The organism is Chloracidobacterium sp. D (assembly GCF_018304685.1).
GTDB lineage: Bacteria > Acidobacteriota > Blastocatellia > Chloracidobacteriales > Chloracidobacteriaceae > Chloracidobacterium > Chloracidobacterium thermophilum.
Map to the genome: position 1 here is coordinate 1,777,477 of NZ_CP072634.1, position 57,671 is coordinate 1,835,147.

The window sequence follows — 57,671 nt, forward strand, 5'->3', positions numbered from 1 at the left end:
GTCGGCAATCAGGCGCACGTCCAGCAGCGCCGGATCGAGCTTTCCGCTGGCGGGACGGTTCGGCAGCAGGTCGTTGACCTCGTAGATGGTCAACCCGGGCCGAAACATGATGCGGCGCGTGGCAACCGCGCCCCGGCGGATTTTTTCCAGTGCGGCCAGCGGAGCAATCGGCGATTCAAACTCGTAGTCTCCGGCCTGCAAACGGCGTCCGGCCGGGTTGAGCATCAGATAGACCAGTGCCGGGTAGCGGTTCGGGATGATGCCGCGCTCGTAGAGCAGTTCCACGACCTCGCGCGCCCGCATCCCCGGCTCGATGGTGATGAGTTCATCGGCGGCCCGGTGACTGAACGGTACGTGCAGACTCCGGTAGGACAGAAATCCCATCCCGACCACAGCCAGAAGGGCTACTGTGACGACCGCAAACCAGGCCAGTCGGCGGCGTAGATGTGCCATGACGTATCCTGCTGGGGCAGATGATCAGACGCCCGCCACCATGCGAAGAATTACAGGTGAAACGGCGCGTTATGGCGCAGCATGACACGAAACACAGCCGGGAACAACCCGCTGTATCAATCCCAGTCTAAGCCTGAAAAAAACCGGAGACCGTTCCGGCAGGAAGCAAAAAAGGCGGTCACGCCCGCATCAGAGCGTGACCGCCAGAAATCAGGTCAGGCTACCCTGACCAGGTTCAAACCTACCGTCGCCGTCCAGACGGCGTTCCGGGCATGGCCGTGCCAGAAGCCAGCGGCTCCACCGTCAGCCGCCCTTTGTCCCGCAGCACCTCAAAGCCAAACGCCGGACCCTCCAGCGACATCGTCGTTGCCATCACCGGCCCCGACGCCCGCCCCTCGTTCAACGCCACCGGGCAGGTCGTCCCGCCAACCCCGAAGACGTTGACATAGAACCGCAGCCGTCGCACGGCCGGCAGGGCAATGCGGAAGGTCAGCGTCCGTGAATCCCCCGGATTGAGCGTCCCAATCGGCGTGTTGCTGCCAATCGGCGCCTGTCCGTTGACCGTGGACTGGTTCGCGCCAGCCTGCCCGCCACTGCTGCACGTCGTCGCATCCGCCGTCAGCAGCCGGTGCGGGTTGGGCGAGGCCACAATCACCCCGGTCGGCGTACTGTCGGGATACCCCAGACCCGCCACCTGCACGAAGACATCCGAGATGGTCTGGGTACTCGTGTTCGTCAGCACAGCCGTCAGCACGAGGTCGCCGGCGTAGTTGGGCAACCCGCAGGTGTTCCCCGCCAGCATCTGCCCGGTGATGTTGAGTGACACGCGGCAGTTCTGCAACACCGCACAGGAAGCCGTGGTGGTGCAGTCAGGCGTGCCGGTCTGGATGGTGATGGACCAGCCGCCGTTGATGTTGCCGGTATCAAGAGTAGCATCATCAACGACAAACAGGCTCCACGTACCGTTCGGATTCGTGCCGTTGAAAACCGATAACGGCGGATTGAGCGGTTGCGTCACCGAACCCGGACCCGGCGACGGGAAGGTGTCTGGATTAGGCGGATGGTTGGTCGGTCGGTAGGTTCCGCTGGTGATCAGCGTCGAGTCAGGGAGCGAAACCGCCGCCGCATCATCGAACGTCAGGTTGACGCTGGAAACTCCAGCAGCACCACCGGCATCCGACATCAGGATGCACTGTTGACCACCCGGACCAACCAGCAGCACATCCACATCATCCGGGAAGGTGTGGGTGAAGCCGTTGAGTGTCACCGTCACCTTCGTCACCACTCCGGTGAGCCCGCTGACGTTGATGGTGGACGGATAGGGTGCTGCTGGTCCTGACGTTCCCGAGGCTGGAATCGTGATCGGCGCCGGGTTGGAGAAGGTAAACGTGCCGCCCGGCGTCAACGGGCAACCCGTCGCCACCGTGTAGCTCGCTGTATTTGGACCGCCGCTCGGTCCAAACGTGATAGACACGTTGATGGTGACGGTCGTCCCCGGCACAAAGGTCGGCAGGAGCTTGAAGGTCACGTTGCCGGTCGCACTGCCACCCGGCGCCAGCGAACCAAGGCTTGCAGTGCCATTGACAATCGTCACCTCCGGTGTCGTTGAGGTGATGGTAACAGTGACTCCCGTTGCCGGCGAGCCGCCCACGTTCGTCACCGTGATGGCCGATTGCAGGGTCTCGCAGGGTTCAAAGAAGCCATCGCCATCGCTGTTGAGCGTCCCCGGCAACTCGGTTGTGGTCTGACCTGTGAAGGTCACATTCGGAGGCGTCACAATGCCGCAGCACTGGAAGCCATCCTGCACGGTGAGCGTGTCAATCCGCCACCCGGGCGCACCGATAATCGAGTCACTCCCCATGCGGAACCGCAGGATGACCGTCCGCGGGCCGCTTCCCGGCAGGTTCACCGTCGTGGTGATGTAGCCGCCGGAGTTGCCCGTCCAGGCCTGCCGTCCAGCAAGCGGGTTGGGAGATGAGTTAAGCGTGCGGTTGTAGCCGCCAATGACGAAGCTTCCGCCGGCCGCCAGAATGTCCTGGAACGGTCCACCGTTGATGCTGATCTCCAGCACCCCGCCGTCCCAGCCAAATTCGAAGTTGAAGTTGTTGCGGAAGGTCAGCCGCGCCTGATTCGTCGTCAGGTTGATGGGTGGCGTATCCAGCCGCTTGTCGCTGACCACAGCCGGGTTGTCCACGAAAGCGCAGTTGGGCGGCGTGTGAGGCGTGCTGGTCGACGTCTCCCACAGAGGCGCCGGCCCCGAAGCATTCGTTGCCGTCCAGCCCGCCGGAAGCGCCGGCGGCGTGACCGTATCGAAGTTCTGTGTCAGAACGTTGTTCGGCGTCCCAATCTGGGTCGAGAACGTTACCGACCCCAGACTTCCATTGCCGTCGCTGAGGTTGAATGTTAAGGTCAGCCCCGTCCCGCACGGCCCGTTGACCGTGAAGGTGAAGTCCTGCGTCGCGCTGGCCCCAACCGGCAGCGTACCGTAGTTCTGTGGGTTCGTGCCGCCAATTGTGCCCACCCCGCCACCGGGCACCAGCGTGGCAATGAGGTTGCCGTTGGTCGAGGCTGTACCGTCATTGCGCAGCGTGATGCTGTAGGTCACGGTCTCGTTCTGATCGGGTACACCATTGTTGGGCACACAGCTTTCCGCCGTCAGGGCGGCACTCGTCACACTGATGATCGGCAAGTTCGCTGCTGGCTCCCCGTTGTGGACCACCAGTGCAAAGTCCTGGTTGTTCCCAAAAACAGTCGGGTCAGCTTGGGCAACAATGTTTGCCGCCCGCACGCGAACGAGGAACGGCGTACCAGCAGGGAAAGGCGGCAGGAAGACACTCTCGACGTTGTTGCGGAAATCAGCCGTTCCGCCCGTCACCGAGTTAGCGCCGCTGAAGACGTTCCCCCGGTACGTATTGCTGCCAATCGTCACTTCCAGATCGAGGTCGTTGAGATAGGCGTTACCTATCGTCGGGCCCGGCGCGTCTGTCCATGCCAGCGTCACCCGGAATGGGGCTGTTCCATTCACCACAGTGCCGGTGAAAACCCGCTCCTGTCCCGTCGCCGTAAACCGGTCCGCCGGTACCTGGTCGCGGATGATCCGCTGCACGCCGTTGAACGCCGTGCCAAGGTTCATCATCCCCATCCCCTGGGAGTTCGACCACAGCGTATCGTTGGCGCCCGTACCCGTCATATACCGCGCCGTGTTCATCAGGTACGCCTTCACCATTGCCGGGCTGGGCGGGGCGCTGCCGGAAGGCGTCCGATGTGCGCCAATGTAGCCCGGGTTGTTGATGAACTGCTGATAGACGAGCGCCGCCCCACCGGCCACGGCCGGGCAGGAATGGCTCGTCCCGGATGAGGTGGTGTACCACCGCTGCGCAGGTGAAAAGGGGAAAAAGTTGTTCGGACTACCGGCCGTGCCACTACCCGGCAGCGCGCACACCCCACTGGCCCGGAAGTTCGGGTCAGCCGCTCCAAGGTTATTCAGCGGTGCCGTCGGATCCGCGCCAGCAGCCACATAGGTCATCCCAGTGACGTGCGTCCCCGGCGCAACGATATCCGGCTTGCGCCGCCCGTCCGCGCATGGCCCGCGGCTTGAGAAACTGGCCATGTCGTTGGCGCTGTCCGCGCCGGTATCCGGGGTGTTGCAGCCATCGTTCCCGGCCGGGTGGTTCCCACCGTTGGCAATCGAGTGGGAATGTACGTTTTCGGCTGCGCCGACAGTGATGACGTTCTTTGCCGTGCCCGGCACGCCGATGCCGGAGGTGCCAGAGTTGCCGGCTGCAAAAACCACAACGAGCTGCTGGTTACCGTTCGAGGGGTTCGCATCCACATCGCGTGTCCGCGCGTCATAAGTCTGTGCGACCGGGCTGTAGGAGCCAAGAGGAGCACCACCGCCCCAGCTATTGCTGCTAATCCGGGTACCACTGTTGTAACCGGCTGCCAGCATGTTGCCGATGTCGGGAAACGTGAAGTCTGGGTCGAAAATGACCGAGTTGGCCAGCCGCACAAACGGCGCCACGCCCAACCCGTAGCGGAAGCCATCTGGATCACGGTGGACGCGCAGGCCACCGGTGTCAAAGCTGTCCGGCACGAACCCACCCACGATGCTCATGTTGAGCTGCCCGTGACCGTCAAAACCCTGCCCGGCATCCGTACCGAGCGTACCCCAGACGCCTTTGTAGATAAACCGCGACGTGCTACCCAGGTCCCCGCCTTCCCACAGGCTGAAGTGCCGTGCCGGCACGGGACCCGCATTGCTGTTGACCGGCACCGTGCCGGGGTCAGCCCCCGTCGGATTCCGGTCGGCGCCGTCATCCGTCACGTCCACGACGAACCCGGACGAGTTGAACTGTGCCTGCGTAAAGCCCCAGCTTGCCAGTAACGCGAGATAGTTGCCCGGATTCGGAGTGTTGCCCGTGATGTTCCCGGCCACGATCATGTTCTGCCGCTCGTCAAGCTTTTTGAACTCGGTCTTCGGATGAATCGAGACCACATCGGGCCGGTTGGCCACATCCGCCAGGTAATCCGGCGACATCTTGATGAACAGGTTGACGTACGGCCCCCATGCCTGGGTCTCGCCGAGCTGCCGCGCTCCAATCTCCCGCAGCAACTCAAACGTCCCCCGATTTCCCTGCTGGTCGGCGAAAAGCTGCACCTGATATTCGCCGTTCGTGTCAATGTACTGCTTGCTGCCCGGAATCGCCGACGGGTGCACCTTGAACAACCCGTAAAACGGGCTGTCCCACTGCACCACTTGCGTTCGCTGCATCATGGCATTGAGTGCCGCAAAGCTCTTGGCGTTGCCGTACACCAGATAAGCGTTGCTGGGAACGGCCGTGACAATCTGCACCCCGGTCGCTTCCAGCATCCGTACCCAGCCCGGCTGGATAGGCCCGGCAAACTGCACCAGCCGCATCCCGACACCATCCACCAGTTCCTGCTGCCCGCGCAGTGACTGCGCTGCCGGCGAGGTCGTGTTGATTTCTACCGCGTTGAGATAGACATAGTTGAAGTCGTTGCGCTGGGTGACGCCCGGCGCATCGGCCAGTTGTGCCGCTTCCCGTTCGGAGACTTCCACAACCCGGAAGCCCTCGTACTCACTGATGACTTTGGCACTGCGCATGGCTTCCGGCATTGGCGCGTCTGACTCAATGCGCAGCTTGACCCGGTCGCCGGCTACCGAAAGCTCCCGGACATTGGACAGGTTGAACTTTCCGGCGGTCAATTGCGCCCGCCCGGCCGCGCGCGTCAGCGGCGCACGGAACGTGACCGCGATGCCGGCCACGAAAACCGTAGCGGCCACGACGAGCGGCAGAAGGCGTCGCCAACCTGAGCGCCGACGCGGGCGTTCGGCTGGCGGAGAAGATGTGATGTCATTCATCTGTGTTTTCCCTCATGAGGCTCTGCAAACTCACGCCACTGGCGGCGTGAGGGAGTGGATACAAACGGCTCTGGCTCACTCCACAAGGGGCGGTCGCCCGATACACTGAGCGTGCCACGAACCGCACACAAAAAGCTGGCCTTCCAAAATGACCCGCGAGGCTGGATAAATTGCCGCGACAAGCCGTTTTCAAATGTGTGTGGCCTTGTTTACGCTTTGCGTGTGCCGCTTGTCAATGCCAAAACCGGCCGGACAGCTCGACCTGGCACGCGATATGCGAAGCACGAACACGACTGCGACGCCGGAAGACAAGCGGGTAAAAACACAGTAGGGGGGGGCAGCATCATCCAGCATGCGCATTGTCTTTATGGGCACGCCTGATCTGGCCGTCCCAACCCTGCGGCGGCTGCACCAGGACGGGCATGACCTTGTGGCCGTGGTTACACAGCCCGACCGCCCGGCCGGGCGCGGCCACCGCCTGCAACCTCCGCCTGTCAAAGTGGCGGCCCAGGAACTGGGCCTGCCGGTCTGGCAGCCAACCAAAATCAAAACGCCGGACTTCCACGCCAACCTCGCGGCGCTCGACGCCGACGTGGGCGTGGTTGTGGCTTATGGGCGGATTCTGCCGCCGCACCTGCTGGAAACCCCACGGCAGGGTTTTCTGAACGTCCACTTCTCGCTGCTTCCGAAGTATCGCGGTGCAGCCCCGGTCAACTGGGCCATTGCCCACGACGAAGCCCTGACCGGCGTCACTGTGATGTATATGGACGCCGGGCTGGACACCGGCGACATTGCCCTTCAGACCGAGTGCTGGATTGGGCGCGAAGAAACGGCCCCGGAACTGGGCGCGCGCCTGGCGCACCTCGGCGCAGAACTGCTCAGTGACGCACTGCGACAACTGGCAGAAGGCCAGCTTCCCCGGCGTCCCCAGGACGCGACGCAGGCAACCTACGCCCCGCTGCTCAAACGTGAAGACGGCTGGATTGACTGGTCCCTTCCGGCCACAGCCATTGCCGCGCGCATCCGGGCGTTCCAGCCTTTTCCCGGCAGTCACACGTACCTTGCCGGCCGCCGTGTCACCTTCTGGCGCGGGCAGTCTGTGCCACTGCCGGCCGGGGAAGCCGCCTCACCCGGTACGCTGCTGGCCGTCACGGATAACGCGCTGCTCATTGCCTGTGGGCAGGGCACGGGCCTGTCCGCACAGGAACTTCAGCTTGAAGGCCGGGCGCGGGTTTCGGCGCGGGACTTCGCCAATGGGTTGCGATTGCAACCGGGGGCATGTTTCATGTCGCCGATGCCGGCCTCGCTGCGCACCGACTCTGAGTAACGCGCCAACCACCCCAAGCAATGTCTTCACCGCTAAGTTGGGATGCCTTTTGCACGCAGTTGCGCCCGACGTTCATCCCCCCTTTTGGCTGCCCGGAGTCGCTGGCCTTTGCCCTGCCCACGTTGGAGCATCTCCACTGGCTCGACCGCCAGGCCATCAAGCTCGCCGCGCGCCTCGACCGCCCAACCCGCCTCGTCCTTGACGACGACCCGCCGGCGCATCTGCGGGCGCGTTTGGAAGCCCAGTGCCTGACGCGCGCCGATGCGGCTCCCTACTTGGGGCAGGTCGTTCCCTATGCGCCCGGCTTCATTCTGCACTGGGTGCGGTGCGTCCTGCCTACGGCCCGGCTCGCGGCGCTGTGGCGGGATTACCAGACAAGCCTCGACCGGGCACACCGGATTCCCACCGGCAGCAGCTACGCCGAGCGTTTCCCTCACCTGCGGCTGGGGCTGATGCTGGGCGCGGACCTGTTCAACTGCGGCGAGTTTTATGCCGCCCACGAAGACTGGGAATCCCTCTGGATGCGCCTGCCGGAAGACGGCGAAAAGCTGGTCATTCAGGGGCTCATCCAGCTCTGCGGCGTCCACATTCACCGCCTCAAAGGACGGGCCGAGCCAATGCAGGTGCTGTTTGACAAAGCGCGCCTCAACCTGGCCGAAGGCGGACAGGACACCCCCTGGCTGGACGTTGCGCAGCTTTTGCGCGAAACGGAAACCATCCTTCAGACCCCGCTCGCAGCTCCCATCCGCGCGCCGGAAATCCCGCTCGTCAACGAACACGCCGATGTCCCGTGCAAGCATCGCTAAATCTGGCCTATGCGGACGGTCATCCTGCTCATTCTCAGCAATCTGTTCATGACGGTGGCCTGGTACGGACACCTGCGCCACCGGGGCGTCACCCTGTGGAAGGTCATTCTCATCAGTTGGGGTATCGCGTTTTTTGAATACTGCCTGCAGGTGCCGGCCAACCGCTGGGGCTATGGGCAGTTCACGGCGTTCCAGCTCAAGATTCTGCAGGAAATCATCACGCTTCTGGTCTTTGTCGCCTTCGCCATCACCTACCTGCACGAGCCGCTGCGGTGGAACTATGCCGTGGCATTTCTCTTCATCCTCGCGGCCGTGTACTTTGCCTTCCTCCCGGCATCATCCACGCCGGCGCACCCATGACGGAAGCCTTGAAAAAGCGATGAAAGCAAGGCGCGAAACACTGGTTGGCGGTTGGCTCCGGGTTTTCCTGCTGGTGGGCCTCGTGTCCGGCTTCCCTGCATCAGCGGCCGGCGCGCTGGCGGTTCAGACGATTCCACGCGAGAGTGTCCGCTGGCACTACGAACGGGCGCTGGTGCTCGATGCCCAGGGGCATACCGGACGGGCCATCGCGGCACTCTACCGCGCGCTCGATGCCGCCGAAGAACAGCGCCACGCGCTTGAAGTCGCCATCAAGGCAAAACTGACGGAAACCGACCGTGTGGCGTTGGAACAACTGGAGCGTACGGCCCGCGACCGCCGTCTGGCCGGTTCATCCCGGCAGCAGCAGACGCAGGTGGAGCTGGCCCGGGCCTTTGACCAACTGGCCGCCCGCCATCTTTCAACCGACGATCTGGGCCTCTGGCAGACGCTTGCCTTACAGGTCACAGAGTGCCGCTATTTTCTGGCCTCGCTCTACTGGCGTAGCGAGCGCACGGCTGATGCCATCATGACACTGGTTCAGGTGATGGACGTGCCGGGGATGCCGGAGCACATCCTGGCGCGCCTGTTGCTTGCGCGGGCCTACGGACAGCTCGGCGCGTGGGAGTATGCCCAGCCCCATCTGGAACGGCTGGCGGCGCTGACCGATTTCCAGGACGCGGCGGCCCGGCGTGCGCTGGAACGCCTCCGCAAAGCCAAAGCCCAGCCAAAGAGCAGCGATCTGTCGTTGGCCCGTGCCGACCTGCACACCGTGGTCACGGCCATTGAGCAGGCTTTCGTGGCCAGCCCGGCCGCCTACCGCGCGTTGACCCTGGGCCGTCACCTGCACGACCCGCTGGCCTATCTGGAGCTGGCGCATCTGTGCGAGGAGGAAGACACCCCGGAGGAACTGCGCGCCACCCTGCAGGAAGGGATTCGCGTGCGGGGCAACTTCTTCCCGGTTGCCTGGCTGGCGCTTGGAGCCGAAGCCGAACAGCAGGCGGCGGAACTCGAAGCGGCCAACCAGGCCGCCGAGGCGCAGCAGGCTTACCGGCGCGCCGCCGAGGCCTTTGCAAAGGCGTTCGAGCAGCTTCAGCAGCTTGATTTTCAGCCGGTCCGCGATTTTGACCCGGAACGACTCACCACCCTGCGCCGGAAACTGGCGCAACATCGGGAACAGCCGTAGCTCTTTCAAGCACAAACAAGTCCTTTCCGCCGGGCACAAAAGGCACGTCAAATCCTGTCCGGCAGACAAAAAAGCGGTCACGCCCGCATCAGAGCGTGACCGCCGGAAATCAGGTCAGGCTACCCTGACCAGGTTCAAACCTACCGTCGCCGTCCAGACGGCGTTCCGGGCATGGCCGTGCCAGAAGCCAGCGGCTCCACCGTCAGCCGCCCTTTGTCCCGCAGCACCTCAAAACCAAACGCCGGCCCCTCCAGCGACATCGTCGTTGCCATCACCGGCCCCGGCGCCTGCCCCTCGTTCAACGCCACCGGGCAGGTCGTCCCGCCAACCCCAAAGACGTTGACAAAGAACCGCAGCCGCCGTATCGCCGGCAGGGCAATGCGGAAGGTCAGCGTCCGCGACTCACCCGGATTGAGCGTCCCAATCGGCGTGTTGCTGCCAATCGGCACCTGCCCGTCGACCGTGGACTGGTCCGCGCCAGCCTGCCCGCCACTGCTGCACGTGGCCCCATCCGCCGTCAGCAGCCGGTGCGGGTTGGGCGTGGCCACAATCACCCCGGTCGGCGTGCCGTCGGGATACCCCAGACCCGCCACCTGCACGAAGACATCCGAAATCGGCTGGGTACTCGTGTTCGTCAGCACAGCCGTCAGCACGAGGTCGCCGGCGTAGTTGGGGAACCCGCAGGTGTTGCCCAAAAGCGTCTGCCCGGTGATGTTGAGTGACACGCGGCAGTTCTGCAACACCGCACTCGCTCCACAGGCTGTGGTGGTGCAGTCAGGCGTGCCACCCGGCGTCAACGGACAACCCGTTGGCACCGTGTAGGTCGGACCGGATAACCTACTGACTGGCCCATTCGCAAAGATATTCTTCGCGCTCTTCCCGGCAGTGGGTAGCGTATAAGAGATGAACAAGTAGACTTCGATGGTCGTCCCCGGTGTAAAGGTCGGCTCAAGCTTGAAGGTGAACTGGATGTTCGCACTTTGACCCGGTGCCAGCGAATCAATAAGTTTTTCCACGTCACCGACAATCGTCACATTTGGTGTCACTGTGCTAAAGAGGACACTGACTGGTGTCTCCGTGTCACCCACATTCATTACTGTGATGTCTGATTGCAGGGTCTCGCAGGGTTCAAAGAAGCCATCGCCGTCACTGTTGGACGGTCCTGATACCTCAGTCGTGGTCTGGCTTACAAAGACCACCTCCGGGAACATCGCAAAGCCGCAGTGACCATTCCCGGCTGCATTGTTCCCACCGTTGGCAGTTGCGTGGGAAGGTACATTGATGCCGGCTACCAGAACCGTGACCACCACAACCAGCGGCAGAAGGCGACGCCACATCGAGCGCCAATGAGATCGCCTATTTGATGGAGAAGACGTGATGTCATTCATCTGTGTTTTCCCTCATAATGCTGTGCAAGATCACGCTGCTGGCAGCGTGATAAGTAGATACAAACGGCCCTGACACACTCCACAGAAGCGGCCGCCCGATACGCTGAGCGTGGCAGGGACCGCACACAAAAAGCTGCTTTTCCAAAAATGACCTGCGTGGCTGAAAAACCTGCCGCAACAGACCGTTTTCAAGCGTATGCTCCTTTGTTTACGCCCGGCCTAAGCCGCTTGTCAACGCTATCAAAGGGAACGCTTTCACCCGGCACAAAGGGCATTCCAAAGCTGTCCGGCAGACAAAAAAGCGGTCACGCCCGCATCAGAGCATGACCGCCGGAAATCAGGCCGGGTGCGCCCGACCAGATTGAAGCTTGTTGAAACTTAGCGCCGCCGCCCGCCGCTGGGTTGCATCGCAGTGGAGCGGCCGGAAGCCAGCGGCTCCACCGTCAGCCGCCCTTTGTCCCGCAGCACCTCAAAGCCAAACGCCGGACCCTCCAGCGACATCGTCGTTGCCATCACCGGCCCCGACGCCCGCCCCTCGTTCAACGCCACCGGGCAGGCCGTCCCGCCAACCCCAAAGACGTTGACAAAGAACCGCAGCCGCCGCACAGCCGGCAGGGCAATGCGGAAGGTCAGTGTCCGCGACTCACCCGGATTGAGCGTCCCAATCGGCGTGTTGCTGCCAATCGGCACCTGCCCGTCGACCGTGGACTGGTCCGCGCCAGCCTGCCCGCCACTGCTGCACGTGGCCCCATCCGCCGTCAGCAGCCGGTGCGGGTTGGGCGTGGCCACAATCACGCCGGTCGGCGTACTGTCGGGATACCCCAGTCCCACCACCTGCACAAAGACATCCGAGATGGTCTGGGTACTCGTGTTCGTCAGCACAGCCGTCAGCACGAGGTCGCCAGCGTAGTTGGGTGGCCCGCAGGTGTTGCCCAAAAGCGTCTGCCCGGTGATGCCAAGCGACACCCGGCAGTTCTGCAACACCGGCGTCGCCGTCGGCACGGAAATGACGACCCGCTTCGGATCGTGGTCCGACAGCCGCTTGGGCGACGCTGCATTGTTGCGGTCCACTTCGGGGAAGTCCGCGTTGACCCGCGCGGTTTCCGAGAAAGCAATACCCGACAGGTTTTGGGTGACGGCTACCTGGTCCAGCGTCTGGGCGCTGCCGTCAAACAGGAAGGAATAGTTCGACGAGTTCACCGCCGTCCCTGTCAGGCTCACCAGCGGCGGCGTCGGTGGATTCCACGCGGCCGTCGGTGCCAGCACGACCCGGGTATCATTTGCGCCGCTGGTCGGCGGCGTCGGCGCATTGCCCAGAATCGTGTTGTAGATGTCCGCGTAACCGTCGTTGAACTGGAAGCCGTTGAAGTCGCCGATGACCACCATGCGCTCATTCGGATTCAGTATCTGTCGCTGGCGAATGAGGTTAGCGACGAACTCGGCCTGCAACTGCCGCTTGTGGCGTACCCGGTAGCCCTCATTCGGATAGCCGTTGACGGGAGAACCGCCGGTGTCAATGTCTCTCAGTGAACGCTGGTGCAGGTTGATGACCGTAAACGCAAAGCCCCCCAGCGCCCCCTGCAAAATGATCGGCGGGCGGTCGTTGAGAATCGCCGTCGAACTGTCCGGCCGCACATACGTATCGGTCGCGCCCACCTGCGTCACACTGCTCACTGTGACGCGGTTGGTATTGACCAGATAGGCCACGGCAATACCGCCCACGTCATTGGTCGGGAAGATGTACCCCACGTAAAACGGGAGCGCCAGGTTGCTGTTTGTGGGATTGCCGTTGTCGGTGTTGAGCCGCGCCGCCATATCGTTGATGACAACGGTCAGGTTGTCCGTCGGCGCTTCCACTTCCTGCAACCCAATGACATCCGGGTTGCGCAGGATGTTCCGCACCTGAAGGGAAAACTTGCTGAGGCGATTGCTGTACGCCGTCGGCGTCAATACCGGTTCGCTCCGCCCCGGATCGTTCCGGTCGTCAAAGAATCGCTGGACGTTCATCGAGGCAATCGTGAGGTCAGTTGCAGGACGGACGGACAGCGGGATGGCCTCGCCTACCCCAGGATCGCCGTTGTTGGAGAAGACCGGCGGGTTGGCCGCTTCCGGCAAAATCGTGAACGTGCGAAACGCATAGTCCATCGCTCCGACCAGATTCGTCACAATGGCCGGATAAGGTGTACTCGGATCAAAGTCCCCCGACGGCACGTTGAGCGCCGTCGTGCCGGGTTGCGCCGTGCTGTCCACCCGCAGCAACTCCGGGTTGGCATCCCAGCGCGGCACGTTGACCGGCGGCGGCAACGTCCCCGTCACTCCGCCATTGGGAACAGTGTCCGGGAAGCGGATGCCCGGCTCACGAAACGGACGGTCGGCGCAAAAGCCGCTGCCGCACACCTCCGCCACAACGCCAAAAAACCGCCCGTTCGTCGTTGATGTGGCATTCGTTTCATTGATGAAACCGCCGGTGGGCGACACCACCGCCAGATGCTGCACCGCCACCCGCATCCCCTCAAACCGCTCGTAGCGCAACGGCAGGGTCGGCTCCAGTGGCGACGGCGTGCTGGCAATGGCCGGAGTGATGACCGTCGGTGCCGGCAAGGGAACACTGCACGCCAGCCGGGCAATCGTCAGTGACCCCGAAAGCTGCGTCACCGACGGCTGCTGCGGGTCAGCCGAGGGCACAAACTCATTGACCGTACCCCGTACCCGCACCAGGTTCCCAATCTGCACCGGCGGCGTGCTGCCCGTGAACACAAACAGCCCTTCGGACGTGTTCGGATTGCCATCATCGAGCGCAGAGCCGTCCGGCGTCTGGATGAAAAACCCGTTGCTGCGCAGCCCATACACCACACCTTCGGTCGTCTGCACGGTGCTGACCAGCGGCGAGGTGTTGCCTGTCCCCTGAATCTGGTTGATGGGCGTGACCGGTGTTGCCGCCACGACGTTGACCGTGATGGTGCAATCCTCGGTCTGGGGCGGGGTGTCGTTGTTTGACCAGCGGACAACGACGCTGTAGGTCCCGGTCGGCACGGTGTTGGCAATCTGCAGGGTGGCCGTGGCTGTGCCGCCGACGCCGGTTGCCGGAACAAAGTCCACAATGGAGAAGCCAGCCGTGGGTGGCGTGACACTGAAGACGACGGCGCTGTTGACGATGCTGTCGCTATCCGTGGCGCTCAGCCCGCAGGCAACGGCCGTCGTTCCCTGAAACGCCGCCACGGTCCCCGGACACGACGGCACAATCGGCGCGGTTGGCGGCGGCCCGCCGCCGGTCAGCGTGAAGTTGTCAATGCCAAAGCTGTCACGGTTGCCGGAGCCGCTTGAAGCACTCAGCGCTACGATGCGGAAGAAGACACTGGGCTGGTTGCTCACCTCGGCCGACTGCGTTGGCGACAGCGTCACAGAGATGTTGGTGTTGCCCCACGTGCCGGGGTCAGTGTAGGTGGCGAGCGTCACGAAGGACGTTGGGTTTGCGCCGACGCCGTATTGTAGCGTCCAGGTCGTACTGCGCGGCTGGACGCTCAGCATCTGGGCATCAAAGCTGACAGCAGTGATGGTTTCCCCGGTCGTATTCCGTTGGTAGGTAAAGGCCGCACCGGGGTCGCCGAAACCTCCGGTCTGCCGGATGCCCAGTGCCCGGTCCGGGGCGCTGTTTTGGGTTGTGTCGGGCGTTGAGGCGTTGAAACCGGCATTGTTGGCCGAGGCAAAGTTTTTGAAGGCCCCGCTGGTGTTTGCCCAGTCTATGGGCGTGGTTGAAAATGAAGCTGGTGTGCCAAGCGAGGTGGCGGTCGCGCCGGTACGCACCGTCCAGCCCGACGGCAGACCGCTGCCGATGCCGTCAAAGGTTTCGACATAGAGGATCATCGTCGTGGCCGGGACGGCCGGCGCCGCTGTGGAAGGACGGGCGGCGGTGTTGGCGCTCATCGGCCGCGGCCACGGCCCATACACCGCGAGCAGCGCACAGGCCATACCAATCACGAACACTGACGCCACATAGCGCCAGCGCGTCTGATTCATCGTAATGTGCATATTGACTTCAACTCCTGAGTCGGTACTGCACGGCTAACGGGTATCTACGCCGCAGGCAGCCGGGCAGTGGAAGAGAAAGTTCATTGAGGACAACTGGACATTGTGTAGAGTGGCCCAACCTTATGCCTGCTGTGTAAACGACACGTTACCAGTAAAGCTGTTTTTTTCGCTGTGGCGGGATACGCCATTTTGCAGAAGCTTGGGACAAACATCCGGCATGACCACCACCGACCCGAAGCGCCTCATCGAATTGGATGGCATCCGTGGTTTCGGCGCATTGGTCGTCGTCCTGTTTCACTATGTCCACCTCATCACCCGCCAGTCGCCGCCCGGTCCGCTCAAACACATCGCTGACTATCTGGGCTGGACGATTGGCATCATGGACCTGTTTTTCATTTTGTCCGGTTTTTTGATTGCAGGAGTGTTGTACGACGTGCGCACGTCGCCCAATTTTTTCAGGGTGTTTTATCTGCGGCGTATTCTGCGCATCTTTCCGCTGTACTATGCCGTCGTGGGCGCTTTCCTCATCACGCGGCTGGCCGTCTGGGCGGCGGTCACAACCGGCATCAGTGAAGGCGAAGCCATGCACTGGCTCATCCAGCGTCCGGTCGGACAGTTGAACGCCACCGACGGGCGCTGGCTGGCCAGCTACCTGCTCTATCTGCAAAATCTGGCTATGGCCTACGCTGGCGAGTATGGCGCGTACTGGCTTTCGCCTACGTGGTCGCTGGCTGTCGAAGAACAGTTTTACCTGGGGCTGCCGCTGCTTATCCGGTACGTTCCGCCGCAGCATCTGCGTCTGGTCGTCGGCGGGTTCATTGTGGCCGCGCCGCTGTTGCGTTTTGGGCTGGCCCTGACGCCCTACAACAACCCCACGGCGCAGTATGTGCTGACGCCGCTGCGCTTCGATGCGTTGGGATTCGGGGTGCTGACGGCGCTGCTTTACCGCGATCCGGCCGCCTGGTCCTGGCTGGAGCAGCAGCGGCGCTGGTGGTGGGCGTTGATTGCCCTTACGAGCGGCTGGCTGTGGCTGCTCTACAGCCGGCGGCTGAGTTTTTATGCGCCGGCGCAGATTGCGACCTTTTACTTTGCCCAGGCGGTGGCTTACACCATGCTGTTCTGGCTGGTGCTGACGCACCGCGCGGGTCGGCTGGCCGGCTTTTTCCGCTGGTGGGGGTTTGTCCGCGTGGGCGAGTTTTCCTATGGATTGTACCTGCTGCACGTGCCGGTACTGGGGCTGGCCCACGCCGTGGTGTTTGGCACCGCGCCCCACCTCCAAACCCTTCCGCGGATCGCCGTGACCATTGGTGCGGCCGGCCTCGTTCTGGCGCTGGCCAAACTGTCCTGGGAGTGCTTTGAAAAGCCCTTCATTCGGCGTGGGCAGCAGTTTCGCTATGATTCACCAACCTGAGACCGGCACAACCCGACTTCATTCCGCTTTTCATTCATATGAGCGCGTCAAGCCCAACCGCACTCCGGGCGTCTGGCTGTGATACCGTTCACGCGGCCGGGTGTTTGCAACCTGCCGCCGCAAGACCTAATTCTGCACCTTGTGGGGACTCCACACATGATGCGTAACCCGATGTTGGCTGCCTTGGCGTTGCTGCTGCTTGGGCCGTCAGGTCCGGTAGCCCAGGAAACCAGTCCAAGTCGTCCGAAAACCACCCCTGGCAGCGGAGCGCCGCGCACGACCCCATCTGCACCCCAGTCCAAACCGCCGGCCCCCAGGCCAGCCGGACAGACACCAGCGGAGACAGAAGCCGCGCCCAAACCCAAGCCCATGCACGAAACCCTGCGCGGCTACCTGCGCCAGATCAAGGGCGTCCGGCTGGAGCGCGCCGACAAGGACCCCAACACCATCGTCAGCCACTACACCGCAACCACCGGCGAAACCTTTGACATCGTGGTGATTCATTCGCCGCGCAAGAAAATGGTCGGACTGTATTCCTATGCGTTTGGCAACGTTGCCGAGGCCAAGAACGCCGATGCCCTGCGTGCGCTGCTACTCAGTGCCAACGAAGCCCTGGCCTTTGGAAGTTTCTTTGTCGATCGCGAGCAGGACATTGGGCTGAAGTGGTCGCTGCGTACCGAAACACCAATTACGTTCGAGGCGTTCCAGACGGTGTACCTGGGACTGGCTGCCGCCGCCAGGGAATACGGGCCGCAGATTGCCGACTGCATGAAGGGCAAAGCGAAGGAAGAGGAAAGCGATTCCACCACTCCTCCACCACGCGATGATGAAGAAAACGGAGCCGACAGCCCGGCACCTTCCAAAGTCACGCGCGAGCGGCGCGTGCGCAATCCGCAATAACGCCGTGCTGACGCTTGCCCTGGCCAAAGGCCGCCTCCAGGAAACGACCCTTGCCCGGCTGGAGCAGGCCGGTATCGTGCTGCCGCCGGAGCAACCCGACAGCCGGCGGCTCGTTCTGAACGACGTGCGCGGCGAGTACCGCTTTCTGCTCGTCAAACCGGGTGACGTGCCGATTTATGTTGAACACGGCATTGCCCAGGCCGGGGTCTGCGGGCGGGATGTCCTGCTCGAACAGGAACCGGACGTGTATGAACCGCTCGATCTGGGTTTTGGCTGCTGTCGGCTCGTGGTGGCCGGCTTCCCTGACATGCCCTGGCGGGAAGCCAACCATCTGTCAAAACTCCGTGTGGCCACGAAGTACCCACGAATCACGCAGCGCCACTTTCAGGCCCGCGCCACGCCGGTGGAAATCATCCCGCTGAGTGGTTCGGTTGAGCTGGCCCCGGTGCTGGGGCTGGCCGACTGCATTGTGGATATTGTCGAAACCGGCCGCACCCTGGCCGAAAACGGGTTGGCCGTTCTGGAGGACATCGCACCGGTGAGCGCGCGTTGTATCGTCAACCGGGCAGCCTTTCACCTTGCCCGCCATCAGGTGACACGGTTGCTCGAACAACTCGCCCCGCCAGCTTGAATCAGGCGCGACCTTATCAACGGGCTGGCTGCACAGAAACCAGTCTCTTTTGGCGAGTGTTCTCCCTGCCGGGACAGCTTACCTTTACCCTTCCGCCGCTTTGGGTCATGCTTTTTGGCGTTGAAACCTGACCACACCATAAGCGCTACCGGGTCAACGCTCGACTCAGGAAACCGGTTTTCCCTCTATGCACGAAAAGTACCAACCACACGTCGTCGAAGAAAAATGGCAACGGATTTGGCGCGAGCAAAACACCTTTGCCGTCCGTGATGATGGCCGCCGCCCCCGCTACTACATGCTGGAAATGCTCCCGTATCCATCCGGGCGCATTCACCTCGGGCATGTACGCAACTACAGCATTGGTGATGCCGTCGCGTGGTACAAACGGCTTCAGGGCTACGACGTACTGCACCCGATGGGATGGGACGCCTTCGGGCTTCCGGCCGAAAACGCCGCCATCAAGCAGGGCGCGCGCCCCGACGAGTGGACCTACCAGAACATCGCTGCCATGCGTGCCCAACTCCAGCGGCTGGGCTTCAGCTACGACTGGAGCCGCGAGATTGCCTCCTGCCAGCCGGAGTACTACCGCTGGAATCAGTGGATGTTCATCCAGCTTTTCAAAAAGGGATTGGTGTACCGCAAGCGGGCGACGGTCAACTGGTGCCCGAAGTGCAACACGAGCCTGGCCAATGAACAGGCGGAAGGGGGCTACTGCTGGCGGCATCCCGACACGCCGGTGGAGCAACGGGAACTTGAACAGTGGTTTGTCCGCCAAACACACTACGCCGAGGAGTTGTTGGCTGGCATTGAAGGGCCACTCAAGAACGGCTGGCCCGGACACGTGCTCAAACGCCAGCACGACTGGATTGGGCGCAGTGAAGGGGCCGAAGTGGACTTTGCCCTGGCCGAGGCCCCGGCTCTCACCGTGCGCATCTTCACGACCCGGCTGGACACGATCTATGGCGCGAATGCCATCATCGTCGCGCCGGAACATCCCCTGATGGAGCAACTGCTTGAACGCTCGCCCGTGCGGAGTCAGGTCGCGGCTTTCGTGGCGCGGATCACGGCGCAGTCGTTGCGCGAGCGGACGGAATCGCGGGAAAAAGAAGGTGTGGAGACCGGTCTCCATGCCATCAATCCCTTCAACGGGGAGCGGCTGCCGGTCTGGACGGCGAATTTCGTTCTGGCGCAGTATGGGACCGGCGCACTGATGAGCGTTCCGGCGCACGATGAACGGGACTTCGAGTTTTCACGCAAGTACGGGCTGCCCATTCGCCGGGTCGTATGGGATACAACGCCCAGTGATCCACAGTCCACACTGAAGATTTCAACCGTGCCCTTCATGGATGAAGGTGTACTCGGCTCCGACTGCGGGCCGTTTTCCGGCCTGACCTCGGCCGCAGCGCGTCAGGCCATGGCGCACCATGCCGAAACCCACGGATTCGGGAAACGCACGGTTGTGTATCGGCTGCGCGACTGGGGCATTTCCCGGCAGCGCGCCTGGGGCACGCCCATCCCAATGATTCACTGTGACGCCTGCGGGACAATCTCGCCGGAAAAGGAAGAAAACCTGCCTATTACGCTGCCGCCAGACCTGGATTTCTCAGTCGGCGCACCGCTGGCAACCCATCCGACGTTCACAAAGGTGACGTGCCCCAACTGTGGCGCTCCGGCCCGGCGCGACACCGACACCATGGACACCTTCGTGGACTCCAACTGGTACTACTTCCGCTACTGTGATCCCCACAACGACCGGTGTCCCTTCGACCGGGAGATTGTCCAGCGCTGGCTTCCGGTGGATTTCTACATCGGCGGCGACGAACACGCCGTCATGCATCTGATCTACACCCGCGCCTGGACGATGATGATGCGCGACCTAGGGCTGATTGACTTTGGCGAGCCGATCAGGCGGCTGCTGACCCAGGGAATGGTCATTCTCAACGGGGCGAAAATGTCGAAGTCGCGCGGGAATATCGTGGACCCGGACGACATGATCCGGCGCTACGGGGCGGACGCTACGCGGCTGTCCATCCTGTTTGCGGCCCCGCCCGAACGGGAAGTAGATTGGAAGCGGGTCACGGATGAATACGGTGCAGATGACTATCCGGCGGCCGAAGGTGCGATGCGCTATCTGGCCCGGGTCTGGCGGCTGGTTCACCGGTGGCGTGACCGCTGCCGGAGCGTCACGGGTTTGCCGGTGACGGTTTCTCCGGCGGCAGAAGTGACGCGGCGCGCCACACACCGGGCGCTGGCGCGGGCAACGGAGGCCTTCGAGCAGGGACTGCGGCTCAATGTCGTCGTCGCCACGTGCATGGAACTGACCAATGACCTTTACGACTTCGACACGGCGGTGGGTGAAACGACAGAGACCACGGATGTCCAAACCATGCGTGAAGGTCTGGAGGCATTGGTGCTGATGTTGACGCCGTTGGCCCCCCACATTGCCGAGGAACTGTGGCAGGAACTGGGCCACACAACTTCGCTGGCTCAGGCGCGCTGGATGACGTATGACCCGGAGCTGGCCCGCGCACCGCAGTTGGAAATTCCGGTGCAGGTCAACGGCAAACTCAAAAGCCGGATTCTCGTCGCGCCGGACCTTTCTGATGCCGACCTGGAAGCCGCGGCGCTGGCCGATGAGCGGATTCGCGCGCTGATCACAGATAAAACCGTTGTCAAGGTCATCGTTGTTCCCAAACGGCTGGTCAACATCGTCGTTCGATAGCATTCCCATCCGGCAGCGACGCCTGCCTGAAAGGTTTTTTGTGTATGGATGCCATCGTTTTCTATGCCCCGCACGAAATCGGGCTGCAATCCATTCCCCTGCCCCCGCTGACGCCGACTTCGGTGCGGGTCGCCACGAAGCTGACCTCCATCAGCGCCGGCACGGAGCGGATGACCCTTGAAGGGCGACTGCCTGGAATGCCGCAGCTTCGGTATCCGCTCATTCCCGGCTATGAGAATGTAGGTGAGGTCATCGAAGTCGGTGCGGACGTTGACCCGGCACAGTTTCAGGTTGGCGACCGCGTGTTCCTGCCCGGCACGGTTCGCTACGAGGGGTTTTTCTCGGTTTTTGGCGGTCAGGTTTCGGAATCGGTCAACGATGCCAAACGTCCCATCAAAGTTCCGGCTGGCATCTCGAATGAAACGGCACTGCTGCTCGCGCTGGGCGCCACGGCGCACCACGGCATACGGGACCTGGTTGCGCCCGGGACCCGTCCGTCCATTCTGGTACTGGGGCAGGGTATCGTCGGGCAGTTGGCGGCGCGCATGCTGACCCAGTACGGCGCGGAAGTGACCATTGCCGATACGATTCCCTTTCGCGTCGGGCTGGGCGAAGCCGATCACTTCATCGTGGTCCATCAGGAAATGGATATTCCGTCGGACAGTTTCGATGTCGTCGTCGAGGCGACCGGCAATGTGAGTTGTTTCGACACGGCCGTGCGCGCCCTCAAAAAGCGCGGCCATCTGCGCTCGCTGGGCTTTTACGAGGACATCCGCTTTGCCTTCGGCCCGGCTTTCATCAAGGAAATCCGGCTCGACATTGCCGGCGAGTGGGATGCGACCGACTTGGCGGCCGCCCTCCGGTTTTTGGCCGACCATGACGCGGCGCTGCACCAACTCATCACGCACCAGTTACCGGCGCGCGATCCCAACCGGGCCTATACGGTGGCGTTGCGTGACCCGGAGTGTTTGAAAATCGCACTCACATGGTAAGTTGGTGACAGGGGTGGAGGCGGCGGCGTCCACCCTGAAATGTTTTTCAGATGTTTTTCTCACACCGGGCGACGTTCCCCAGCCCCATCTCTGCCGTGAAGGCGTCCGCAGCGGTACCAGTGCATTACATTCTCACCTGACCGGGAGCGTTTCACCCATGCCATTGTCACAGGAAGTCGAAAACCTTGCCCAAACGGCGCTGCGTGCCGGACTCACGCTCAACGTCAAACGGGATGTGGACACCAGCAATGCCTTCTGGGGTGCCCTGTTCACCTTTGGGTGTCTGCCGGATTTGCAGGTCGTCATCAACGGCCCGGTCGGATGTTACACACTGCCCATCACTTCGATTCTCAACTACACGGACACCCTTCCCAACCTGCCAAACGTCATTTCGACCGATTTCACCGAACGGGAAGTCACGCTGGACGGCACGAATCCCATTTTGCGGACGACCCTCAGCGGCCGCTCGAAGCTCAACCAGCGGCGGCGGGCAACCATCGTGCTGACGACCCAGGAAAGTGAACTCATCAGCACGGATGGCTTTGAATCCGGGTCAAGCACAGACGATGCCGTGGCACAGTTTGACAGCCGGGCCCTCCAGGATGACGAATGGCAGGGGCGGGATGCTGCCCTGCTCTATCTTTACGAACACCGGGACTGGCTGCTTGCGTCATCCGGCTACGATGCCGAGGACCTGCGCGCGTCCGCGACCAAGCAGACGAAACCCCGGATCACGATCATCGGCCCGACCTATGGCTGCTTCAACAGCTATTCAGACCTGGCCGAAATCGAACGGCTGGTGCGCGGCATTGGCGCGGAAGTGGGTTGTGTCCTGCCGCTGCGCGCCCGCATTGCCGATTTGGCCACGGTGGATATGTGCGACGCCTGCATTGTCATGTACCGGGAATTCGGAGCCAGTCTGGCCACCCGGATGCAGAAGCCCTATCTCTACGCCCCGTTTGGTATCCATGATACGACGGCGTTTCTGCGTGAGCTGGGGCGGATGCTGGGGCTTCAGTCGGAAGCTGAAGCCTTCATCGCGCGCGAAAAGCAGACGACGCTCAAAGCCTTCTGGGACCTGTGGCGCAGTCCGCACCAGGACTTCTTCGGCACGTCAAGCTTTGGCGTTGCGGCGGGCGAAACCTATGCGCAGGGGCTGCGGCGCGTCCTGCAGGATGAGTTCGGCATGCGTCCCACGGTGGTGGCGTCGCGGCAGGCCAAGTCGGGGCCGCTGGCCTACAGCGCCAGCGACATCCGGCAGACTCTGCTCGACGACCCGCCCATGCTGATGTTTGGCTCCATCAACGAAAAAATCTACATCAGCGAACTCGAACTGCTGACCGGCTACATCCCGGCTTCCTTTCCGGGCCCCGTTGTGCGGCGCGCGACCGGAACACCGTTCATGGGCTATGCCGGGGTGGTGTATCTCGCCCAGGAAATCAGCAACTTCCTGTTCGAGCTGCTGTTCCGTCACCTGCCCGTCGAAAGCCTTGAACGGAAACAGGCGCAGGAAACGACCCTAGCCATCCCGGAGGCCGAAATCGTCTGGAATCCCGATGCCGTGGAGCGGATGAACATCGTGCTGAAAAAAGTTCCGTTCTTTGTGCGCATCTCGGCCAGCAAGAAGCTCCGCATTGAGGCCGAGCGGGAAGCCGTCCAGCGCCGCATCCGGGAAGTCACGCCGGACATCATTGACGATGTCGCCCGACGTTTTGCGCGCTAGGGTATCATCCTGACGCACCACGCCTACCTTGCGTCAGGGATGAAACCACGATGGATGACTATGCTGACTTTGCGCGCGCCGTCTATGCCACGGGCGTACTCTCCGATCCGTGGCTGTGGGGCGAACCACGCTTCCGTTTGCAGGGTGTGGTTATCTCCCCGGAGCTGGCTGCGCGGTTGGCCGAAGCGGCGGAAGCGGTCACGTATCTGCACCAGGCACTGGTTGAAATTCTGCTTGACGCCCCGGGCCATCTGACGGCGTTTTACCACCTCACGCCCTTTCAGCAGATGATGTGGTACGCCTCCGGCGGGCTGTGGCACGGCATGGCGCGCGCCGATCTGTTCCTGTGTACGGATGGCCATATCCGCTGCTGCGAACTCAACAGCGATACGCCTTCGGGTCAGCCCGAAGCCGTCTGGCTCAACCGGCTTCGCCAGGCTGCGCATCCCGGACTGGACGATCCCAACACCCAGTTTCCTGCCCGCTTCATTGCCATGCTGCGCGAAAGCCACGCCAAGCGCACGGAAGCGCCGCTGACGCGGGTGGGCATCGTGTATCCAACCGAGTTGACCGAAGACCTGTGCATGATCACGGCCTTTTCGCGCTGGCTTGAAGCGGAGAACATTCAGGTCATTGTTGGCTCGCCCTACAACCTGCGCCGGACGCCAACCGGTGTGGCCCTGCTTGGAGAGCCAGTGGATTTGGTTTTGCGCCATTACAAAACCGACTGGTGGGGTGAACGGCTCCCGGTTTGGGCCGATGCCGAAGGCTACCCGGATGACGAACCGCTGACCGAACCACTGCTGGCGCTGCTGGATGCCGACCTGCAAGGCCAGGTCACGGTGGTCAATCCGTTTGGAGCCGTTGTCACCCAGAACAAACTTTCGCTGGCCTTTTTCTGGGAAGAAATGACGCGCTTCCCGTCCGAAGCCCAGGACCTCATCCGGCGTTTCATTCCTGAAACCTACCGCCTGACAAGCATGGACAATGAACGCCTGCTTGACGAGCGTGAGCAGTGGGTGCTCAAGAGTGACTATGGCTGCGAGGGTGCCGAAACGGTGTGTGGGGCCTTTGTCACACCGGAGATATGGGAAAAGGCTGTCGAGCTGGCGCTGCCGGAGCACTTCGTGGTGCAACGTTTCTTTGAAGTCCAAGCGGATGCTGAAGGCTGGCTCCCCAACTACGGGGTGTTTGTGCTGGGGGGGAGTGCCGCCGGGTTCTTCACGCGGCTTTCCAAGGCGAGCACCGAATACAATGCCATCACCGCACCAACCTTCATCGGCCCCGGTTGCCTGTAAAACTTCCCGCGATCAAGTGTCACGGCGCAGCCGCCTGAAGCTGGATTGTCGCCGATTGCCGCAGGATCGACACGCCATCCACCGGGGGCAGATCGAGAACACCCAGCGCATCGGTGACATAGGCTTCCTGACGCATCCCCACAAGGACACAACTCAGGTTGGGCAGGCTGCGCAGGGTATTGATGGCCATCTGGCTGAGTGTTTGGCCGTCATCCGTATAGCCAGACGCGCGGAGCTGCCGCCGTATCTCATCCGACTGCGGCTGGGCCTGGGCGGCAGCAAAATGTGCGACGGAAGCCAGCGCGTCATTGGCCAGCCCGATGAAACGCTCGCGCCAGCTTTGGAAAGCAGCTTTGTGACGGGAAGGTAGCTCAAGCTGTCCCAGCCACTGCTGCACCGGAGCGATGACCAGCCGGTAGGCATTCTGCTCCCAGACGAGTGGTGAATCGAGGCGGGGCGCAAGCTGAAGCAGCCAGTCAGCCAACCCTTTCCCGAACATCAGAGGGAGTCCGAAATCAGCCGCCAGAAGCGCCTCGTGCTCCCGAAGCGGCGACAACTGCCGGGAAAGGTCATCCAGCGACACCTGACTGCCGGGCGGGATAAAGTCCGCCAGCCGTACCAGACGTTGCCGGGCAAAGGCATTGAGCGGGCGATTGGCGAGCGTGCCCAGCCCGTGGGTAGCACAAAATTCCAGGGGCGTGAGGCCATCGTTGTTGATTTCCGTGACGGCTCCGGTTTCGAGAAGATTGAGGGGAAACTGGACAACTCTGAAGTGATGGTTGGGTGTCACTGACTCTGCCTGGGCCAGACAGCGCGCGAGGCTGACATGCGTCGGGTCATCAGCCGGCAAAGGAAAGTGATTTGACGAAATGCCGTAGAAGCGGATGACACCTGCTGCAACCTGGTTTTCGAGAAAAGCGAAGGCTTCCCGAATCCGGCGGTAGAACGCTTCGTGATCAGCCGCCGTAATGCCACGCTTGGCGCAGGCCATCAGGAAGTATTCGGGATTGTGCAGCAGCAGGACGTCGAGCGTGACAACGCCCATGCGTTCACGGCTGCGCTCGATTTGGGTGGCCAGAAATTCCGGGTGGATGCAGTGCCACAGTCCCGGGCCATACCTGACGACTTCGGGAAAGTTGCGGCTCTGGGCCAAACGCATGTTGTCTCCCTGGATGTAACCGGCCTTGGTCACGAGAATCACCGCCGAACGGTCGGTCTCACGCAGGACACGTCCAATTGTGCGTTCGGCTCCGCCGTCCGTGTAGTTGGCACTGGTGTCAATCAGATTCCCCCCGCGCTCCAGATAGGCCCGGAGTGCGGCTTCATGGGAGGGTTCGTCTTCCTCCACGCGATAGGAGCCAAAACCCAGCGGATGGCACCACAGTCCTGTCGTTCCGAGTGGCTTGAAGCCAGGTGGCGGTGTCAAACCTGCCGGCTGGGCGTAACCTTCAATTCGGTGGGACATACCAACGCAAGCCTCTGGGCAACAAAAAAGCCTTTGCCAAGGCAAAGGCAACAGGTGACACGAAAAAACTCCCGCCCTACCTGCCAGACGTTTTAGACGAACTCCTTTTCGAGGAGCAAGTGGGCTTTACGCAGCTCAAAACGCGCGCGTCCGAGATTTCCACCAGGGTTGAGAACAATGATGAGAAAGTATTCGCGCCCAATGAGGCGCACGACGAGCAGAAAATTGTCCGACATCAGGGTGAGTTCATTGAGTGCCCCAACCCCGGTGTCGGACGACATGCGCATCGTGTTGCGGAGGAGCGTGGCATGCGAGGTGGCAATCAACGCGACCCGCTCCCCCAAATCCATTTTGGATGGGACTTGCACATGTTCGATGGCCAGTCCGTCAAGTCCCATGATGGCTATGCCGATACTCCCCTCGACCCGCGCCAGAATGCCCTGGAGCAGTTCCGAAAAGGTCACGGTTGCCCTCCGCTGGTTGCCGGCTGGGGTGAAGCGGGTGGCTCACCGCCTGAGAGGATGTTCTCGCCACGTCCAAATCCGGGGTGTGATGAAGAACAGCAACTCACCAGTCGTACGCGACACCGCACGCCGCTTGAAGAGTTCACCCAGCAGCGGCAGGCTCGAAATGCCTGGTGTCCGAAACACGTCCGTAGTTTCAACATCATTGAGCACCCCGCCAATGATGGTCGTGCCACCATCGGGCACGAGGACCTGGGTGGTGGCAGCACGACGGCTGATGCTCGCAAGACCGTTGATGGCCTGTCCTGGAGCATCATTCGTCACACTCACCCGTAACAGGACGTTGCCTTCGGTTGTAATCTGCGGGGTAATCTTCATACCAACATTGGCATCAATAAAGGTCACCTGCTGCGCCACACCAATACCAGCCGTGGCAATAAAGGGAATCTGGGTTCCAGAAATAATAGTCGCGTCTGCGTTATTGAGCACCGTGACACGCGGGGCCGCTATGGATTTGGCAATTCCCTTTTGCTCGTTGGCTGTCAGGGTTGCGGCCAGCAGAGAAGTACCAATAGGTCCGGTAGTCAGTGCCAGAACCGAAGACCCACCACCGGAAATACCCGATGCCGCCACTGGCCCAATAAGTAACCCTGGTGCCAGCGAGGGGTCTGTTGTACTGCCACCGCTTGCACCGGTGTTGAGAAATGTGTTGGCTGAGGTCGAGAAGGCGGCTGCTCGCCCTTGGCGGGTTGTCGCAGCAGCAAAGAGCTGAACGCCAAGCTCACGTGCAAAGTTACGCGAAGCAAAGACGATCCGGGCTTCGATTTCAACCTGCGGCTCTGGCACGTCGAGACGCGCAATCACATCGCGTACCTGTTCAAGGTAGGAAGGAATGTCGGTGATGATGACCGTGTTCGTCCGGGGATTGATGGAAATCCGCCCGGCCGGCGAAAGCGCCTGCTGAACAATAGCGACGAAACCGATTCCCCCGATCATCCCGCCTATGGGTTGCCCACTTGGGCTTTGAACTCCAACGCCGCCTGCCGCTCCTCCCTGTTGCATGGCTGCATTTTGGTCAACACGCTCGTACTTCAGCTTGAAGTATTCTGTTACCGTTGGTGCGCTGTAAATTTCTTGGAGACGCTGGTTACGCCGGTTCTGCTCTTCTTGCGTGATGGCCGCTACCGTAGCCACCCGAACGATCAGTCCTTCGCGCCGGTAGGTCAGTTGGTTGGCGCGGAAGATGGATTCGAGGACCTGCGTCCAGGGAACCTGGTTGACTTTGAGTGTGACCGGCACTTTACCAACGGATTTATCCAAGACGAAATTCACGTCGTAATTATCGGATATAAACCGGAGAATGTCCGAGAGATCGACATTTGTAATGTCCAGACTCACCGGTTCGCCCTGGTAGGAAGGGTCGCCAAACTGGGCCCCACGGCTGCCCTGTGGGGTACGCCCGGCAGAGGGTGCTGGCGCATTAGCAGGGGCGCTGGAAACCGCAGCCGAAGCAGTTTTGTCTTTGGCTGCTGGCGCCGCTGCCGGAGGTGCACTGCGGGACGGCGGGACGGTCAGCGCGGCTGGCTCTGGTTTCACACTGGCTTGGCGGGCCGGCGTCACAGGCAATTCAGCAGCGGCCGGCGTTTCGGTGGCTGGTGTGTCACTGGCAGCCGGAGTAGTGGATACCTCTGGTGTGCCACTTGGTACTGTAGCCGAGGCCGAAGCCGCCGTTGCAACTGGATTGGCGACCGTCCGGGGCATCGTTGCCGGACGGTCGCCAAACTGCACAACCAGTCCGGTTTCGGACTCAGAAACCGTGTAGGCCACGGTCTGCTTCAAGTCGAAAACCACGCGAGTGGTACGCCCATCCGGTTCTCCCACCCGCACCCGGGTCACCATCTTGTCCTGACCAGCCAGTACACGTTTTTCAACCGCAGCTACGGCATCAAAAAGGTCCACGACCAAGCGCGGTGGATTCTGAAGCAGGAAGTGGTTGTACTTGGCTTTGGCGGTCAGTCCCAACTCAGCAATCGTCATCGGCCCGGCTTCCGACAAGGTCACCGACTGGAGGAGCGTTGATTTGGCGCTGGCAGCCTTGGCTGTCCGGGCTGCGCCAGTCCTGCTGAAAACGACTGGCTGTACCGGGGATGCTGGCACAGCACCAGATGCCGAAGGTTCACCAGCCCTTGCTAAGCTCAGCGGCTCAAACTCAATGACCAAGGTTTTGGCATCGTTTCGTAGATAGGAACGCACGTGGCAGTCTTCGCGCAAAGTAATGTCCAAGCGGGCAGTAGCCTGTCCGACAAGGCCCGACCTGACAACCACGGACGCAACCAGCCCTTGCTCCGCGCGATATTCAGGCTGCAACGCCGATACGTCGGCACCGTGTAGCTCAATGGAAACCAAGTGTGGTTCTGGCTTCGATACGTTGTAATCCAGACGGGCCGTGCTCTGTAGCTGCACGCACGTCACACGCGATGCATCAGAACGCACATCAAGCGTGGAGACGACAACGGTCTCCACTGCCGCTTCCGAGGCCCGGAGGGGCACAGCGCCACACCACCCAAATCCACAGAGCAGAAATAGTGCTGCACCAGCGCAGGAGCGTTTTGGCAGGGATTTCATAACTCTCCTCCAATCAAAAGGTCCATCTTTTGGAATCTCAACCTGAACAAATACCTGCAGGCTCCGACTTGCAGAAACCGCAGTACATACCACGCTTTGGTCTCTGGCACTCCTCGAACCTGCCTGACCATTGACTGATCCAACCAACAAATCCAGCGAACAAGGCGTCGTCCTAACGCATCGTCTTCTTTCTGGAGGCCGGGATTACGGCGTTCCCGTTGTGGATCTGGGAGCGTAATCAAGAAAACGCTGCTTGGTGACAAGCTGCCCATTGCTCCGCACAATGATCTCTGAGCAAGTGACCCGCCCTAAGACTTGCGTATCACCGACGCCAAATGACCGTGGCGCACGCTGGATGTTGATGACTGAGCCATTCCAGAACTTTGATCCTTCACGCACGAACAGGGTCGTGTTTAGCCTCTTATCCTTGAGCAGGGCCCCAAGCCCGCGCTCTGTCGAGTAAATTCCGATAACCTGCAATTCTTCCACCAGGTACTTTTCCGATTCGGCCGGTGGGGGCTGTCCCTGTTCCAAACGGCGGTCACGAATTTCACGCCATTTGGCTTCCCGTGTGGGAAAGTCAGGATAGGGAAGGTCTGTTACTGGCGGGCGGTATGGATCCCGAATCTTGCTACTGTCTTTGAATGGATCACGTCCGGTCCCGGTGTAACTTGGGGATATAGTACTTGCCGGCGGGCCAGAGGATTTCCCATCCTGACTCCCTGCGCCTGTGGATGACACAGCAGATGACACTGACACACCACCGGCTGCCTTTTGAGCAGCAGACGAAGGTGACTGACCAAGCGTCAGTCCTACAAAACCTGGCAGCACCAAGCAAACCAGGCTACTGATGGCTGCTCTGCGGCACGTGCAACAAACAGTGTGAATACCCATAGGGCTTTCCTCAGAGGGTTTTCCTCAAGAAATATTCGACTGAACTAGCCCCAAAACCCACAAAAACCTATCTGGTTCAGCCAGTCTTAGCGCATCCGCAGCGCGCATCCGCAGCAAACCGGAATAGCAGCTCTCATTACCTTGACTCATCTTACCTTGACTCATCATCAAGACTCAGGATGTCCTTCTCAGAAGCGAAGAACATCGTGACTTGATAACTCACTTCAATGGTCAGTCTGGGGGTCTGGGGGCTGGCCTGACGGATTTCGACATCCGAAACCCGGACGATGCGTGGGAGGGCAGCAATATCGGCAAAGAGTTGACCAATCTGATCGTAGGTCGTACCAGCTTTGACACTGACAGGCTTTTCGTAATAAAAGCTCTGCTTCCGAACGGGACCAGGACGAAATTCGCGGACGATGGCAGAACGTCCCTGCGCAATTCGCTGTAACTGGGCCAAGGTTTCAGACAGGCGCACCTCTTCAGGGATGTTCGCGCGATATGCCTGCAAGTCACGCATGTATTCTTCAGTTTTTTTCTTGTATTCGCTGAGCTGCACACGGACGTTTTCCAGCTCGCGCACTTCACTATCAAGCTTTTGTGCTTCCTTCTCATCGCGCTCAGCCTGGGTTCGCAGGTCGCTACATACCGAGATGTCAAAAGCAAAGACTGCCACAATAACCACTACGAAGGTACCAACAACTTGTAATAAAAAAGTCATGACATGAACTCCCTGCTACTTTACAGTCTGCGCCGCTTGGGCAGATTGGGCTGAACCTGATGGAGCTGCTGGTTGGGGTGGATTGTAGTCACAGACAATGGTGAATTTCAGCGATTGCTGCTCAGTGACATCTGGAAGGACCTGCCCTGTCTCCTGGAAGGTTGGGTTGACATTAGTAAAGAGGCCGTTTGAGCGAAGTTCAAGCTGTTGCGCGAACTCAATAACAACGTCCCGGTTTTTCTTTTCGCGATCTCTTTCAGACCGATCCACCACTCCTTCAATGGTGATTTTGCTGCCCCGCATTTCGATCCGCTCCAATCGAACACCTTCGGGAATACGTGCATTGATTTGGGACATCATCCCAACCGGGCCTCGTCGCTCAGCATCGAGTTTTCTGATGATCTCCAAACGTGCTTCCAGTAATTTCTTCTTTTTCTCGTATTCATCCCGCTCTTTCTTGACCTGCTCCAGTTCGGCTTTTTGTTTTTTGGCCTGATCCAGATGTGCTTTGGCCTCGCGAGCTTTGGCATTGCAGAGATACCAGTCAAGACCAGCAATGACAATCACCAAGAGGAGCCCAACAAGCACCAGAGGAATTATCGCAAGACTTCGGGTTGTAGCCGGAGCAATGGTAGGTGTCGGCTCACTGACTGCACTTGTGGCAAGATTGATTTTCGGCATGTTCAATGTCCGTCAGTCAGCAGTAAACGACCAACTGACTCCCTTTCTATATGCAATTGCGTCACAAGGTACGAATCCAACCAGAGAAGGCAAATGCTCCCACACTTTCTATGGAAGCCGGCCATACCTTTACTGTCCAGGCTGGCGCGCAGCCAACCCAACAGCCACAGCCATCGTGGGTGACATTTCACGAATATACTCTTCATCAAATTTCCCCGAATCCACCTTGATCCGGGAAGGATTGAATGCATTGAACCGCTCAACCGGAATTCCAAATCGTTCCGAAAAGGCAGAAGTCAAGCCAGATATTTTTGAACTCCCTCCAGCAACCAGCACGCGGTCTATGGGGGCCACATCCGACGAACTCGTGGCACGCCAGAAATCTATTGTTTTCTGAACTTCCATGGCGAGGATGTCCGTCACCGAATCAATCAGTGACTGCGCATCGCTCGGCTGCAAACCATTGTCTGTTGGAACCCCCCGTTTCAGGGCTTCGGCCTGCTCAAAGGTTAGTCCCAGCTCTTTTTGCAGCAGGTCGGTATATTGGTTACCACCAGCTGAAATATCACGGGTGAAGACTGAGTTCGATCCGCGGACGATATTGATGCTCGTCACAGTTGCACCTATGTCGAGCAATGCCACAGTCGCTGTCGGCATTGGTTGGTAGTTGACTTCGTAGGCGTTTTGCAGGGCAAAAGCATCCACGTCAATAACGACTGGATTTCTCCCCGCCTGGGAAATGACGGTTGTGTACTGGGCAATCTTGTCACGCTTACAGGCCACCAGAAGAACCTGCATGACACCGCTCGCCGGATCGCGGCCGACGACAGAGTAATCCAAGTTGACATCCGTAATGTCAAATGGGATGTGCTGGTCGGCTTCCCACTGAATCCGTTCAGCCAGCTCATCATCGGTCATGTAAGCAACTTCAATCTTCTTGATAATAACTGAGTGCCCTGAAACTGATGTATGGACATCTTTGGTTTTGATTTTGTGCTCACCAAGAAGGCGGCCGATAGCATCGCTGACGTGATTCAGGTCAATGATATGGCCATCCACAATAGCGTCGGGAACAAGATTGGCATGACCAATGTTCAGAAGCTTATAAGTACCGTTTTTGACCGGTTGGAGTTCCACCACTTTGATGGCACTGGAGCCAATGTCAATACCAACCGTGGTCTTGGCACTACCGAAACCCAGCAGGCCCATAGCGAAGCTACTGCCTCCATTTCTCACAGGAGTGGGGTATGTACAGAGCAAGCCTGGGTAAAAACAGAAACCTGCATGTCAGCAACCAGAGGCCAGAACGCCTGCCAACGGATTGGGCACGAAGCCCAACCGAGGCTGAATGAATCTCCTCGCACTATCGCGCCATGCATTCCACGCACTCGTCATTCGTAAAGAAAACGTTAACCTGGCTCTAGTGAAAGAGCACGCCACGCAGTGCAAGCAATATGACCCTGGAGCCAATGAGAATACGCCCTGTGACGACAACTGCCCTGTTCTTTTGCGTACCGTATGGTTATCACCACGCTCCCGGCACGTCAACCTCTTTTTGAGAAAGGTGTACGTGAAGACAATACAAGGTGCTGCACTTTCAACCAATTGGTGACGGGCCCCGGCCGGCCTCCCCCGCGCCGTGCCCAGGCGGTTCATTGCACCCACGCCCGAAACGCACTAGAGTCGCGGGCGTGAGTGCAAGAACAGGACCCTACCTCACACGCCACAGTGGATGGCTTGCGCTTGGGCTGGCGCTGATGGGGATGCTGCTCTGGACGCTGTGGCTGCGGCCACGACCAGTGTCGCCCAATCTGGCCCGCTACAGCCCACGGGAGGCACTGGTCTTCATCGAAGCCGGTTCGCTGCCGGACGGACTGCGTCGCTTTGAAGACCTGTCGCTCTGGAAAGACCTCAAATCGGCTATTGGCGCTCCCGGACAGTTCGAGGATGTCCTACACGGGGGCCGGCTCATCGAGTGGTTCGACATTGGCCCGGCCGAAGCACGTCTGCTGGCCCGCGCCCGCTGGGGACTGATCGTGACGGGCATCACCGCCGAAGTCACGCCCCCCCCTGTGGCGGCCCCGTCAAACATGCCCGGCTCGAACCCGGGCAAGCCCGCGGCCCCGCCGTCTGCGGATGGCGCCACGCTGGATGTGACCCCCCAACTAACACTGTGCCTCGCCACCGGGCTGTCTGCAGCAGAACTCACCAGCCTCGCGCGGGAGCGGCTCCCCCTCGTGGCGCGCAAGCTGCTTGGCCCTGACCTGCAACCTTCCGAACACGCTGATGCTGGCGGTCAGGTACTGTGCTTTCGCTCGCCAGCACGTCCTGAAGCGGCACTCTGGGTGGCTACGCGCGGCGACCTGCTCTTTCTGGCCAATCACGAAGCCGCCCTGCGGGCCTGTCTCGATGTCGCCGACGGCCGCCGCCCGCCCCTTGCCGGAGTTCCCGCCTTTGAAGACGCCCGTCAAACGGTGCAAGGTCAATCGTCCTGGCTTTTTGCGTTCATCAATCCGTCAGGGCTGGAAGCCGCGCTTCGGCTCAGGCAGGGACTCCCCGGCGCTGGTGGCACTATCTCGGCCAACGGTCAGGAACAATCGCTGCTGACGGCCCTGCTGACCGGACTTTCCAACGGACTGGGGTACAGCCTCGACGTTCAGGCGGGACAGGTCGTGGAGCGTTACCATCTGGCACTGCACCCGAATATCGTCGCCGCCCTTCGGCCACACCTGCGTCCGGCGCTGGCCACGCCCCACGTGGAGCGATTCCTGCCGCCGACCGGTGGACTGACAGCTATCGGACTGGCACAACCACTCACGGCACTTGATCAGGTACAGCTCGCTCTTGCGGCCCGCAGCCCGGCTCCGGTGGCGTTTCTGAGCCGGGAGCTGGTGGTTGGACTGCGCGAACGCTATGGGATTCGCCCCCGGGAAGCCCTCGATGACTTCCTTGGCGAGCAGTGGCTGGTGATTGACCCCGGCCGCAGAACTCCAACCGCTCTGATTTTGGGCGTGCCAGTCCGCGACCGCACCCGTCTCCTGCCGACGCTGGACCGTTACCTGCGCGCGGATGGTGCCAACATCACCAACCTGAGTCTGGGTACAACCGGTATCCTGCTGGCTGCGTCAACGCACCGGGACGGACGGGCGGCATGCTTTCTGGATGACTGGTTGTTTCTCGGCGAGCGCAGCGTTCTTGAACAGACGCTCCCCCAGGCCATGGCCGGTGCGCCACCGCAACCCGCCCGTTCCACATGGTACGGGACACCTGACGCCTTCCTGCGCCGCGTCAACCAGCCCCGGGAAGACCTCGAACGCGCCACGCTGGCGCTCATCGCCCTGACCCGCGCTGGCGAGGCCACACCTTCCAGGTTGGGTGAACGGGCCATCCGGCGCGCCATCGAACGCCAGCCGCCAGCCACCGGCTACCTTCAGCTTCGGGAGGATGGCTGCTTTGGTGAAATGCGCTCGCCGCTCGGAAATCTTGCGTATTTGACTTCGCTGTTCGACAGCCAGTGACGTAAGCTACAGGCTTTGACATCCATCCCGGTCAACGGAAAGGCGCACCTGACATCATGACAGCTCCCAAACCAAGCCTTGGTATGGTCAGCCTGGGCTGTCCCAAAAATCTGGTTGATAGCGAAGTCATGCTCGGCCTGGCCGCACAAAGCGGCTATGCCATCACTGACGATGCCGGTAGCGCCGATGTCATCGTCGTCAACACCTGCGGCTTCATTGAAGCGGCCAAGCAGGAATCCATAGACACCATCCTGGAGATGGCGGCGCTCAAGGCCGAACGGCCAGGACGGCGACTCATCGTGGCCGGATGTCTGGTCGAGCGTTACCGCCAGCAATTGCCGGCGGAACTCCCGGAAGTGGATGCCTTCATCGGCACGAATGAACTGGAGCAACTGCCACATCTGCTCCGTACGCCTGCGGCCACCGTCACGCCCCGGCCGGTCGTGCTTCGTCCACGAGGCGGCGTCCCCCAGCGCGAGCGTACGCGGCCGGACGCCGATTATCTCTACAGCGAGACCACCCCGCGCCAACGGACCACCCCCCGGCACTATGCCTACGTCAAGATTGCCGAGGGCTGTGACCATCCCTGCGCGTTTTGCTCCATTCCGCAGATGCGCGGCCATTTGCGCAGCCGGCGCATCGGCTCGATTCTCGCCGAAGTCGAACGCCTGGCAGAGGAAGGCGTCCGGGAAATCATCCTCATCGGACAGGATACGACAAGCTACGGGGAAGACCTGGGGCTGAAACAGGGACTGGCCGACCTGCTGCGCGCCCTGGCGCAAGTACAGGGCATCACCTGGATACGGTTTCTCTACGCCTATCCCACCCGCATCAGCGACGCGCTGCTCGATGTATTGGCCAGCGAACCAAAGCTCTGCCCCTACATTGACATGCCGCTCCAGCATGCGGCGACCCGGATGCTGCACGCCATGCGCCGGCCCGGTTCACGGTCGTTTATGGAAAAACTCATTGCGCGCATCCGTGAGCGGGTGCCGGGGGTTGCCCTGCGGACGACCTTCATCGTTGGCTACCCCGGCGAAACTCAGGCGGATTTCGAGGTGCTGCTTGACTTCTGCGCGGCCCAGGCTTTCGACTGGGTCGGCGTCTTTACCTACTCCGACGAGGAAGGCACACCGGCTTTTGACCTGCCGGACAAAGTGCCCTCCCGCACGGCCGAAGCCCGCCGGGCAAAGCTGATGCGGTTGCAGGCGCGGCTTTCCAAACAGCGGCTCAAGCAGTTCAAACGCCGTGTCGTCGAAGTGTTGTTTGAAGGGCCTTCTGACGACAGCGACCTGATCTGGCAGGGCCGGATGGCCACCCAGGCGCCGGGCATTGACGGGCGGGTGCTCATTACCGACGCGCCGGAAGGCTTCGCGCCGCCACAACCGGGCGACCTCGTCCACGTGGAGATTACAGCCACCCATACCTACGACCTCGTGGGGCGCATCGTCCCCAACCACCGGGCTTGAAACTTCATGCCAGCACATCCTTCACCGCCAAACCAGGACGCACCGGTTCTTGTCGAAGTCTGGCGCGGCTCAGCCGTGGAGTCGCGTCACCGGGGTGCCATTGTGGCCGCGACTGCCACCGGACAGATGGTGGACGCCGTAGGCGATCCGAACTGGCTCTGTTTCCTGCGCTCGGCAGCCAAGCCTTTTCAGGCCATGGCCGTACTCCGCACCGGCGCCGCCGAACGCTTTGCTCTCACCACGCGCGAACTGGCCATCATGGCCGCTTCACACAATGGCGAGCCGGAACATACGGCCGTCGTTGCCGGATTGCTCAGCCGACTGGGACTTACGGCAGACGTGCTCCGGTGCGGCACGCATCCGCCGTTCAATCGCGCCGCGGCCCGCCGCCTTGCCGGAGCCACCATCACAGCATTGCACAACAACTGTTCCGGCAAACACGCCGGCATGCTGGCTGGCTGTCTCGCAGCCGGTTTTGCGACCGCGGATTACGATGCTCCGACACACCCGCTTCAGACTGAAATTGCCAACACCATCGCCACGATGTGTAACGTGGCAGTGGAAGCCATGCCCCGCGGCCTGGATGGCTGCACGGTGCCGACCTGGGCCGTGCCACTCCAGAACCTGGCCGTTGGTTATGCCCGGCTCTTTGCCCATTCCCCTTACCCGGAGGAAAGCCGGCGGGTGGCGACGGCCATGCTGGCGCATCCCGAACTCATCGGCGGAACCGAGCGCATTGACACGGACCTGATGCGCGCCGTACCGGGGCACCTGCTCTCGAAGGTCGGCGCGGAAGGTGTCCACGCTGTTGCCGTCCCGGCAAGCAATCGCTTTCCCGATGCACTTGGGCTGGCGGTCAAGATTGAGGATGGTGACAGCTTCCGCGCCCGCAACACGGTCGTGCTGGAGGCACTCCGGCAACTGGGACTGCTCGGCGCTGAACCGTACGCGGCGCTCATGGAAAAGTACAGCCAGCCCATTCTGACCCACCGCCAGCAACCGGCCGGTGAACTGCGCGCCGTGTTTCAGCTCACCCAAGCCGCCCCGTAGAAACCTATGGCTTGGGCTGGTAGGTCGTGCGGATGCGCTGACCTTTCGCGCCGCCTGAAGCCCGGACGATACCTTCCGATTTAATGAAGGAAATCTCCGGCGCTATGGATACCCCGCGTTCGACATCCTCGACCCGGGCGAGATTGCCAACCACCACGTAGCGGTCGTCGGCCGCTGTGTAGCGGGCGAGATCGCCCGTCACCCGGCGGCTAGGCTGGACAATGACCACCTGGTTGGTGGCCGTCAGGCGCTCCAGCCGGTTCTCACGCGCAGCCAGCTCGATTTCGACTTCCTCGGCTGTCAGCGTCGTGTCGCTTTGTGTCAACCTGACCTCTCTGGTGTAGCGCGCCCGCCGCTCCACATCGCTGTAGGTAAAGGTCTGCGCCGTACCAAACACTGGGGCACCTTCGGGAGTGGATGCAGCTTTTGGTAAGGCAGGACGGGCCAGGCGGTAAAAGGCCGTGGAGACGTGCCCGGTTGCCGTCAGGCGGCGGTCAGCCTTGAACAGTTCCAACCGGTCGCCACGTACGAAGCTGTCTCCCTGCCAACAGCGCGCTTCGCCGGTGAAGACGGCCCGCTGTGGTTCGACCTGCGCTTCCTGCGCCGTGATGAAAACAGGTGCCATTGGCTGCCCAAACATCCCGGCGTTGCCGGTCTGGCGGGCTTCGTAGTACGTCGTACGCACGTCGCCGCGCGCCATATGGGAGCGTGCCGCCGTGGACAGGTCGAGTTCCCGGGCCTCTGCCCGCAAGGTCTCGTCCCATACGACCGGACGCTTTTCACGACCGCGCAACTCGACGACTTCCTGCGCCCGAAGAAATGTGGCCTGCTCGGCCCGCGCCTGGCGTGGACCTTCCTCGAAAGCCACCTGGCCGGTTTGCACAATACGGACCAGCTCGCCCTGCGCTGCATCAAACGTGGCTTCCGCCCGATCACTCGTCGTCCGGCGGGGAATCCGCAGTGAGTTGTCCAGCGCCGGCTCGGCCCGCATCTCGACGCCGCCGGTGGCCGTACAGGTCTGCACTTTGCCGTCGGGGTAAAAGTCTGCCGTGAGACGCGGTGCGCGGAGGATTTTGCTTTCGCTGCGCGGCGTCGGTGCCAGTGGCGCTACGGTCAGGACGGCAGCCCCATCCGCCTCGGCGCTCTGCATGACCTGTCCCCCCGGCGCAAAAGTCACGCGCAGCGTGTCGGATTGAAGGTTTTTCCGCTCCGGCGTCCGGCCAGCCGTGACACGGACTGGCTCGATGTGCAGGCGCGCGCTGCCGGTTGCCTGCGCCCGTGTGATCTCACTGGCGTTTGCGCCACGGGTAAAGGAAGCTTCCAGACGCTCGCCGGTCACTTCGCGGTGTTCAGTCTCGGTTTGCTGCCGGAGGACAGGTTGCCCCGTACCGACGGCCTGCGTCAGTCCCCCCAAGGGATCGAAGTCGAAGGTCAGCACCGAGGCCGTCAGAACAAAACCTTTTTCTGCACTCTGCAAGGTGGCTGCCGTCTGGGCTTCGACCCGGCGGAGGCGCTGGGCGTCATCGAGTTGAGCGATCAGGGTTTGCGCCGCAAGGGCATCCCCGCGTTGTGTCACCCGAGCCCCCTGGCCAAGCACGAGGCGTTTTTCGCGGGCCAGATATTCAGCCCGGCCGGCAGTGATGACGGTCGTAGGCTGGGTTGGCTTTTCAGGGGTAACGGTCGTGCGCACGTCCTTTTCCAACACCAGCCGGTCGGCCTTGCCATCGAACTGCGCCCCCCTGGCTTCTCCGCTCACACGCCCGCGGACGAACTGCACCGGGTCGGACGTGGTGGCCGCTTCAGCCTCGCGGTCATAGCGGATGGACTCGGTTTTAACGGTCAGTCCCTGGGTCGTCGTCAGCACGACGTTGCCCCTGAAATCCGAAGTCCGCGCCGTTGGATCATAGTCACAGGTTTCGGCCGTCAGCTTGCCCGTAGGCTGTCCTTGGGCGTCAAATGTCTGCAACTCAACGCCTTCGAGTTTGTGCCGCCCGTTCACAAAAGCTGTATCCCGCTTGGCCTGGAGGACAAGCCGGGTGATGTCGCCTTCCTTGTGAAGGTACTGAAAGTCATTGGAAACCACTTCGATGTCCGGGGCGAGGTCGCGGCGCGCCACATTTGGCGGCTTGGAGGGCGCACGCTGGGTCACGAAATAGGACACGAGATAGGCCGTCGTCACCAGCACGCCGGTCAGCGCCAGGAATCGAAGCCACCGTTGTGCACCCAACGCCATGGGCCGATTTTCTCTTCAGGACAGGGTTTCCTGCGGCGCGGCTGACTCCATCACTGCCCGGTGAAGGGCGGCCAACCGCTCTGTTACCCGGCGGAACGCCTCGGCGCTGTAGGGATAGGGAGCCATGACCATGGCTTTGACTTTGGCAATCCGGTCAATTGAGACCTCCAGCCGCGACCGGGGAATCCGCCCGGTCTCCACAGCACGCACGAGCGCCGTCTGGGCTTCCTGCATCAGGTCAGGACGGCTACAGACAAGCAGCATATCGTTACCGGCTTCAACGGCACGGACGGCAGCTTCTGGAAACTCAACGGTTTTCTGGATGGCGCCCATTTCCAGATCATCACAGATGGCAATGCCGGAAAACTCCATGCGCTTGCGGAGCAGGTCCGTCACGACGTTACGGGACAGCGAGGCCGGAATCCCACTGTGCCCGTCAAAGGCCGGATAACTGGCATGAGCGGTCATCACCGCCGGAACACGGGTGTAGAGCGTGCTGAACAGGTCGGCGTAAACCCGCAGGTCTTCTGCCAGAAGCTGCTTTTCCGAACGGTTGACGGTGGGCAGGGCATGGTGGGAATCCACGGCTGTGTCGCCCAGACCCGGAAAGTGTTTGCCACATCCCAGAATGCCGTGGTTCTGCAAACCTTCGAGATAGGTCCCGGCAAAGCGGATGACCGTCATGGCCTGCCCACCCCAGCAACGCTCTTCGAGTCCGTTGGGTTGGTCGTGTGGGAACTCGATGTCGAGTACCGGGGCAAAGTTGATGTTGAAGCCCAACAGCCGGAGCAAATCCGCTGTCACCACTCCCAGTTCAAAGGCCAATTTGGCGTCATCCGCAAGTGAAATCTGCTTTGCGGAGGGCATCGGCCCGGCCAGGTGGCGGAGACGGTCCACCCGTCCGCCTTCCTGGTCAATCGCAATAAGCGGCATCACCCGACTGAAGCGGCGGATGTCGGCCGTCAGTTCGGCCGTTTGCTGCGGGGACTCCAGATTTCGGGCAAAGAGAATGACACCACCCGGCTGGATGGACTTGATAAGCTGCTGTGCTTCAACATCCAGGGTTGGGCCAGGCAAGCCGATGAACAACAACTGCCCGACTTTTTGTTCCAGCGAAAACATGCGTCCTTGGAATGGTTACGTGCCGGCCGCCAACCGGCGCAACGACACGGTAAAGGGAGGGTAGGCAACCCCACGCTCCGTAATAATCCCGGTGATGAGATCGTGTGGCGTCACGTCAAAGGCCGGGTTGGCAACGGCCACGCCGGCGGGCGCAATCGGTACGGACGCAATATGCGTGACTTCCTGTGCAGCGCGGTCTTCAATCGGAATGCCATCGCCGGTTTCAAGGGTCAGGTCAAGGGTGGAAACCGGCGCGGCCACGTAGAAAGGAATACGATGGCGCTGCGCCAGCACGGCCACCATGTATGTTCCAATCTTGTTGGCGGTGTCGCCGTTGGCGGCAATCCGGTCAGCGCCGACAACAACACAGTCAATGCGCCCCAGCTTCATGAAGTGACCGGCCATGTTGTCGCAGATCAACGTCACCGGTATGCCGTCCTGCATCAGTTCCCACGTCGTCAGGCGTGCGCCCTGCAAAAAAGGACGGGTTTCATCAGCGTAAACGGCAATCCGCTTCCCCTGTTCGACGGCCGCGCGAATCACCCCCAGGGCCGTCCCGTAGCCGGCCGTTGCCAGCGCACCGGCGTTACAGTGGGTCAGGATGGTTGCGCCATCGGGAATGAGTTCCGCACCGTGGCGACCAATCTGGCGGCATGTGGCAATGTCTTCCGCATGGATGGCCTGGGCTTCCGCCAGCAGGGCTTCCGCAATCCGTGCTTCAGGCGTCTTTTCGGCGCGCAGATGTTCAAATTGGCGACGCATGCGCTCGATGGCCCAGAACAGGTTGACGGCTGTCGGGCGGGTGGCGGCCAGCGTCTGGCAAATCCGCTCAAAGGCGGCCGGGAGGTCTTCCCCGGCGGCCACACTTGCCCGAACGCCCAAGGCAATGCCCAACGCCGCTGCCACGCCAATGGCCGGGGCCCCACGGATCACCATCGTCCGAATGGCCTCAGCAACCTCCTCATAGGTTGCGTACGTATGATATGTCTCCCTGCCGGGCAAAACGCGCTGATCAATGACACGCACGCCAGCCGGCGTCCACTCCACAGTGCGCATACAGTGTTCGGTACTTTTCACACCCTTACCGTCGCGGGCCAGTCTCTGGTGATCGGCGGGCCATACTAAGCAAGTCCCGGGAGCTTGGCAAACCCGTCACGGCGCATGGCTTACCGCCCCGCCGGAAGCGGCTCTACGGCGCAGAAGCGCAATGCCAAAGGCCTCGCCAATTGGCGGCGCTCCATAGACCTGCACCACCTCGTAGTGTTTATCAACCCAGACCAGGATTGTGCGGCCGAAGCGTGGGTCCTGTCCAAAGGGGGCCAGCCCGTATTCCTGAAAGCTGCGCTGCACCCAGGCGATGTAGTCCGGCGGATGGGCCGTCAGTGTTTCCACCACCCGTTCCTCCCCGCCATAGACAGCCATCAGAACGGGATCGAAAACGGTGTACGGCGTCGGGTTTTCACGCCGCAACAGGTAATTGAGGATGATGCCGTCCGGGATGACAACCAGGGTCGCCCCCGGCGGCATGATCTGCGCCATGTTTTCCAGCGCCGCAGCCGTGATGTCCCCGGTCTCGCTCAGCGGCGGCCCGAAGGTCTGCATGCGGTCGGCGCCGGCGCCGACTGGTATGGTCTTTGCCGAGTGGAAGTAGCTACGGCTTTCCTGCGCTGCCAGAAAAAAGGCCACCAACACCCCGGCGCTTCCCCAGCGGACGAGCGCACCCGTGCCCCACGCCTTCGCCCGGATGAACTCCGGCCAGAGGCTGATGGCGCTCACCGCCAACAGCACCGTGGCCGGCAACGCCAGCGTGAAACCATACTGGCCGGCGTGGGCTGCCAGTCCGAGTTTCCCCAGCAGCAGCAGCCCGAACACGCACCAGACCGTAAGGGGAATCCACCGCTGTGCAAGCTGCGTCTGATCAGAACAGTGCATGGTCGTCCAGGCCACACCGGCGAGGATCAGTCCGGTCAGCAGTGGGAGTGGGCGCAAAAAGAAAGCCCATGGCATGCACGTGTGGGCAACGAGCCAGGTGGCCAAAAAGGCAGCCCCGGACCAAACCATCCATCCGCGTGTCACCCTGCGCAGCGCCACTTCCAGACCGGTAAATACGCCCAGGACGCCGATAAACGCCCCACAACCGCCCCCCATACGGAGGAGGTTTTCCCTCCAGCGCCCCAGTCCCATGACGCGCTGGTAAAACACCTGTCCGACGGCATCCGTCCGGGCCACATTCAGCCAGTTCCCAAGCAAGCCCGTCAGGGCCACCCCCAACGGCATCTGGGTAGCAAGGTACAGGCCAAATCCAACCGGCACGACCGCGACACCGCCGACAAACCAGCCTATATCCTGTCGCCATCGTTCCCGTCGGGGCGGCAGGTAGTTGAAGCCGAGCCAGTAGCCACCAGCCAGCGCCCCGGCCAGGGCCACGGATGGTTCAATCTTTGTCAGGCAAACCGCGCCAAAGCAGAGACCAACGCCAAAGGAACGCCATTTCCCACCCTGTCCGAGGTAATCGGCGAAGACCGACAACCCCAGGATGGCCAACCCAAGGCCGTGAACGGCTTCATGACGATAGGGCGCGACGTAATCCCAGCTTCCGTCGGTTTCATAGGACTGAAAGGCAAACACGACGAGCAGGATCAACCCGGCGGTGAAGCCGGCGGTTCGCCCAATCGTCCGGGTGAAAAAGCGATAGAGCAGCGCCGTCAGACCGGCCACAAACGCGATGTTGACCAGCGACAGGGTCAGATAGGACACCCCAAACAACCGGAACCACAGCGCATTCGTGTACTGCGACAGCGGCCCGCCCAACCACACGATGTCCCGGTACAGATGCTTCCCTTCGGACAACTGCCAGGCAACATACAGCTCGATGCCAAAATCCACGAATGGATTGCCCCACCTCCGCCAGCTTCCCCACACCAGAACGGCAAAGACGAGCGCCAGCAGCAGCGGATAGACCCAGCGGGTTGCCCCGTTGGATGGCGTCTCATTCGTCGTCATGAGCCAGCCTTCGGTGGGGCGGCGGACGGGGCGCCCTGCCTCTCCAGAACCCAGGTCACGGCGTCCAGAACATCTTCGGCAACGTAGTCCGGCCAACCAGGCCACTGCTCCCGTTGATGCTCATACTCACCCCGCCCGTAACCCGTGAGCACCAACACCCCCTGTGCACCCACCCGGTGCGCCAACTGCACGTCACTGTAGCGGTCGCCAACAACGACACACTGCGTAAGTTCCAGCCCAAAGTCACGCGCCGCCTGAAGCAGCAAACCGGGCTTGGGCTTGCGACACTCACAATCCAGCCGGTAGGGTGGTTCGCCGACAGTCGGATGGTGCGGGCAGACGTAAATCGCATCGAGTCGCGCCCCGGCGGCGGCAAGTTCTTCCTGCAACCGGGCATGGACGGCCTCAATCATCCAGCCCGGAAAATAGCCTCGCGCCGCCCCGGCCTGGTTTGTCACCACAATGGCCCGCCACCCGGCAGCATTGACGGCCCGGACGGCCGCCGCTGCCGCCGGCAGCAGGCGCAACCGGGACACGTGGTTGATGTAGCCGACTTCCTCGTTGAGCGTGCCGTCCCGGTCAAAAAAGATGGCGCGGTGGGCAACGTCCGTCATCGTTCAGGCTGCCGAGGGCACCGCCGTCGCCGGCTTGACGTGCTTGAGAAAGTCTTCGGGAAACTTCTTCATCGCACTCGTAATCGGCCACACTGCCGCATCACCCAGCGGACAGTGTGACCGGCCCTCGATATTCGGGCACAACCGCCGGATGGTGTCCAGGTCAGCCGTCGTGCCCTCGCCGCGCGCAATCTTTTTGAACAGCTTGAGCAGCCAGTCCGTCCCCTCCCGACATGGCGTGCACCAGCCACAGGACTCGTGGTTGTAAAACCGGATGAGGTTGTAGGTCGTCATGAAAACGTCCGTCGTTTCATCCATGACGATGACCCCGCCCGAACCGAGCATCGAGCCGGCCTTGACCATGCCTTCGTAGTCGAGCGTCGCCTGCTCGACCTCCTCGGCCGTCATGATCGGAACCGATGAGCCACCCGGAATGACGGCCTTGAGCTTGCGCCCCCCACGGATGCCCCCGCAGTCCTCCTCAATGAGCTGCTTGAGCGGATAGCCCATGCGGACTTCATAGTTCCCCGGACGATTGACGTGACCGCTGACGGAAAAGATTTTCGTCCCACCGGATTTTTCTGTCCCCAGACTGCGATACCAGTCGCCGCCATGGACGATGATGTGCGGCACGGCGCAGAAGGTCTCGACGTTGTTGACAACCGTCGGACAGCCATACAGTCCGGCAACCGCCGGAAACGGCGGCTTGATCCGGGGATGCCCCCGGTAGCCTTCCAGTGAGTTGAGCAGCGCCGTTTCCTCGCCGCAGATGTAGGCCCCGGCCCCCGGATGCACGACGATTTCACATTCAAATGATGTGCCGCAGATGTTTTTCCCGACGAAACCATGTTCCCGGGCTTCGGCAATCGCCTGTTCGAGAATGGCAATCAGATACCAGTATTCGCCCCGGATGTAGATGAACACCTGCTTTGACAGCAGCGCATAAGCGGCAATGAGCAGGCCTTCGATAAGCTGGTGCGGGTCTTTTTCCATCAGCTCGCGGTCCTTGCATGTCCCCGGCTCACTTTCGTCGGCATTGCACACGACATACTTCGGTTTGGGCGAGTTGACGGGTACAAAGCCCCATTTCATCCCGGTGGGAAAACCAGCCCCGCCACGCCCACGCAGGGAAGACTTTTTGACTTCCTCGATGACCTCCGCCGGCTGCATGCCGGTCAGGGCCTTTCTGAGGCCGGCGTAGCCACCATCGGCCAGGTAGGTGGCGATACTGCGTGAGTTGGGCGTGTCAAAACGCCTGGTCAGAAGTTTGGTCTGCATGATCTTTCTGAACTTCTCCGCCGCGAAATAGCACTTGCATCGGGGGGGGGTGAAGAAACCGTCCTTACTTGAGCCGCGCACCGTTGGGCACGTCTTCGGCAAACGTGGCAATCACCGGCCGCCCCTGCTCTCCGACCGAAGCCGCCAGCAGCATGCCGTTGGATTCAAGCCCCCGCAGTTTGCGCGGGGCAAGGTTGGTGACGACGACGATCTTGCGCCCAATGAGTGTTTCCGGGGCATAGTACTGGGCAATGCCAGCCAGGATTTGACGCGGCGCAGCCTCACCAACATCCACTTCCAGGCGCAGCAGTTTGTCGGCCTTTGGGATGCGCTCGGCCACAAGCACCTGCCCCACCCGCAGCTCCACTTTGGCAAAATCATCAATCGTGATGTAGCCGCTTTCACCACCTGCTGGTGACGGTTCCGTTGCCTGGGATGGCACGGCAGCCGGCTCTGGTGTCCCCGGCCGTGACGTGTTCTCGATGTCGTTCATAATGGCTGTTTTGTCCAGACGTGGAAAAAGTCCGGGGCCATCAGCAACCACAGCCCCCTCAAAACGCTGCCATGAGAGGTCTTCGGGAGCAACCGCCGCCGGATGTCCCGCCAGCCCCAGGCGGTTCCAGAGCTGCCCCGTGGCATCGGGCAGGAAGGGATACAGCCAGACCGCCAGATGCCGCAACCCTTCGGCGGCCGTATGCAGAATTGTGGCCAGGCGCGGCTGCGCTCCAGGGTGCGCCGTGAGTTTCCAGGGCGCAGTGTCGCTGAGATACTTGTCAAGCAGCGCCACCAGTTCCCAGGCGGTTTCAAGCGCCCGACTGAGCGCCAAACGCTCAATATGCGCCAGGAACACCGGGCGCTGGGCAGCAAACCGCTCGGCTATGGTGGCAGCCATGGCGCGGGCCTCTTCCGGCGCATCCGGCGGCACATTCGGCACAGCGCCGCCAAAGGCTTTGCGGATGAGCGTCACCGTCCGGCTGGCGAGATTACCAAACCCGGAAGCCAGATCACCGTTGGCGCGGTCAATGAGAGCTTCATAGGTGAAGTCGCCGTCCTGCCCGTAGGCCATTTCGCGCAGGCAGAAATAACGTACGACATCGTTGGAGAAGTGGCGGCGGAGCACATCCAGATCAATGGCGTTGGAACGCCCGCTGGCATCCGGCGTCTTGGACATCTTGCGTCCGCCGGACAGCCACATCCCATGCGAAAACACACGCCGGGGCAGCGGCAACCCGGCCGCCATCAGAAATGCCGGCCAGTACACGGCATGGAAACGCAGGATGTCCTTCCCGACGAGGTGCAGCACATACGGCCAGAACCGGTTGAAGTCCTGCCGCCGCTCATTCCCGTAGCCAAGCGCGGTGATGTAGTTCGACAGCGCATCGAACCACACATACATCGTGTGCGCCGGGTCATCGGGCACCGGAATTCCCCACTTGACCGAAATGCGGCTGATGGAGAGGTCCCGCAGGTTGGCGGCGACGAAGCTTCTGACTTCGTTGCGGCGCGTGTCAGGCTGGACGGCCTCGGGCTGCGTTTCATAAAACTCCAGCAGGCGGTCACGAAAGGCCGACAGTTTGAAAAAGTAGCTCTCTTCGGCCACCCACTCGGTCGGGCGCAGGTGAATGTCGCACACCGGCGCTTCGCCCGGCGTGACTTCCTCCTTGAACTCATTGCAGCTTGGGCAGTACCAGCCTTCGTAGTGTCCCTTGTAGATGTAGCCGCGCTCGCGTACCTGCCGCCACAGTGTCTGTGCGCCGGCAATGTGGGCGGGATCAGTCGTGCGAATCCAGTCATCGGGCTGGAGACCAAAGGCCGCGAACGTGCGCTGAAACTCGGCGACAGTGGCATCCACATAGGCTTTGACCGGCAGGTTGGCGGCCGCTGCCGCCCGCTCGATGTTCAGGCCGTGCTCATCCGTGCCGGTAAGAAAAAACGTCTCGAAGCGGCGCTGGCGATAGTGCCGCGCCAGGGTATCGGCCAGCAGGGTCGTGTAGAGATGCCCCAGATGGGGACGGGCATTGACGTAGTAAATCGGTGTCGTGACGTAGAATCGGCGGTCGGTCATAGCCGCATGTGATGACATAGCCCAGAGCCAAGTGCAACGTGAAGGACGCTTTCACCGGGCGGGCATTTCCGGCGGCACGCCTTTCTGCACCGGGGAGTGTCTCCGGGTTGCAGGATGCTTTACACTCCGGTTTGCGTGGACTCCCCAGGCCCATACCTTCGTCAGTTTCACACCACCAGGCTTCTTGCATTCACCCATGGCACGCACAGGTTCTGAACTTCCCAAGGTCTGCATCATCGGCGCCGGCTGCTCCGGCATCACCGCTGCCAAGGCGCTTCACGAGCATCAGTTTGACTTTGACTGCTACGAAAAAAGTGACCGCGTGGGCGGCAACTGGGTTTTCGGCAACAAAAACGGGATGTCATCGGCTTACCGCCGGCTCTTTATCAACACGTCCCGCGAGCGCATGCAGTATTCCGATTTCCCCATGCCGAAGCACTATCCGGTCTTTCCCCATCACTCGCAGATTGCCGAGTACTTCGATGCTTACGTGGATCACTTCGGCTTTCGGTCCCGCATCCGGTTCGAGACCGGCGTCAAGTGGGCCGAGCGCCGGGACGATGGGGTGTGGGTCATTACGCTCGACAATGGCCAGGTGGCACACTACGACGCGCTCATTGTCGCCAACGGCCACCACTGGGACCCGCGCTATCCAGAGCCGCCCTTCCCCGGAGAATTCGACGGCCTGACACTGCACTCCCACTACTACGTGGACAACGACATCTTCCGCGACAAGAACGTGGTCATACTGGGGATGGGCAACAGCGCCATGGACATTGCCTGCGAAGCCAGTGAGGTGGCCAAGCGAACCTACCTGGCGGCGCGGCGCGGGGCGTATATCATCCCCAAATACATTTTCGGCAAACCCCTCGACCAGATCGTGACCACGGCCAAAATTCCGTGGCCCGTGCGGCAACGCCTCTTTGAGTGGACGTTGCGGTTAGCTGTAGGCCGCATGGAGGACTATGGCTTACCCAAGCCGGACCACCGCTTCGGTGAAGCGCATCCGACGATTTCAGGACGCATCCTCGACCGGCTCACCCACGGAGTCATCACCCCAAAACCCAACATCGCTGAACTGCTGGGCAACCAGGTCCGCTTTGCCGACGGCAGCGTGGAGGATGTGGACGTGATTGTGTACTGCACCGGCTACAAAGTGACCTTTCCCTTCTTTGACGAGAACTTCATCTCCGCGCCGGACAACGACCTGCCACTGTTTCGGCGGGTGTTCAAACCGGACATTCCCAACGTCTTTTTCATCGGCCTGCTTCAGCCGTTGGGCGCGATCATGCCGCTGGCCGAAGCCCAGGGCCAGTGGGTGGCGTCCTATCTCAAGGGTGAGTATGCCTTGCCTCCGCGCGAGGAGATGGAAAGAGACATGGAACGTGAACGGGCGCGTATGTTTGCCCGCTATGTCAAATCCAAACGACACACCATGCAGGTGGATTTTGATGACTACCTGGCTGATCTGAAACGTGAGCGCCGCAAAGGCGAAGCACGGGCGCGGCGACAGGGCTACACGCTTCCCATTCCCCGCCAAGTCCCTTAGCGCCAAGAGCTGTAGGGCTTACATTTCACGCCGGTAGGCCAGTGCCTTGTGCAGTGTGACTTCATCGGCGTACTCAAGGTCGCTGCCGACCGGCAGCCCCATTGCCAGCCGTGTCGTCCGAACACCGATGGGTTTGAGCAGGCAGCCGATGTAGTTGGCCGTAGCCTCGCCTTCCGTGGTCGGGTTCGTGGCCAGAATAACTTCTGTCACTTCCAGAGTGCGCAGGCGCTCCAGCAGCGACCGCAGGCGGATGTCGTCCGGGCCGATCCCCCGGAGCGGGGACAGGGCCCCGTGCAGGACGTGGTACAGGCCCTTATACTCGCCGGTGCGTTCAATGGCAAAGACGTTGTATGGCTCCTCGACCACGCAGAGCAGATGCTGGTCGCGTGCCGGGTTGGTACAGTACGCGCAAGGGTCTTGCCCGATGTCCGTCAGGTTGTGGCACACCGAGCAAAAGGTCATCCGGGATTTGACCTCGGTGATGGCCAGTGCGAGCCGTTCGGCGTCTTCGGCGCTGCCGCGCAGGACGTGGAAAGCCAGCCGCTGGGCTGACTTGTGGCCAATACCCGGCAATCGCCTGAACTCGTCAATCAGGCGGGCAATCGGTTCCGCAAATTCTGCCATAAGAGGCTCAGGCACACGCCTGATGCTAGGACATACCGGGAATTTTCAGGTTACCGAGCAGACCCGTCATCTGCTGCTGCATCTGCTGCTGGGCAACTTCATCCGCGCGGCGGCCGGCTTCATTGACAGCGGCAACAATCAGGGCTTCGAGCATCTCCTTGTCGGCGAGTGCCTCGGCATCGAGTTTGACGGACACAACCTGCTTGAGGCCATTGACCGTGACGCGCACCATGCCGCCGCCCGCAGTCCCCTCACACCGCGCACTTTCCAGCGCACGCTTGATTTCCTCCTGCTTCTGCTGCATCTGCTCCATGGCGCGCTCAAAACCAGGCAGGCGGTCCAGACCGGGTAGTTTCATCGTTGTCTCCTTGGTGACGAAAAATCCCACCGAACGGCGAAGCTCGGTGGAGGGATAGCATAGCGGCTTACCTGCTCAGGGTGAATCAGCTTGCGCCGGAGCCGACCGATAGAGGATGTCATAGCCTTTCAGCCTTGCCACTATAGTGTACTTCCTGGAAAAAGCCTCTGGAATGCCCTCTATTTCCTCTGCCAGTATCTTTTCCATTTGCAGCACCCGCTTGACAATCACCCATTTCACCTGACGGCGCTCGGCTTCGTTCACAATATCTTCCGGGAAAAAAGGTGTAGCTGTGCGGTCAAAGATGACCATCGGAAGGGGATTGCGTCGCCCCGTCATCACGTAAAACGGATCCTCCTGTGGAACACATACCACTGGCTCGGCTTCAGGAATGCGGTCAGCCACAAAATCCAACAGTTCGGCGAAGTTGCTGAGGTAAGGACTATCAACTGTAAAGCGGCGAAGAGGACCTGAATAGGCCGTTTGCAATACGTCTCCTGTGTGGTCAACGTAACGCAATCGGACATTGTGGTAAACATAAGGAAAAGCCGCCAATGTCAGGGCGATGGCAATCCCCCAGCACACCAGCGGCTGCCGGCGGTCGCTGCCAAACGGACTCACCACATAAGCCACCATGAGCGCGAAAAATGCCCATATTCCATAGGATGACCGGGTATAGCCTTGGGAAAGAAATGAAAAGAACGTCAGGATGACAGCGATCCATGGCAGCAATGTCCAAATCAGCCGCGACGAGAACAATGCTGACGGCAAATACCATAACCCAGCACCAAAGGTAAGGAGCATTACTGGAACCCACAATGACAAAAGTGGATAGTTCAGACTGAAAAAAAAATGCTCGCAAAGCCAGGTGATAGCACTTGTAACCACAAAGGGTCCCAATATAAGTGTAACACTCGCAGTGCTCACCCAAGGCAAGTTAGCGAAGTTTCTTCTCTGTTGCCACAACCACCAGCCCAAGACCAATACCAGCCCCCGTGCCCACGGTGCATAGTTTCCATAGGTTTCTAAAATGGTCGGGCGTGCCAACCGGCGGCTGGCAGAAACAAAAACCCACCGCCAGTAGTTCCATAGCCCGCAGGTCAGCCCCAGCCACACCACCGCCCCAACCACACCCGCCGCCACACCGGCCCCAAACCACCGCAAGCCCACAACATCCAGCTCTTCTGTTCCTTCTTCCTTGCTCTCTTCCTGACTCCACTCCCCACCACGCCCACCTGCCCACCGCTCTCGCAACCACCCCCACCACACCACTACCCCCACCACCAATACCACATACGGATACCCCACATTCTGCTTCGCCAACGCCGGCAACACCGCCGTCACCCCGCCAAAAAACGCCACCACCGCACCCACCCGCCGCGTCGCCACCCACTGCAGCAGGTTCAGATTCAGCAACACCAGCCAACAGGCGTCCGGGTCATAAAACGGATGCGGATAAATACAGTGCGGCGCCAGCCACACCAACGGCACACACAACGCCATCCCACTCCACCCCGGCACCAAAACCCGCACCAGCCCGTACGTCAGCAGCACGTACCCCACGTTCACCACCGTGCAGTACCACGCCGTCACCCCATAGCTGAACCCAAACACCTTGATCAGCGTCGCCTGCACGTGAAACGTCAGTGGCGAATGCGGCAACCCGAAGTCCCGGTACATCACCTCCCCCTGCGCTATCCGCCACGCTGTATCCACGATGTAGGCATAATCCCCCAATACCCCAACCCGCCCCGTCTGCCACTGGTGCACCGCCCCAGCCCCCACCGCCAAAACACAAACGGCAAGCCACAGAAGGGCTTGCCGCCATAACTCACGCCCACCAAAAATCGAAATCACCTCAGTCCATCCGAATGCAGATTTTCCCAAAGTGTCCACCCTGCGCCATCAACCCAAACGCCTGCTGCGTCTCTTCAAGGGTGAAGATTTTGTCCACCACCGGACGAATCCGGTTCTGCTCCAGGGCACGGTTCATCGCCTCGAACATCTCCCGTGACCCGACGATGATGCCCTGCACGCGGATGTTCTGCATCAGCACCGGCGCAATGTCAATTTCGCCAGTCCGCCCGGACAATACCCCCGATCAGGCTGACCCATTCAGGACAGCCTAAGCAAAAGCCAGCAGGCATCCAAGTGGGCAATGAAGCATTCTCCGGGCGTGTTCCAGTTGATCTTTGCCAATTTTTCATTGCTGTAACACAGCAGCCGTTTTCCCACGCAAGAAGAAACCGGTGAGTTGGTTTCTGAAAACAGCTATCGGTTCCAGATTTCAATTCCTGGATTTCACACAAGATTTAGGAGGTAGCCGTATGTGGGGAATACAGCAGCTTTTTGCTTTACCTTTTGCGCTTACGTTTCTAGTCTCCCATTGTCTGCCGTACGGAACGATGACCTGGAAAAAGAGTATCGGCAACATGGACTCGCTTCAAGCCTCAGAGCTTTTGGAAAAAGAAGAAGCAGGAAATAAGCTGTCGGAAAATCGGAACAGCGCAAACAGAACTGAGGCTGTAAGCAAAACACCTCCGCCCATCAGGAAGGTGGATGAGTCAGAGTACGGGCTGAAGTACCAGCCACTTCAGACGGAAACCAAAGCCACTGCATTCCAGTTCAAAGGATATGAAATCGTACCATTAGCCAACTATGCCATCCGGGCCAGGGTCTTGAAGTCAGAAATTGACTTTACCAGCCCGCTTGGAATGATTGCCCCCATCAGGTTGTGGGTCGGGTGGCGGCAAATGGGAAGTAACTGCAATTGCAGAAATATTCTCTTTGATGAGATTTCCGAAAAGTTTTACTACAGCTACATCCCCGGCGAAATTGATCCCAGGGAAATCAACAACTCAATCAGCTATCTGGCACTTTTACCAGCCGATGAAAGCGTCGGAGAAGTCCTTCTCAGACTTGGGAAGTGCGATATGGTCAGAATGGAAGGCTTGTTGGTCAACATCCGGGACAGAGAAAAAGGCTATGTGTGGAAAAGCTCCCTGTCCTATGCCGACAAATCACCCAAGGTACTGTTTGTTACCAGAGCTGGAATTGAAGAAGCCGGAAAGTAACCCGGTTTGCCAAAGTCTTCAGGAAAAATATCATCACGCGGAGCTGTCGCTGGTGGCTTGGCCCAACGAGCTAGCGTTTTTTGGAAGGGCATAGGTTCCGACGGCATGAGCCACCGGTGTCGGGTCATCAGCAACACGGATGAGAACCTCGCCGACGGCCGATCTTTGGCTCAATCGCAAAAGGGTAGCCTCGCCGATGGCGTCGTGCGCGACCGGACGCCGCAGGTAGTGAATCGTCATCTCACTGGTGACGGCTTCCAGCACGGGGCCGCACATGGCCAGAACGACCAGGTACAGTGCTGTGTCCGCCAGCGTAAACAGCGCCGGGCCGGAAAGCGTCCCGCCGGGGCGAATGTGCTCTTCGAGCCTGCGCATCCGCACCCGAACCCGCATGGGTTCTACGGTTTCGACACAAAACAACCCTGGCGGCACAAGCGGAAAAGCGTTGTGCAGCAAGTCATTGAGTTCCTGGGCAGACAGACGCGGCAGCAGGTCAGTCATCAGCGCATGCGTGGCATTGGTGAGGCCGGCTTGTCCGGCGGGGCTGCCGTTGGCCCGGAACCCGCCGGCAGTCCCAGCTTGTCACGGATGAACGCCTCGGCCTCGGCTTCGATGAGTTCACCATTGGCGACGGTAACCTGCTCCGCCAGCACCTCACCCGTTTCGATGACTGCTGCTGGCTCAAGGAAGATGTTGTAGGGGGAACCGTAAGTGCGGAAGTCGCCCGTCATCCGCCGGTACAGCGCATGGGAGGTCTCACCAATCCGGTGGCGGTCTTCGGATTCAACCACAACCGGGTAAGGCGCGCCGGCTTCACCAAAAAAGGCCCTGGTCTCGTCGGTAGTGCCGTATTCGTTGACAGCAATGATGCCCAGCCCATGCGGTTGATATTTGGCGTGCAGGCGGGACAGAACTTCGGCCTCATAGCGCCAGTTGCCACACCAGGGCGCGAAGTACACAACCAGCACAAGTTTCTTGCCCTTCATCCATGTCCGCAGGTTGATGGGTTGGCCGTCGAGTCCGGGATAGGTCCAGTCTTTGTAGCGGAGCTTGACGGTTTGCAGCGGGGCATACTCATGCCCGTCTTCCGTGGTGTTCAGGTCTGTATGCCGGGGCGCTGCCAAGGCGGATGCGTCCGCCAGGCTGAACCACGCCAGTGCCAGCAGACAGAGCAGGTGCGTCCAGTGGTTGCGTTTCATTTGTTGACTCCCTTGGCCGGCAAAGTCTTTGCCGCCTTGCCGAGCGCTGCGGCAAACACTTCGCTGACCTCCTGCACATAGATGAACTTGAGACCTTTGACGAGTTCCGCCGGGATGTCGCTGACATCCGGCTGGTTCTGCGCCGGAAGGATGACGGTTTTGATGCCGGCCCGCCGCGCCGCCAGGATTTTTTCGCGGATGCCACCGACGGGCAGGACATCGCCGCGCAGGGTGATTTCGCCCGTCATGGCCACCGTGCGCCTGACGGGACGGCGGGACAGCGCCGAAACCATGGCCGTGGCCATAGTGATGCCGGCCGAGGGTCCGTCCTTTGGAATCGCGCCTTCCGGGACGTGAATGTGGAGGTCATGCTGCGTGAAAACATCAGGCTCGATACCCAGTTCGCGGGCGCGGGACTTGGCATACGACAGTGCCGCATGGGCGGATTCCTTCATGACTTCACCCAGCTTGCCCGTCAGAAGCAGCCCGCCCTTGCCGCGCAGCAGGAGGGCTTCGACGTGCATCACGTCGCCGCCGACACTCGTCCAGGCCAATCCGGCGGCCACGCCGATGCGATCCTGGGACAAAATGGCGTCGGCTTTGAACTTCGGGACGCCAAGGTAATCAGACAGATTGGCGGCCGTGATGGTGACTTTCCCGCTGTCGCCTTCGGCGACGCGCCGCGCCACCTTGCGGCACATCTTGCCAATTTCGCGTTCAAGCTGGCGGACGCCGGCCTCACGGGTGTAGCGGGCAATGGTCATCCGCAGGGCGCTTTCCGTGATGGCCAGATGCTTGCCGGTCAGGCCGCTCTCGGCAAGCTGCTTGGGCACGAGATGCCGCCGGGCAATGACGAGTTTTTCTTCCTGGGTGTAGCCCGGCAACCGCACAATTTCGAGCCGGTCGCGCAGGGCCGGTTGAATCGTGTCGGTGACGTTGGCCGTCAGCAGGAACATGACTTTTGAAAGGTCAAACGGCACACCCAAGTAGTTGTCACGGAAGGCGTGGTTTTGTTCCGGGTCAAGCACTTCCAGCAGCGCCGAGGCCGGATCGCCCCGGAAGTCGTTGCCCAGTTTGTCCACTTCATCGAGGAGCATCAGCGGGTTTTTCGTCCCGGCCTGCTGAAGCCCAAGGATGATGCGTCCGGGCATGGCACCCACGTAGGTTCGGCGGTGCCCACGGATTTCAGCTTCGTCGTGGACGCCACCCAGTGAAATGTGGACGAACTTGCGCCCGATGGCTTTGGCCACCGACCGGCCGAGAGAGGTCTTGCCCACGCCGGGCGGCCCGACCAGACACAATAACAGCCCTTTGGTATCCGGTTTGAGCCGCCGTACTGCCAGGGCTTCGAGAATGCGCTCCTTGACCTTTTCGAGGCCGTAATGGTCGGCATCGAGGACGGCTTTGACGTGCTGAAGGTCAATGTGGTCTTCCGAAAAGGTGTTCCAAGGAAGCGCCAGCAGGGTATCCAGATACGTCCGCAGCAGCCCCGCCTCGGCGGCGTCCGGGTGGAGCCGTTCAAGGCGTTTGAGTTGGCGCGTCGCTTCTTCCCGCGCTGGTTCGGGAAGGCGGGCTTCGGCAATTTTCTCCTGGTAGGCCGCCACTTCGTCGCCAGCATCGGAAACTTCACCCAACTCCTGCTGAATGGCCTTGAGCTGCTGGCGCAGGTAGAACTCGCGCTGGGAGCGGTCAATCTCACCCTTGGCCTGGCTGCTGATTTCCTGCTGTACCGTGAGAATGCCCACTTCGCGGGCCATGAGGTCGTGAACGCGCCGCAGACGGGCAATGGGGTCGGCTTCTTCGAGAATCGCCTGGGCGTCGCTGAGCTTGGCGTCGAGGTTGGAGGCGCAGAGATCAGCCAGGCGGCCCGGATCATCCAGGGATGCCGCAATGGCGAGCACTTCGGCAGAAATCTGCTTGCCCAGGGTGACAATCCGTTCGAGCAATCCCTTGACCGCGCGGACCAGGGCTTCAACTTCCAGGGTCATCTCGACCGAGGCTTCAGGAATGGTTTGCACCTGCGCCTGCAGGTAGCCGGCTTCGTCGGTCACACGCAGAAGTGTCGCCCGCGCCAATCCCTGAACGAGAATCCGCACCCGGCCATCGCCGGTTTTGAGCAGGCGCATCACAGCCGCAATCGTACCAACCCGGTGCAGGTCATCGCCGGTCGGGTCCTCGTCCTCTGGATTGCGCTGGGTGGCGAGCACAATCAGACGCCGGTTGGGGAGGGCGTTTTCGATGGCACGTTGCGATTTCTCGCGCTGTACAAAAAGGGGAACGATGAGAAATGGAAAGATGACAATGTCGCGCAGCGGCAACAACGGCAGTGTGTCGGGAATATCGCCTGTCCCCTCGTTGGTCAACGGGAGTTCATCAGATAACTCGTGTGTCATTGGCAACGCCACGCTGGCGCTTGGGATTTTGGAGACCATAGTGATTTGAGCAAACATATCCTGGCAAACTGGTAAGGTATCGCGTTTCAGGCTGGATAGGAAAGACATCCCGAACGGGAGACGGTGGTGTGCAGAACGGTTTCAGTCTAAAAATAACCAGGCGAAACACGCTGACTTCGGCTGTGCCTTTGCCGCTCCAGGGCATCCGGTCCTGATGTGGGCCACAGAAGCTGGCTGGCAATTGTTGGCACCTTCGGATTTTAAACAAAGATGTCACATCGCCTGCGTACCGTGGTGTAAATGGCAGAGCTGAAAGGGGCCGCGGTAAACCAGTTCATCTGCGTCATGTTTCGTTGGTCATCGCCTCTCAGACCGATGGGCTTCTTGATAACGTCAGGCTCGATGCCAGGAGGTAGCCTATGAGTTCCTACCCAGTCAGCACGCCCAAGCCTTCCGACCCGTGGAAATCTGTAACCCCAACCACAAACCAAGCGACTTCTCTTACAGGCGATGACGCCTGGGTGGTCCGGGCGTTTGTCATCGCCTGGTTTACCCTGCTCCTGTGTTTCACCGTCGTCATCATCTGCCTGCCCAAAACCGCGTTTCTGCTGGCTTACCTGCTGGCTTGTGCGACCGTGATCGCAATGCTGTATGTGCGGCGAATCG

At 60.9% G+C, this 57,671-nt stretch carries 41 protein-coding genes (2 of these 41 only partly in view); 17 read left to right on the forward strand and 24 right to left on the reverse strand.

Annotated elements, in window-relative coordinates:
• Both mltG and J8C01_RS07470 read right to left on the reverse strand, forming a co-directional pair.
• Positions 1–453 carry the beginning of an endolytic transglycosylase MltG gene (mltG, locus tag J8C01_RS07465; RefSeq protein WP_211431496.1) on the reverse strand. The gene continues 609 nt to the left of window position 1, outside the view, so 453 of the gene's 1,062 nt are visible here — the first part of the coding sequence; it begins with the start codon at positions 451–453; the stop codon falls past the left edge of the window.
• Positions 454–694: 241 nt separating this feature from the next.
• Positions 695–5,836: a S8 family serine peptidase gene (locus J8C01_RS07470; RefSeq protein ID WP_211431497.1), complete on the reverse strand. Its 5,142-nt coding sequence runs from the start codon at positions 5,834–5,836 to the stop codon at positions 695–697.
• Positions 5,837–6,188: 352 nt separating this feature from the next.
• On the opposite strand from J8C01_RS07470, the gene fmt reads away from it, so the two are divergent.
• Genes fmt through J8C01_RS07490 form a run of 4 tightly spaced genes read left to right on the forward strand, consistent with a single transcriptional unit; the run spans position 6,189 to position 9,512 of the window.
• Positions 6,189–7,163: a methionyl-tRNA formyltransferase gene (gene fmt / locus J8C01_RS07475; protein ID WP_211431498.1), complete on the forward strand. Its 975-nt coding sequence runs from the start codon at positions 6,189–6,191 to the stop codon at positions 7,161–7,163.
• A gap of 20 nt (positions 7,164–7,183) precedes the next feature.
• Entirely contained in the window at positions 7,184–7,969 is a 786-nt protein-coding gene (locus J8C01_RS07480; RefSeq protein WP_211431499.1) for a DUF309 domain-containing protein, read from the forward strand.
• Positions 7,970–7,978: 9 nt separating this feature from the next.
• Positions 7,979–8,329 carry a DMT family protein gene (locus J8C01_RS07485; RefSeq protein ID WP_211421615.1) on the forward strand — a complete coding sequence of 117 codons (351 nt, stop codon included), beginning with the start codon at positions 7,979–7,981 and terminating at the stop codon, positions 8,327–8,329.
• Positions 8,330–8,348: 19 nt separating this feature from the next.
• The gene (locus J8C01_RS07490) at positions 8,349–9,512 is read left to right on the forward strand and encodes a hypothetical protein (protein ID WP_211431500.1); all 1,164 of its coding nucleotides are present in this window, start codon (positions 8,349–8,351) and stop codon (positions 9,510–9,512) included.
• A 140-nt stretch (positions 9,513–9,652) separates the two neighbouring features.
• On the opposite strand, the gene J8C01_RS07495 is transcribed toward J8C01_RS07490, so the two are convergent.
• Positions 9,653–10,849, reverse strand: a complete 1,197-nt coding sequence (locus J8C01_RS07495) for a COG1361 family protein (protein WP_211431501.1) — start codon at positions 10,847–10,849, stop codon at positions 9,653–9,655.
• Positions 10,850–11,278: 429 nt separating this feature from the next.
• Positions 11,279–14,929, reverse strand: a complete 3,651-nt coding sequence (locus J8C01_RS07500) for an endonuclease/exonuclease/phosphatase family protein (protein ID WP_211431502.1) — start codon at positions 14,927–14,929, stop codon at positions 11,279–11,281.
• Between the two features lie 217 nt (positions 14,930–15,146).
• Between J8C01_RS07500 and J8C01_RS07505 the strand changes: the two genes are divergently transcribed.
• The 7 genes from J8C01_RS07505 (at position 15,147) to J8C01_RS07535 (ending at position 24,606) form a co-directional block, all read left to right on the forward strand.
• A complete protein-coding gene (locus J8C01_RS07505; protein ID WP_211431503.1) occupies positions 15,147–16,340 on the forward strand; it encodes an acyltransferase family protein in 1,194 nt (397 codons plus the stop codon).
• Positions 16,341–16,496: 156 nt separating this feature from the next.
• Positions 16,497–17,240 (forward strand): hypothetical protein, encoded by a 744-nt coding sequence (locus J8C01_RS07510; protein WP_211431504.1) that lies wholly within the window; start codon positions 16,497–16,499, stop codon positions 17,238–17,240.
• A 4-nt stretch (positions 17,241–17,244) separates the two neighbouring features.
• Positions 17,245–17,871 carry an ATP phosphoribosyltransferase gene (hisG, locus tag J8C01_RS07515; protein ID WP_249355410.1) on the forward strand — a complete coding sequence of 209 codons (627 nt, stop codon included), beginning with the start codon at positions 17,245–17,247 and terminating at the stop codon, positions 17,869–17,871.
• A 187-nt stretch (positions 17,872–18,058) separates the two neighbouring features.
• Complete coding sequence (leuS, locus tag J8C01_RS07520; RefSeq protein WP_211431505.1) at positions 18,059–20,593, forward strand: leucine--tRNA ligase; 2,535 nt, start codon at positions 18,059–18,061, stop codon at positions 20,591–20,593.
• 44 nt (positions 20,594–20,637) lie between these two features.
• Positions 20,638–21,585, forward strand: coding sequence for a zinc-binding dehydrogenase (locus J8C01_RS07525; protein WP_211431506.1), 948 nt, complete (start codon positions 20,638–20,640; stop codon positions 21,583–21,585).
• A 157-nt stretch (positions 21,586–21,742) separates the two neighbouring features.
• The gene (locus tag J8C01_RS07530; protein ID WP_014100014.1) at positions 21,743–23,308 is read left to right on the forward strand and encodes a nitrogenase component 1; all 1,566 of its coding nucleotides are present in this window, start codon (positions 21,743–21,745) and stop codon (positions 23,306–23,308) included.
• 50 nt (positions 23,309–23,358) lie between these two features.
• On the forward strand, positions 23,359–24,606 hold the full coding sequence (locus J8C01_RS07535) for a glutathionylspermidine synthase family protein (RefSeq protein WP_211431507.1): 1,248 nt from the start codon (positions 23,359–23,361) through the stop codon (positions 24,604–24,606).
• Positions 24,607–24,625: 19 nt separating this feature from the next.
• On the opposite strand, the gene J8C01_RS07540 is transcribed toward J8C01_RS07535, so the two are convergent.
• The 6 genes from J8C01_RS07540 to pilM form a co-directional block, all read right to left on the reverse strand.
• Entirely contained in the window at positions 24,626–26,071 is a 1,446-nt protein-coding gene (locus J8C01_RS07540; RefSeq protein WP_211431508.1) for an aldo/keto reductase, read from the reverse strand.
• Between the two features lie 92 nt (positions 26,072–26,163).
• On the reverse strand, positions 26,164–26,535 hold the full coding sequence (locus tag J8C01_RS07545) for a roadblock/LC7 domain-containing protein (RefSeq protein WP_211431509.1): 372 nt from the start codon (positions 26,533–26,535) through the stop codon (positions 26,164–26,166).
• Positions 26,536–26,577: 42 nt separating this feature from the next.
• Positions 26,578–28,596, reverse strand: a complete 2,019-nt coding sequence (pilQ, locus tag J8C01_RS07550; protein WP_211431510.1) for a type IV pilus secretin family protein — start codon at positions 28,594–28,596, stop codon at positions 26,578–26,580.
• 1,609 nt (positions 28,597–30,205) lie between these two features.
• Positions 30,206–30,775: a type IV pilus inner membrane component PilO gene (locus tag J8C01_RS07555; RefSeq protein WP_211431511.1), complete on the reverse strand. Its 570-nt coding sequence runs from the start codon at positions 30,773–30,775 to the stop codon at positions 30,206–30,208.
• A 15-nt stretch (positions 30,776–30,790) separates the two neighbouring features.
• Positions 30,791–31,456, reverse strand: a complete 666-nt coding sequence (locus J8C01_RS07560) for a PilN domain-containing protein (protein ID WP_041569148.1) — start codon at positions 31,454–31,456, stop codon at positions 30,791–30,793.
• A 129-nt stretch (positions 31,457–31,585) separates the two neighbouring features.
• Entirely contained in the window at positions 31,586–32,665 is a 1,080-nt protein-coding gene (gene pilM / locus J8C01_RS07565; RefSeq protein ID WP_211431512.1) for a type IV pilus assembly protein PilM, read from the reverse strand.
• Positions 32,666–33,147: 482 nt separating this feature from the next.
• On the opposite strand from pilM, the gene J8C01_RS07570 reads away from it, so the two are divergent.
• From J8C01_RS07570 to J8C01_RS07580, 3 genes are read left to right on the forward strand one after another with little or no spacing between them, the layout of a single operon-like run.
• On the forward strand, positions 33,148–34,974 hold the full coding sequence (locus tag J8C01_RS07570) for a hypothetical protein (RefSeq protein WP_211431513.1): 1,827 nt from the start codon (positions 33,148–33,150) through the stop codon (positions 34,972–34,974).
• A gap of 56 nt (positions 34,975–35,030) precedes the next feature.
• Positions 35,031–36,443: a 30S ribosomal protein S12 methylthiotransferase RimO gene (rimO, locus tag J8C01_RS07575; protein ID WP_211431514.1), complete on the forward strand. Its 1,413-nt coding sequence runs from the start codon at positions 35,031–35,033 to the stop codon at positions 36,441–36,443.
• Positions 36,444–36,449: 6 nt separating this feature from the next.
• Entirely contained in the window at positions 36,450–37,493 is a 1,044-nt protein-coding gene (locus tag J8C01_RS07580) for an asparaginase (RefSeq protein ID WP_211431515.1), read from the forward strand.
• A 4-nt stretch (positions 37,494–37,497) separates the two neighbouring features.
• On the opposite strand, the gene lptC is transcribed toward J8C01_RS07580, so the two are convergent.
• The 7 genes from lptC to metG form a co-directional block, all read right to left on the reverse strand.
• Positions 37,498–39,726, reverse strand: a complete 2,229-nt coding sequence (gene lptC / locus J8C01_RS07585) for an LPS export ABC transporter periplasmic protein LptC (RefSeq protein WP_211431516.1) — start codon at positions 39,724–39,726, stop codon at positions 37,498–37,500.
• Between the two features lie 15 nt (positions 39,727–39,741).
• Positions 39,742–40,848, reverse strand: coding sequence for a beta-N-acetylhexosaminidase (gene nagZ, locus J8C01_RS07590; RefSeq protein ID WP_211431517.1), 1,107 nt, complete (start codon positions 40,846–40,848; stop codon positions 39,742–39,744).
• A gap of 15 nt (positions 40,849–40,863) precedes the next feature.
• The gene (gene mtnA, locus J8C01_RS07595) at positions 40,864–41,904 is read right to left on the reverse strand and encodes an S-methyl-5-thioribose-1-phosphate isomerase (protein WP_211431518.1); all 1,041 of its coding nucleotides are present in this window, start codon (positions 41,902–41,904) and stop codon (positions 40,864–40,866) included.
• 96 nt (positions 41,905–42,000) lie between these two features.
• A complete protein-coding gene (locus J8C01_RS07600) occupies positions 42,001–43,851 on the reverse strand; it encodes an ArnT family glycosyltransferase (RefSeq protein ID WP_211431519.1) in 1,851 nt (616 codons plus the stop codon).
• A complete protein-coding gene (locus tag J8C01_RS07605; protein WP_211431520.1) occupies positions 43,848–44,465 on the reverse strand; it encodes a D-glycero-alpha-D-manno-heptose-1,7-bisphosphate 7-phosphatase in 618 nt (205 codons plus the stop codon). The genes J8C01_RS07600 and J8C01_RS07605 overlap by 4 nt, the downstream gene beginning before the upstream one ends.
• 3 nt (positions 44,466–44,468) lie before the next feature.
• Positions 44,469–45,743: an NADH-quinone oxidoreductase subunit NuoF gene (gene nuoF / locus J8C01_RS07610; RefSeq protein ID WP_211431521.1), complete on the reverse strand. Its 1,275-nt coding sequence runs from the start codon at positions 45,741–45,743 to the stop codon at positions 44,469–44,471.
• A gap of 64 nt (positions 45,744–45,807) precedes the next feature.
• Positions 45,808–47,808 (reverse strand): methionine--tRNA ligase, encoded by a 2,001-nt coding sequence (metG, locus tag J8C01_RS07615; RefSeq protein ID WP_211431522.1) that lies wholly within the window; start codon positions 47,806–47,808, stop codon positions 45,808–45,810.
• 196 nt (positions 47,809–48,004) lie between these two features.
• On the opposite strand from metG, the gene J8C01_RS07620 reads away from it, so the two are divergent.
• Complete coding sequence (locus tag J8C01_RS07620; protein ID WP_211431523.1) at positions 48,005–49,357, forward strand: flavin-containing monooxygenase; 1,353 nt, start codon at positions 48,005–48,007, stop codon at positions 49,355–49,357.
• An 18-nt stretch (positions 49,358–49,375) separates the two neighbouring features.
• Here the strand turns inward: J8C01_RS07620 and recR are convergent, their stop codons facing one another.
• The 4 genes from recR to J8C01_RS07640 all read right to left on the reverse strand — a co-directional run bounded on the left by recR (position 49,376) and on the right by J8C01_RS07640 (position 52,431).
• The gene (gene recR / locus J8C01_RS07625; protein WP_211431524.1) at positions 49,376–49,981 is read right to left on the reverse strand and encodes a recombination mediator RecR; all 606 of its coding nucleotides are present in this window, start codon (positions 49,979–49,981) and stop codon (positions 49,376–49,378) included.
• A gap of 25 nt (positions 49,982–50,006) precedes the next feature.
• Positions 50,007–50,339 carry a YbaB/EbfC family nucleoid-associated protein gene (locus J8C01_RS07630; RefSeq protein WP_014100036.1) on the reverse strand — a complete coding sequence of 111 codons (333 nt, stop codon included), beginning with the start codon at positions 50,337–50,339 and terminating at the stop codon, positions 50,007–50,009.
• Between the two features lie 75 nt (positions 50,340–50,414).
• Positions 50,415–52,019: a hypothetical protein gene (locus J8C01_RS07635; RefSeq protein WP_249355411.1), complete on the reverse strand. Its 1,605-nt coding sequence runs from the start codon at positions 52,017–52,019 to the stop codon at positions 50,415–50,417.
• Positions 52,020–52,197: 178 nt separating this feature from the next.
• Positions 52,198–52,431 carry a zinc-binding dehydrogenase gene (locus tag J8C01_RS07640; protein WP_249355414.1) on the reverse strand — a complete coding sequence of 78 codons (234 nt, stop codon included), beginning with the start codon at positions 52,429–52,431 and terminating at the stop codon, positions 52,198–52,200.
• A gap of 235 nt (positions 52,432–52,666) precedes the next feature.
• On the opposite strand from J8C01_RS07640, the gene J8C01_RS07645 reads away from it, so the two are divergent.
• A complete protein-coding gene (locus J8C01_RS07645) occupies positions 52,667–53,413 on the forward strand; it encodes a hypothetical protein (RefSeq protein ID WP_211431525.1) in 747 nt (248 codons plus the stop codon).
• 33 nt (positions 53,414–53,446) lie between these two features.
• Here the strand turns inward: J8C01_RS07645 and J8C01_RS07650 are convergent, their stop codons facing one another.
• The 3 genes from J8C01_RS07650 to lon are packed head-to-tail and all read right to left on the reverse strand — an operon-like array spanning position 53,447 to position 57,062.
• Positions 53,447–53,914 (reverse strand): PaaI family thioesterase, encoded by a 468-nt coding sequence (locus tag J8C01_RS07650; RefSeq protein ID WP_211431526.1) that lies wholly within the window; start codon positions 53,912–53,914, stop codon positions 53,447–53,449.
• The gene (locus tag J8C01_RS07655; RefSeq protein WP_211431527.1) at positions 53,914–54,612 is read right to left on the reverse strand and encodes a TlpA family protein disulfide reductase; all 699 of its coding nucleotides are present in this window, start codon (positions 54,610–54,612) and stop codon (positions 53,914–53,916) included. The genes J8C01_RS07650 and J8C01_RS07655 overlap by 1 nt, the downstream gene beginning before the upstream one ends.
• Positions 54,609–57,062 carry an endopeptidase La gene (gene lon / locus J8C01_RS07660; protein WP_249355418.1) on the reverse strand — a complete coding sequence of 818 codons (2,454 nt, stop codon included), beginning with the start codon at positions 57,060–57,062 and terminating at the stop codon, positions 54,609–54,611. The genes J8C01_RS07655 and lon overlap by 4 nt, the downstream gene beginning before the upstream one ends.
• Positions 57,063–57,424: 362 nt before the next feature.
• Between lon and J8C01_RS07665 the strand changes: the two genes are divergently transcribed.
• On the forward strand, positions 57,425–57,671 hold the beginning of the coding sequence (locus J8C01_RS07665; protein WP_211431528.1) for a TIGR04222 domain-containing membrane protein. Its footprint extends 809 nt past the window's final position; the window shows 247 of its 1,056 coding nt (coding positions 1–247); it begins with the start codon at positions 57,425–57,427; its stop codon lies beyond the right edge, outside the window.

What these genes read in the sequence shown, in the direction of transcription:
- J8C01_RS07470 (WP_211431497.1), bottom strand. Translation starts at nt 5,836, where the DNA reads ATGAATGACATCACATCTTCTCCGCCAGCCGAACGCCCGCGTCGGCGC.
- fmt (WP_211431498.1), top strand. Translation starts at nt 6,189, where the DNA reads ATGCGCATTGTCTTTATGGGCACGCCTGATCTGGCCGTCCCAACCCTG.
- J8C01_RS07480 (WP_211431499.1), top strand. Translation starts at nt 7,184, where the DNA reads ATGTCTTCACCGCTAAGTTGGGATGCCTTTTGCACGCAGTTGCGCCCG.
- J8C01_RS07485 (WP_211421615.1), top strand. Translation starts at nt 7,979, where the DNA reads ATGCGGACGGTCATCCTGCTCATTCTCAGCAATCTGTTCATGACGGTG.
- J8C01_RS07490 (WP_211431500.1), top strand. Translation starts at nt 8,349, where the DNA reads ATGAAAGCAAGGCGCGAAACACTGGTTGGCGGTTGGCTCCGGGTTTTC.
- J8C01_RS07495 (WP_211431501.1), bottom strand. Translation starts at nt 10,849, where the DNA reads ATGTGGCGTCGCCTTCTGCCGCTGGTTGTGGTGGTCACGGTTCTGGTA.
- J8C01_RS07500 (WP_211431502.1), bottom strand. Translation starts at nt 14,929, where the DNA reads ATGCACATTACGATGAATCAGACGCGCTGGCGCTATGTGGCGTCAGTG.
- J8C01_RS07505 (WP_211431503.1), top strand. Translation starts at nt 15,147, where the DNA reads ATGACCACCACCGACCCGAAGCGCCTCATCGAATTGGATGGCATCCGT.
- J8C01_RS07510 (WP_211431504.1), top strand. Translation starts at nt 16,497, where the DNA reads ATGATGCGTAACCCGATGTTGGCTGCCTTGGCGTTGCTGCTGCTTGGG.
- leuS (WP_211431505.1), top strand. Translation starts at nt 18,059, where the DNA reads ATGCACGAAAAGTACCAACCACACGTCGTCGAAGAAAAATGGCAACGG.
- J8C01_RS07525 (WP_211431506.1), top strand. Translation starts at nt 20,638, where the DNA reads ATGGATGCCATCGTTTTCTATGCCCCGCACGAAATCGGGCTGCAATCC.
- J8C01_RS07530 (WP_014100014.1), top strand. Translation starts at nt 21,743, where the DNA reads ATGCCATTGTCACAGGAAGTCGAAAACCTTGCCCAAACGGCGCTGCGT.
- J8C01_RS07535 (WP_211431507.1), top strand. Translation starts at nt 23,359, where the DNA reads ATGGATGACTATGCTGACTTTGCGCGCGCCGTCTATGCCACGGGCGTA.
- J8C01_RS07540 (WP_211431508.1), bottom strand. Translation starts at nt 26,071, where the DNA reads ATGTCCCACCGAATTGAAGGTTACGCCCAGCCGGCAGGTTTGACACCG.
- J8C01_RS07555 (WP_211431511.1), bottom strand. Translation starts at nt 30,775, where the DNA reads ATGACTTTTTTATTACAAGTTGTTGGTACCTTCGTAGTGGTTATTGTG.
- J8C01_RS07560 (WP_041569148.1), bottom strand. Translation starts at nt 31,456, where the DNA reads ATGCCGAAAATCAATCTTGCCACAAGTGCAGTCAGTGAGCCGACACCT.
- pilM (WP_211431512.1), bottom strand. Translation starts at nt 32,665, where the DNA reads ATGGGCCTGCTGGGTTTCGGTAGTGCCAAGACCACGGTTGGTATTGAC.
- rimO (WP_211431514.1), top strand. Translation starts at nt 35,031, where the DNA reads ATGACAGCTCCCAAACCAAGCCTTGGTATGGTCAGCCTGGGCTGTCCC.
- J8C01_RS07580 (WP_211431515.1), top strand. Translation starts at nt 36,450, where the DNA reads ATGCCAGCACATCCTTCACCGCCAAACCAGGACGCACCGGTTCTTGTC.
- lptC (WP_211431516.1), bottom strand. Translation starts at nt 39,726, where the DNA reads ATGGCGTTGGGTGCACAACGGTGGCTTCGATTCCTGGCGCTGACCGGC.
- nagZ (WP_211431517.1), bottom strand. Translation starts at nt 40,848, where the DNA reads ATGTTTTCGCTGGAACAAAAAGTCGGGCAGTTGTTGTTCATCGGCTTG.
- mtnA (WP_211431518.1), bottom strand. Translation starts at nt 41,904, where the DNA reads ATGCGCACTGTGGAGTGGACGCCGGCTGGCGTGCGTGTCATTGATCAG.
- J8C01_RS07600 (WP_211431519.1), bottom strand. Translation starts at nt 43,851, where the DNA reads ATGACGACGAATGAGACGCCATCCAACGGGGCAACCCGCTGGGTCTAT.
- J8C01_RS07605 (WP_211431520.1), bottom strand. Translation starts at nt 44,465, where the DNA reads ATGACGGACGTTGCCCACCGCGCCATCTTTTTTGACCGGGACGGCACG.
- nuoF (WP_211431521.1), bottom strand. Translation starts at nt 45,743, where the DNA reads ATGCAGACCAAACTTCTGACCAGGCGTTTTGACACGCCCAACTCACGC.
- metG (WP_211431522.1), bottom strand. Translation starts at nt 47,808, where the DNA reads ATGACCGACCGCCGATTCTACGTCACGACACCGATTTACTACGTCAAT.
- J8C01_RS07620 (WP_211431523.1), top strand. Translation starts at nt 48,005, where the DNA reads ATGGCACGCACAGGTTCTGAACTTCCCAAGGTCTGCATCATCGGCGCC.
- recR (WP_211431524.1), bottom strand. Translation starts at nt 49,981, where the DNA reads ATGGCAGAATTTGCGGAACCGATTGCCCGCCTGATTGACGAGTTCAGG.
- J8C01_RS07630 (WP_014100036.1), bottom strand. Translation starts at nt 50,339, where the DNA reads ATGAAACTACCCGGTCTGGACCGCCTGCCTGGTTTTGAGCGCGCCATG.
- J8C01_RS07635 (WP_249355411.1), bottom strand. Translation starts at nt 52,019, where the DNA reads ATGTACCGGGACTTCGGGTTGCCGCATTCGCCACTGACGTTTCACGTG.
- J8C01_RS07645 (WP_211431525.1), top strand. Translation starts at nt 52,667, where the DNA reads ATGTGGGGAATACAGCAGCTTTTTGCTTTACCTTTTGCGCTTACGTTT.
- J8C01_RS07650 (WP_211431526.1), bottom strand. Translation starts at nt 53,914, where the DNA reads ATGACTGACCTGCTGCCGCGTCTGTCTGCCCAGGAACTCAATGACTTG.
- J8C01_RS07655 (WP_211431527.1), bottom strand. Translation starts at nt 54,612, where the DNA reads ATGAAACGCAACCACTGGACGCACCTGCTCTGTCTGCTGGCACTGGCG.
- lon (WP_249355418.1), bottom strand. Translation starts at nt 57,062, where the DNA reads ATGTTTGCTCAAATCACTATGGTCTCCAAAATCCCAAGCGCCAGCGTG.